General features: G+C 38.6%; 45 protein-coding genes (1 of these 45 running past the window's edge). 32 read left to right on the forward strand and 13 right to left on the reverse strand.

Going from position 1 to position 52,991, the window contains the following annotated elements; genetic code table 11:
* The 9 genes in view from EHQ16_RS12280 to EHQ16_RS12320 are tightly spaced (at most 57 nt apart) and all read left to right on the forward strand, a layout consistent with a single transcriptional unit that may run on beyond the window.
* Positions 1–116 carry the 3' end of an LIC20035 family adhesin gene (locus EHQ16_RS12280; protein ID WP_135631889.1) on the forward strand. It extends 1,204 nt beyond the left edge of the window, so only the last 116 of its 1,320 coding nucleotides appear in the window; the start codon falls outside the window, past its left edge; the stop codon is at positions 114–116.
* The gene (locus EHQ16_RS12285; RefSeq protein WP_135631888.1) at positions 107–1,087 is read left to right on the forward strand and encodes an AAA family ATPase; all 981 of its coding nucleotides are present in this window, start codon (positions 107–109) and stop codon (positions 1,085–1,087) included. Before EHQ16_RS12280 ends, EHQ16_RS12285 begins: the two co-directional genes overlap by 10 nt.
* Positions 1,088–1,906 (forward strand): DUF58 domain-containing protein, encoded by an 819-nt coding sequence (locus tag EHQ16_RS12290; protein WP_135631887.1) that lies wholly within the window; start codon positions 1,088–1,090, stop codon positions 1,904–1,906.
* Positions 1,899–2,738: an LB_053 family protein gene (locus EHQ16_RS12295; protein ID WP_135631886.1), complete on the forward strand. Its 840-nt coding sequence runs from the start codon at positions 1,899–1,901 to the stop codon at positions 2,736–2,738. Before EHQ16_RS12290 ends, EHQ16_RS12295 begins: the two co-directional genes overlap by 8 nt.
* Positions 2,739–2,740: 2 nt before the next feature.
* Positions 2,741–3,694 (forward strand): VWA domain-containing protein BatA, encoded by a 954-nt coding sequence (gene batA, locus EHQ16_RS12300; RefSeq protein ID WP_135631885.1) that lies wholly within the window; start codon positions 2,741–2,743, stop codon positions 3,692–3,694.
* On the forward strand, positions 3,691–5,322 hold the full coding sequence (batB, locus tag EHQ16_RS12305; RefSeq protein WP_135631884.1) for a VWA domain-containing protein BatB: 1,632 nt from the start codon (positions 3,691–3,693) through the stop codon (positions 5,320–5,322). Before batA ends, batB begins: the two co-directional genes overlap by 4 nt.
* Positions 5,306–6,877 (forward strand): BatD family protein, encoded by a 1,572-nt coding sequence (locus EHQ16_RS12310; RefSeq protein WP_135631883.1) that lies wholly within the window; start codon positions 5,306–5,308, stop codon positions 6,875–6,877. Before batB ends, EHQ16_RS12310 begins: the two co-directional genes overlap by 17 nt.
* 3 nt (positions 6,878–6,880) lie before the next feature.
* Entirely contained in the window at positions 6,881–8,713 is a 1,833-nt protein-coding gene (gene htpG / locus EHQ16_RS12315) for a molecular chaperone HtpG (protein WP_135631882.1), read from the forward strand.
* Between the two features lie 57 nt (positions 8,714–8,770).
* Positions 8,771–11,095: a sensor histidine kinase gene (locus EHQ16_RS12320; protein ID WP_135631881.1), complete on the forward strand. Its 2,325-nt coding sequence runs from the start codon at positions 8,771–8,773 to the stop codon at positions 11,093–11,095.
* Here EHQ16_RS12320 and EHQ16_RS12325 read toward each other — a convergent pair.
* On the reverse strand, positions 11,085–11,888 hold the full coding sequence (locus EHQ16_RS12325) for a hypothetical protein (RefSeq protein ID WP_244242062.1): 804 nt from the start codon (positions 11,886–11,888) through the stop codon (positions 11,085–11,087). The two genes, EHQ16_RS12320 and EHQ16_RS12325, sit on opposite strands and share 11 nt — an antisense overlap.
* 76 nt (positions 11,889–11,964) lie before the next feature.
* Between EHQ16_RS12325 and EHQ16_RS12330 the strand changes: the two genes are divergently transcribed.
* Both EHQ16_RS12330 and EHQ16_RS12335 read left to right on the forward strand, forming a co-directional pair.
* Positions 11,965–13,143, forward strand: a complete 1,179-nt coding sequence (locus EHQ16_RS12330) for an AZOBR_p60025 family cell surface glycopolymer formation protein (protein ID WP_135631879.1) — start codon at positions 11,965–11,967, stop codon at positions 13,141–13,143.
* Positions 13,140–13,964, forward strand: a complete 825-nt coding sequence (locus EHQ16_RS12335; RefSeq protein WP_135631878.1) for a 1,4-dihydroxy-6-naphtoate synthase — start codon at positions 13,140–13,142, stop codon at positions 13,962–13,964. The genes EHQ16_RS12330 and EHQ16_RS12335 overlap by 4 nt, the downstream gene beginning before the upstream one ends.
* On the opposite strand, the gene EHQ16_RS12340 is transcribed toward EHQ16_RS12335, so the two are convergent.
* From EHQ16_RS12340 to EHQ16_RS12355, 4 genes are all read right to left on the reverse strand, one after another.
* Positions 13,950–16,460 carry a discoidin domain-containing protein gene (locus tag EHQ16_RS12340; RefSeq protein WP_135631877.1) on the reverse strand — a complete coding sequence of 837 codons (2,511 nt, stop codon included), beginning with the start codon at positions 16,458–16,460 and terminating at the stop codon, positions 13,950–13,952. The genes EHQ16_RS12335 and EHQ16_RS12340 overlap by 15 nt on opposite strands.
* 50 nt (positions 16,461–16,510) lie before the next feature.
* Positions 16,511–17,398 (reverse strand): helix-turn-helix domain-containing protein, encoded by an 888-nt coding sequence (locus EHQ16_RS12345; RefSeq protein ID WP_135632061.1) that lies wholly within the window; start codon positions 17,396–17,398, stop codon positions 16,511–16,513.
* A gap of 375 nt (positions 17,399–17,773) precedes the next feature.
* Positions 17,774–18,595, reverse strand: a complete 822-nt coding sequence (locus EHQ16_RS12350) for a ParB/RepB/Spo0J family partition protein (RefSeq protein ID WP_135631876.1) — start codon at positions 18,593–18,595, stop codon at positions 17,774–17,776.
* Positions 18,579–19,331 carry a ParA family protein gene (locus EHQ16_RS12355; RefSeq protein ID WP_135631875.1) on the reverse strand — a complete coding sequence of 251 codons (753 nt, stop codon included), beginning with the start codon at positions 19,329–19,331 and terminating at the stop codon, positions 18,579–18,581. Before EHQ16_RS12355 ends, EHQ16_RS12350 begins: the two co-directional genes overlap by 17 nt.
* A gap of 229 nt (positions 19,332–19,560) precedes the next feature.
* On the opposite strand from EHQ16_RS12355, the gene EHQ16_RS12360 reads away from it, so the two are divergent.
* The 11 genes from EHQ16_RS12360 to omp85 all read left to right on the forward strand — a co-directional run bounded on the left by EHQ16_RS12360 (position 19,561) and on the right by omp85 (position 32,924).
* A complete protein-coding gene (locus tag EHQ16_RS12360) occupies positions 19,561–20,877 on the forward strand; it encodes a helix-turn-helix domain-containing protein (protein ID WP_135632060.1) in 1,317 nt (438 codons plus the stop codon).
* Between the two features lie 2 nt (positions 20,878–20,879).
* Positions 20,880–21,878, forward strand: coding sequence for a hypothetical protein (locus EHQ16_RS12365; protein ID WP_135631874.1), 999 nt, complete (start codon positions 20,880–20,882; stop codon positions 21,876–21,878).
* Positions 21,879–22,407: 529 nt separating this feature from the next.
* Positions 22,408–22,833, forward strand: coding sequence for a phosphatidylinositol phospholipase (locus EHQ16_RS12370; protein WP_135631873.1), 426 nt, complete (start codon positions 22,408–22,410; stop codon positions 22,831–22,833).
* Positions 22,834–23,081: 248 nt separating this feature from the next.
* Positions 23,082–23,498: a hypothetical protein gene (locus EHQ16_RS19500; RefSeq protein WP_135631872.1), complete on the forward strand. Its 417-nt coding sequence runs from the start codon at positions 23,082–23,084 to the stop codon at positions 23,496–23,498.
* Positions 23,499–23,710: 212 nt separating this feature from the next.
* Positions 23,711–23,926 carry a hypothetical protein gene (locus EHQ16_RS12375; RefSeq protein WP_083901925.1) on the forward strand — a complete coding sequence of 72 codons (216 nt, stop codon included), beginning with the start codon at positions 23,711–23,713 and terminating at the stop codon, positions 23,924–23,926.
* 334 nt (positions 23,927–24,260) lie between these two features.
* On the forward strand, positions 24,261–25,427 hold the full coding sequence (locus tag EHQ16_RS12380) for an MBOAT family O-acyltransferase (RefSeq protein ID WP_279632414.1): 1,167 nt from the start codon (positions 24,261–24,263) through the stop codon (positions 25,425–25,427).
* An 8-nt stretch (positions 25,428–25,435) separates the two neighbouring features.
* On the forward strand, positions 25,436–26,956 hold the full coding sequence (locus EHQ16_RS12385) for a hypothetical protein (RefSeq protein ID WP_135631870.1): 1,521 nt from the start codon (positions 25,436–25,438) through the stop codon (positions 26,954–26,956).
* Between the two features lie 36 nt (positions 26,957–26,992).
* Entirely contained in the window at positions 26,993–28,042 is a 1,050-nt protein-coding gene (gene asd, locus EHQ16_RS12390; protein ID WP_135600946.1) for an aspartate-semialdehyde dehydrogenase, read from the forward strand.
* Between the two features lie 16 nt (positions 28,043–28,058).
* Positions 28,059–30,059 (forward strand): hypothetical protein, encoded by a 2,001-nt coding sequence (locus EHQ16_RS12395; RefSeq protein WP_135631869.1) that lies wholly within the window; start codon positions 28,059–28,061, stop codon positions 30,057–30,059.
* Between the two features lie 4 nt (positions 30,060–30,063).
* Entirely contained in the window at positions 30,064–31,497 is a 1,434-nt protein-coding gene (gene pyk, locus EHQ16_RS12400; RefSeq protein WP_135631868.1) for a pyruvate kinase, read from the forward strand.
* Positions 31,498–31,502: 5 nt separating this feature from the next.
* Positions 31,503–32,924: an Omp85 family outer membrane protein gene (gene omp85 / locus EHQ16_RS12405; protein WP_135631867.1), complete on the forward strand. Its 1,422-nt coding sequence runs from the start codon at positions 31,503–31,505 to the stop codon at positions 32,922–32,924.
* Positions 32,925–33,099: 175 nt separating this feature from the next.
* On the opposite strand, the gene EHQ16_RS12410 is transcribed toward omp85, so the two are convergent.
* Complete coding sequence (locus EHQ16_RS12410; protein WP_135631866.1) at positions 33,100–33,837, reverse strand: pirin family protein; 738 nt, start codon at positions 33,835–33,837, stop codon at positions 33,100–33,102.
* 107 nt (positions 33,838–33,944) lie between these two features.
* On the opposite strand from EHQ16_RS12410, the gene EHQ16_RS12415 reads away from it, so the two are divergent.
* Genes EHQ16_RS12415 through EHQ16_RS12440 form a run of 6 tightly spaced genes read left to right on the forward strand, consistent with a single transcriptional unit; the run spans position 33,945 to position 42,652 of the window.
* Positions 33,945–35,525: a methyl-accepting chemotaxis protein gene (locus tag EHQ16_RS12415; RefSeq protein WP_135631865.1), complete on the forward strand. Its 1,581-nt coding sequence runs from the start codon at positions 33,945–33,947 to the stop codon at positions 35,523–35,525.
* 9 nt (positions 35,526–35,534) lie between these two features.
* Positions 35,535–36,836 carry a caspase family protein gene (locus EHQ16_RS12420; RefSeq protein ID WP_135631864.1) on the forward strand — a complete coding sequence of 434 codons (1,302 nt, stop codon included), beginning with the start codon at positions 35,535–35,537 and terminating at the stop codon, positions 36,834–36,836.
* Positions 36,820–38,340, forward strand: a complete 1,521-nt coding sequence (locus EHQ16_RS12425; RefSeq protein ID WP_135631863.1) for a Kelch repeat-containing protein — start codon at positions 36,820–36,822, stop codon at positions 38,338–38,340. The genes EHQ16_RS12420 and EHQ16_RS12425 overlap by 17 nt, the downstream gene beginning before the upstream one ends.
* The gene (locus EHQ16_RS12430) at positions 38,327–40,177 is read left to right on the forward strand and encodes a Kelch repeat-containing protein (RefSeq protein WP_135631862.1); all 1,851 of its coding nucleotides are present in this window, start codon (positions 38,327–38,329) and stop codon (positions 40,175–40,177) included. The genes EHQ16_RS12425 and EHQ16_RS12430 overlap by 14 nt, the downstream gene beginning before the upstream one ends.
* A complete protein-coding gene (locus EHQ16_RS12435; RefSeq protein WP_244242065.1) occupies positions 40,170–41,924 on the forward strand; it encodes a Kelch repeat-containing protein in 1,755 nt (584 codons plus the stop codon). Before EHQ16_RS12430 ends, EHQ16_RS12435 begins: the two co-directional genes overlap by 8 nt.
* Before the next feature lie 5 nt (positions 41,925–41,929).
* Positions 41,930–42,652 (forward strand): hypothetical protein, encoded by a 723-nt coding sequence (locus EHQ16_RS12440; RefSeq protein WP_135631861.1) that lies wholly within the window; start codon positions 41,930–41,932, stop codon positions 42,650–42,652.
* On the opposite strand, the gene EHQ16_RS12445 is transcribed toward EHQ16_RS12440, so the two are convergent.
* Genes EHQ16_RS12445 through EHQ16_RS12475 form a run of 7 tightly spaced genes read right to left on the reverse strand, consistent with a single transcriptional unit; the run spans position 42,642 to position 49,867 of the window.
* Positions 42,642–42,980 carry a nucleotide pyrophosphohydrolase gene (locus EHQ16_RS12445; protein ID WP_135631860.1) on the reverse strand — a complete coding sequence of 113 codons (339 nt, stop codon included), beginning with the start codon at positions 42,978–42,980 and terminating at the stop codon, positions 42,642–42,644. The genes EHQ16_RS12440 and EHQ16_RS12445 overlap by 11 nt on opposite strands.
* Positions 42,967–44,112, reverse strand: a complete 1,146-nt coding sequence (locus EHQ16_RS12450) for a hypothetical protein (protein ID WP_135631859.1) — start codon at positions 44,110–44,112, stop codon at positions 42,967–42,969. Before EHQ16_RS12450 ends, EHQ16_RS12445 begins: the two co-directional genes overlap by 14 nt.
* A 2-nt stretch (positions 44,113–44,114) precedes the next feature.
* Positions 44,115–45,611 carry an MBOAT family O-acyltransferase gene (locus EHQ16_RS12455; RefSeq protein ID WP_135631858.1) on the reverse strand — a complete coding sequence of 499 codons (1,497 nt, stop codon included), beginning with the start codon at positions 45,609–45,611 and terminating at the stop codon, positions 44,115–44,117.
* An 11-nt stretch (positions 45,612–45,622) separates the two neighbouring features.
* Entirely contained in the window at positions 45,623–46,909 is a 1,287-nt protein-coding gene (locus EHQ16_RS12460; RefSeq protein ID WP_135631857.1) for a hypothetical protein, read from the reverse strand.
* Positions 46,910–46,924: 15 nt separating this feature from the next.
* Positions 46,925–47,512 carry an LIMLP_18675 family protein gene (locus tag EHQ16_RS12465; protein WP_135631856.1) on the reverse strand — a complete coding sequence of 196 codons (588 nt, stop codon included), beginning with the start codon at positions 47,510–47,512 and terminating at the stop codon, positions 46,925–46,927.
* The gene (locus EHQ16_RS12470) at positions 47,509–48,552 is read right to left on the reverse strand and encodes a glycosyltransferase family 4 protein (protein WP_135632058.1); all 1,044 of its coding nucleotides are present in this window, start codon (positions 48,550–48,552) and stop codon (positions 47,509–47,511) included. The genes EHQ16_RS12465 and EHQ16_RS12470 overlap by 4 nt, the downstream gene beginning before the upstream one ends.
* Before the next feature lie 22 nt (positions 48,553–48,574).
* Complete coding sequence (locus EHQ16_RS12475) at positions 48,575–49,867, reverse strand: glycosyltransferase family 87 protein (RefSeq protein ID WP_135631855.1); 1,293 nt, start codon at positions 49,865–49,867, stop codon at positions 48,575–48,577.
* Positions 49,868–49,930: 63 nt separating this feature from the next.
* On the opposite strand from EHQ16_RS12475, the gene queA reads away from it, so the two are divergent.
* From queA to EHQ16_RS12495, 4 genes are all read left to right on the forward strand, one after another.
* On the forward strand, positions 49,931–50,971 hold the full coding sequence (gene queA, locus EHQ16_RS12480; protein ID WP_135631854.1) for a tRNA preQ1(34) S-adenosylmethionine ribosyltransferase-isomerase QueA: 1,041 nt from the start codon (positions 49,931–49,933) through the stop codon (positions 50,969–50,971).
* 160 nt (positions 50,972–51,131) lie between these two features.
* The gene (locus EHQ16_RS12485) at positions 51,132–52,043 is read left to right on the forward strand and encodes a hypothetical protein (RefSeq protein WP_244242066.1); all 912 of its coding nucleotides are present in this window, start codon (positions 51,132–51,134) and stop codon (positions 52,041–52,043) included.
* Positions 52,003–52,533, forward strand: a complete 531-nt coding sequence (locus tag EHQ16_RS12490) for a FlgO family outer membrane protein (protein WP_135632057.1) — start codon at positions 52,003–52,005, stop codon at positions 52,531–52,533. The genes EHQ16_RS12485 and EHQ16_RS12490 overlap by 41 nt, the downstream gene beginning before the upstream one ends.
* 111 nt (positions 52,534–52,644) lie before the next feature.
* A partial coding sequence (locus EHQ16_RS12495) for an aconitase family protein (protein WP_244242068.1) occupies positions 52,645–52,991 on the forward strand: 347 nt, incomplete at its 3' end.

Here is a 52,991-nt window from a genome sequence, read left to right on the forward strand (position 1 = left end):
AAGGGCCTGTAGAACCTCAAGGAAGAAAGATGGGATGTTGGACCATTGGAGGCAAAACAGAATACTATATGATTGATAAACCAATGCCAAAAATGACTCCTTCACAATGCAAATAAACAAAGAACAAATCACAGAAATCTCCGACCAAGTAAAATTACTTCGGTCGGAACTATCCGAATCCATCTCAGGGATGGAAAATGTCATCCAATCTCTATTTGTCGGTTTAGTTGCCAACGGACACGTGTTACTCGAAGGAATGCCTGGCCTCGCAAAAACCCTTGTGGCAAAAAACTTAGCGTCTATCATTGATGCTAAGTTTTCCCGAGTCCAATTTACTCCAGATTTGTTACCGGCAGACTTAACAGGAACAAATATCTTTAATCCTAAAACCTCATCTTTCGAAATACGGAAAGGGCCCATTTTCACAAATGTTTTGTTAGCTGATGAAATCAACAGAGCACCGGCAAAAGTCCAGTCAGCTCTATTACAATGTATGGAGGAAAGACAAGTTTCAATTGCTGACGAAACCTTTGATCTGGAACCTCCTTTCTTTGTCATCGCAACACAAAATCCTATTGACCAAGAAGGAACCTATCCACTTCCAGAAGCCCAACTCGATCGATTTCTATTTAAGGTAGTTGTCACTTATCCTTCTTTTGAAGATGAGGTGGCCATCTTACACCAACACGGAAATTTAGATTTTTCCAAAAAGAAGTCTAAAAAAGTAATGAAACCGAAGGAAATCCATAAGATCTCCGAAATTTCAAACAAAGTCTTCGTAGAACCAAAATTACAAAACTATATTGTTAATTTAACAAGAAATACAAGACCCGAAACAACGAGTGACAATGAATTAAAAAATTTCATCCAACATGGAGTGAGTCCTAGGGCTAGTCTCGCAATGTTAAAGGTAAGTAGGATCAACGCTCTCTTAGAAGGAAGGGATTTTGTAATCCCTGAAGATATCCAACGTTTTTTCTCAGAAATTGTAAAACATAGACTTCACTTATCCATTGAAGCAATTAGCGAGGATATCAGCACAGATTCTATCATCAAACGAATCCTATCTGTCACGGAAGTTCCATAGATGTTATCTCCAGAGTTAAAACGACTACTTCAAGTTTTACAATGGGAAACTAAAAAAAAATTTTCCTCTACCAAACAAGGCCTTCTTACCATGTCCGAACGGGGGAGGGGGCTTGATTTCAAAGAAGTACGAAACTATCACTACGGTGATGATATGCGTTATATTGATTGGAACGTAACCTCTCGCACAGGAGAACTTTATACAAAAGAATACTACGAAGAACGAGATGCTTCGATTATTATCTTTTATGATACAAGCGTTTCTCTTAGTAGCTCGAAAAGAACTACAGCTTTTCAAATTGCGCTCTTTTTATCTTTATTCCATATCAAAATGGGAAATCGAGTATTACTTGTTCCATTTTCTGATCACCAATTGGCACCCGGCAAATGGCTTCGCACAGAAACCGATATTTTTTTAGCATTTGCAAAAATTGCAAAACAGGAGAATGGCGAAGGCACCAATTATGCAGAGGCTTATCAATTTGCATTCCGTTTGCACCCAAAACATGCGGTTTCCTATTGGATTTCTGATTTTAATGATTTTTCGAATTATCTAAAAACAAATAAAATACCAAAAATTTGGGAACCAATTGGAATTTGGATTCAAGATGAAATAGATACCTTAAAGTTTCCTCTTTGGCTTCGGATGTTCCAAAAAATATCTGAAGAAAATATTGGTTTTCGAGAAAATGAAAATACGTATCAAAAAGATTTAAAAGCAGCTAAATCATTTTTTGGTGTACAACTTGTACAAATCAACCCAAATACAAAACTTTCACAACAAATCCTACCACTATTTAAAATCAAACGAAATGGATAAATACATCCTTATATTCTTATTATCTTCGGCTTCTATTTTTGGTTCACCAAAAGAAATGGTTTTAGAAACCGATATCTATGTAGGAGATACAGTTCATTACCAAATAGAACTATCAGAGCAAACAGAAACCGAGTTATACATAGAAGAAGGAGAAATCTATGAAGATGACACCATGCCATCTTATAAAATTTTCAATGTACAAAAAAAAGAATCAAAATTAGAGGCTTCTATCATTTTTTTTAAACCCGGTAATTACGTTTTACCAGTATCATGGGAGCAAAACGACGAAAAAATTAAATCCTCCTTATCCATCAAAGTGAAATCTCAACTTTTAGGAACAGAAACGGATATCGAAGATATAGAACCTCCCTTTGTTTTTTCTGGGCCTTATTTTTTTCGCTTATTCATCATTCTTTTAATCACCGCTATCAATTTGTATTTACTCTACGCTTTATATTTGTATTGGCGCTCCAAACCAAAGGTTGTGGATGCTTTTTGGGAGAAACAACCTATTCTTGAAGAAACAAAGAAACGACTCCATATCATTGAAAGTTACTTAGAATCAGAGAATATTTACGAAAAGGAACTGGCATTTAAAATCAGCGAATACCTCAAAGAAGTATATTCTAAAAAATTAGAAGAGAATTTACTTGGAAAAACAGATTCTGAATTTCTTGCAGACCTCTCCAATAAAACACATATTAAAAACGAAAACTTAAGAGAGTTAAGAATCTATTTTAGAAATACCAAGTATGATGAAAATCATACCAAACTCGACAAAGAAAGTGCATATTCCGTCTGGGAAAAAATCAAAAAGGATTTTGAATTATAATTATGGATCAGTTCCAAAGACCATATCTTCTATTCTTAATCCTTCCTTTTTTGTTACTTGGAATTTATCAATGGAGAAAAAAACCCTTCGGATCACTGCTACTCATTCAGTCAGATAGATTCCAAAAGCCAAAAACAAATTTTATTGTAACCTTTCGGTCCATCCTTTCCAAACTATCAGAACTTCTATTTTACATTGCTGGAATTTTTTTGCTCATTGCCGCCGCAGGACCTGGAGAAAAATTCAAACTCACTCCAGATGTGACGAATGGGATTGATATCATGATTTCACTCGACATTTCAGGTTCAATGGTTAATTCCTACGACTTTTTACCAAAAAATCGATTGGCAGTCTCAAAAGAATTACTTCGGGAATTCATTCGAAAACGTTTGTATGATCGAATCGGAATTGTGTTATTTGCTGGTGCAGCCTATTTACAATCCCCGCTATCAAACGACAGATACGCGTTAGATGAGCTTATCGCAGAGACATCTGACGAAGATATTAGCGAACAAGGAACGGCTGTCGGCGATGCTTTAGTCCTATCTACATACAGACTCAAAGACTCTACAGCAAAATCTAAAATTATCATTCTACTGACCGATGGTGTATCAAACACTGGAAAACTAGATCCAGAAACAGCCTCTTATGCTGCCAAGGCATTTGGGATCAAAGTTTATTGTATCGGAATCGGCAAAGAACAAGGACAATACGAAGTAAATTACGAATCCTTAGAAAAAATTTCGGAAAGCACAAATGGAAAATTCTTCCGCGCGGAATCCCCTGAAATTTTAGAAGAGGTGCTAAACGAAATCAATGGACTAGAAACAGTGGAACTTCCGTCTAAACCTATGGAAATCCACGAAACACATTTTCCGAAAGTTCTATTTATCTTCTTTCTATTACTGGGAGTTGTGGGTTTTCTTATGATATACCCTCTCAAAGAAAAATTATGATCTCCTTAAGTTTCGTTGCAACGACAGCAATCATCGTTCTCATCATTTGGATCTTAGTTTTCTCTGGAAAATTGTATTTAAATAACAAAGCAAATTCGTTTCGAAACCAAAATCCAAACATAAAAGATAGGATTTTTACAGCCAAAACTAAAATTTACTTAATCCGTATTATCTGTTTGTTACTTTCTCTCTCCTTCGCGTTTTATTCCTTATTTAAAATCAAGTCTACCGAAGTGGAATCTGTAAAAGAGTTTGAATCTGCAGACATCCTTTTTGTTGTCGATGTTAGTTTGTCAATGAATGCCATTGATGTAAGTCCAACCCGCTTAAAACGATTCCAAGACTTAGCTCTGCGCATTCTACCCAGCCTAAAAGGAAATCGATTAGGAATTATTGTTTTCGCAGGACAATCGTTTTCTTTTTGTCCACTAACATCTGATATCTCGGCAGTCTCCGATTATATACAAGCTCTAGGTGTAGAGATGGTAGGTTCCAAGGGGACAGACCTGTCATTGGCCTTAGAAAGGTTAAACAAAATTAGAAAAAAAAATAATCCGATTACTTCACAGATCACTGTTGTAGTATCTGATGGAGAGGATCACGAAAACCAAACCTTACCACCTATCGAAGGGGAGGTGATTGTATGGGGAATAGGTACAGAAGAAGGTGGACTCATTGAATACCGTGATCCAGGCACAGGACGCGGTGGTTTTGTCACAGCGGATGCGGGGATTTCCAATTCATCCACGGCTCCCAATTTAGTACTTTCCAAAATGAATGTGGAACGCTTAAAATCAATAGCTATCCAAAATAACGGTAGTTATTACGATATTTCCTTTTTAGCCGATGGAGCCTACGCATTACTGGATACGGTACAATCAGTCAAAAAGAAAAAAATACAAACCATTGAACGTTTCAAAAATGAAGATGGTGCACATCCTTTTCTCATAGTTTCTTTTATCTTTTTATTTTTGGAAAGAATCACAAACCTCTTCCTACAAAAATTACCAAAAGGAATTTATAAAATTTTACTGTTACTCATTTTCCTCAGAGTGAGTCATTTAGAAGCTTGGGAATTAGATCCAGGTGGGAATGCCATAGAACGAGGGGCCAAGTCCTATCACCAAAAAAAATATACAGATAGCCAAAAAGAATTCGAAAAAGCAAAAGAATACATCCCAGATGATCCTAGACTTCTTTACAATGAATCCGCAAACGCATACCAGTCAGGCCAATACAAAGATGCAATTGGAATCGCAGAAAAAATTCTTTCCCACCCCAAAACAGATAATGATCTAAAGGCCAGAACTAATTTTAACCTTGGAAACATATATTCAAAATTAGGTGATAAGAAAAATGCCCTAAAAGCATACTCTAAAACTTTAGAAATAGATCCAAACCATCTATCCGCAAAAAAAAATATCGAACACCTAACGAAAAAAAGGGAGTCCGACCAAAATCAAAAACCAAAAAGCGGCGAACCAAACGAAACAAAACCTGAGAGGGAACAAAACAAAAACCAAAAGGAAGAAAAATCGGATGCAGAAAGAATTTTGGATCCATTTTCACAAGATTCCATTCTAAAAAATAAAAAAGGGGGATTTATTGATAATGAAAAATTTTGGTAAACTGATATTCTTCTTTTTTCTAACTTCTTTTTTACCCGCAAGCACTATCTTTTCTTCGGACGTTGAATTTCATCTATTCCCTACTGAATTTTCACTCGGGGAACATGCAAAATTAGAAATCAAAGCACGCGGAGACAAACCTTTTCGAACCCTACAAACGAATATAAAAAAAAATGGAGTTCGGATTCGTTTCTCCGGAAGTGGAACAGAAACACAAATTATCAATTTCAAAGTTTCTAAATCGCAAATCCTAAATTTTTATATAGATACAGAATCGGAAGGTACATTCAAACTTCCGGAAGTCTCTGTTGAGTATGACAACAAAACCTATACTTCTCCACCAATTCAATTTACGGTAAGTAAAAAAAGCAAACACCCACAGAACCAATTTTTTAATCCATTCCCAATGGAAGACTTTGAATCACCCTCAGAGGAATCTCCAGAAGTTGCCTTTCACACAAACAAAATCGTTTTTTATAAAGGAGAACCCATAGTAGGTTATTTTGTACTTTATTACAATGGCTATAGACAACCATTCCTAGAAAGAGATCCAAACGAATCTATATCATTTCCATATTTTTTATCAGAAACATTGAGGCAAGTGTCCGTACAAATTGAACCGGAAGTCCAAAGGAAAAATAGTATAAAAAAAACATTAGTTTACGATAAGGAAATTTACGGTTTAACACCGATTAAGTCGGGGCGATTTCAAATCGGAAAAACAAAATTTATCTCGGGGGATAGTTTACGTTTCAACTCTTTACAAGAAACAGTAACCACAACACCAGCAACGGTTACAGTTCTTGAACTCCCACCAAACAAACCAAAGGGTTTCACAGGTGCTATCGGAAATTTCAAACTAGAACTTACCAAATATCCAAAATTGGTCCACAGAGGCGAAACTTTGTATTTTGAGGTTACAATTGAAGGAGAAGGGGGTTATGAAGGAATCAGCCCAACGACCTCATCAAATCCAGATATCCAACTCATCTCACAAAATAAAACCAAAACCTTTCGAAAGTTAGATTCAGGTGAATACGGATTTTATTCGGTAGTTCGATTCCAATATGGTTACCAAGTCCCAAAATTTGGAAACCTACAAATGGATCCATATACATTCAATTTTTTTTCCTTAAAAGAAAACCAATACAAAACTCTGTCGATTCGTTATCCTGAAACCACCATCCTTCCGACAAAAGATAGGCAAACCAAACCCCAAACAGAGAAACAAAACGTATCAAAACCACCCTCGATTTTTATATTGGTTTTTGTTGCCATTTTTGGGATTCTTTCCTATTTAGGACTGGTCAGGTATATTCATCGCAAGCAAACAAAAGAATTTATGGAACTGATCACAAGTTTTGGTAAAAAAAGAAATTCTTTCCTTTTCGACTATTTGAGAAAACTTGAATTACCAGAAGAGGATTCTCAATTTTTAGTGAACTTGGTCGAAGCTGGGGAAAAAGAAACTCTAGAAAAAACATTCCACAATTTAAACAAAAAAGAAAAATCAAAACTTATATCATTAATAAAACAATTAAAACCAAAGGATTAACATATGTCAGCCGAAGAAACAGGAAAAATCAGTGTAGAAACAGAAAACATCTTCCCCATCATCAAAAAGTGGTTGTACTCTGAAAAAGATATTTTTCTACGAGAACTCGTATCTAACGCAAGCGATGCAATTACCAAACTAAAAAAAATTGCATTATCTGAAGAATTTGAAGGTGGCAATGACTATAAAATTGACTTAAATTTTGATGTGGATCAAAGGATCCTTTCCATTGAAGACAATGGAATTGGGATGACTTCCGATGAAGTTAAAAAATACATCAATCAAATTGCTTTCTCTGGTGCTACGGATTTTGCAAAACAATACCAAAATGCAGATAACAAAGCCGAAATCATCGGGCACTTTGGATTAGGTTTTTACTCTTCTTTTATGGTATCAAAAAAAGTAACCATAGAAACGAAATCCTATAAAAAAGGACAAACAGGAGTTATTTGGTCGAGTGAGTCAGGAACCGACTTCACTATCTCACCTATAAACAAAGAATTTAGAGGAACAAAAATCTCTCTCTATTTGGATGGTGATTCCGGTGAATACCTAGACAAGTGGAAACTAAAAGAATTAATCAAAAAATATTGTGACTTTTTACCCGTAGGAATTTTTGTCCAAGGAGAAAAAGCAAATCGCGAAAAACCATTATGGTCAGAAGAACCAGCAAAAATCAAAGAAGAAGAGTATAAAGACTTTCATTCTTACCTGTTCCCATTTTCAGGTGAATCACTCTTTCATATCCACTTGAATGTAGATTATCCTTTCCGTTTACAAGGAATTCTATATTTCCCAAAACTCACTCACGAGTTAGAAGCTTCCAAAAACGGAATCAAACTTTTCTGTAACCATGTTTTTGTCAGCGATAACGCGAGCGAACTCATCCCACAGTTTTTAACAATCCTAAAAGGAACCATTGACATTCCTGATCTTCCACTGAATGTTTCTAGGTCTTATCTACAGAACGATCCTCTCGTAAAAAAAATATCAAACCATATCATCAAAAAAGTCGCGGACCGATTGATCGATGATTTCAAAAAAAATAGAACCAAATACGAGGAGAATTGGAATGATATCTCCCTATTTGTAAAATATGGTGTTTTGACTGATGAAAAATTCTACGATGCCATGAAAGACCATCTGATCTTTAAAAACTCCGAAGGCGGTTATTCAACCACTTCCGAATACCTGGAAAAAAATAAAGAGAAGAATCAAAATAAAATTTTTTATGCAAATGAAACAGAAATGGGCTCCGTATATATGGAGTTATTAAAATCGCAAGGATTAGAAGCAATCCTTGTTGATTCCAAAATTGATTCCCATCTGATCCAACATTTAGAAATGAAAAATCCTGATTGGAAATTTCAAAGAGTGGATTCAGAAATAGCGGACCAAGTTGTAGACAAAGAAGCCCAAGATCAGTTAGTCAATGAAGAAAACAAAACTGAGTCAGACAGAATTCAAAATTTATTTTTATCTTCTTTACCAACAGAAGGAGTGGAGGTAAAGGTAGAAGCTTTGAAATCCATTGAAGTCCCCGGAGTCATTCTTTTGCCAGAATTTATGAGAAGGATGTCAGAGATGAACTCAATGTTAAACCGGGAAGACACAAAGAACATCTTGAAATCACATACCCTTATGGTTAACTCGAAATCACCTTTAGTTAAATCCGCCTTACAGGCGTTTGAAGGAGTTAATCCAGAGAAAGGAAAAAAATTAGCACGGGCCATTTATGACCTTTCCTTACTTTCTGCCAAAGTGATGGACGAAAAAGATGTTTCAGAATATACCAAAAGAACAACAGAATTTCTCCAGGAGATTTTTTCTAGTTAAAGGCAAAACCATCTAGAAAGATTTGGCAACGATCCCTGTTTTTGGGATTGTTGCTCTGTGATCCAGATTTGTATAACAAGTCGACTTAGTTCCTTACCGGTTGTCGTAGCCTATAAAAAGGGATACTTTGAAGAATTTGGCGTAAAGGTCACTCTGCACGTCAATACCCACCATAAAGCAATCATGCCATTACTAGACGCCGGTCGAGTGGAGGCAGGGGAAGTTCCCACCATTGCCTATCTACAAGATAGTTTCTTAAAAAAATCAAAACTCAAACGAATTTATAAAGGAATTTACCTCTATCATTCTCCACTTTCCTTTTATTCCAGGTTCCAATTCAAACCAGAAGATCTCACAAGAAACAAAGCCTACATCCTTCCTGTTCCCCACCAATACTCAGTGGAAAGACTCTATGCAGAAAAATTTTTAGAAGAATATGCGCCGAAAAACCCAGTCAAAGTTCGATACATTGATACTCCCGGATTTTTAGAGGAAAAAGAATTTTTAAAACCCTCTTGTTTAGGATTAGTGTCGGATCCATTCTCTAGTCCTTTTCTTCGTAACTTCCAAGACTTTGCAGGCACACTCGACTTGCCAATTTTAGCAGCCAAATCTTTTTATCCATCCACCTTACTAGCGTTTAGTGGCGATGCTATATTAAAAACTGGAAGAGAAGTTTCAGGTGTGTTACTCGCAGTCAAAAAAGCCATTGATTTTTTGCAAAATACAAATCATCTCAGCACAAGTAATCTTTGGGATGATCTACAATTATCGCATTTTTATCCTCACTTAAGAGTAGGGGAAACTAAAAATCTATTAAACGCGCATCCCCTCATCCAAAAAGGAGTTTTTTCATACCAAGGTGACTCCACCACACTTTTCCCTCTCTTAAAAGATGTCTATTTCCGACTCATCAGAAGGGTGATACAACCAGAAGCCGTAAAGTCAGCTCTTGACTTTGATGAAATTCTATCTGCTCTTGAACCCAAAAAAGTTTTTGATGTTAGAAAACTAAATAGTTTCCAAGAACCGGCAGAATCAAAACTCCACGCACCATCCCAAATCAATTATAGAAAACTCAATGCCGTGAGACACCTGATCGTAGACGTAAACTCGGTGGTCTTAGACATCCTACAAGGAAACTATAACTCACGTATCAACGCTGATGAAACTTTACAACTAGATAACCGAGTCAAAGTTCTCGTCAACTCCATGTTAGATTCTTTTAACGCTAAAATGGAACTTCAAAGAGAAGAAATCACTGAGTTAGAAAACTTAATTTCAATTTTAGAGATCAAACTAGATAGATCTGCCGTTGATTTACAATATTCTGAAGAAAAGTACAGATATTTATTTGAATTTTCAAGAGAAGCCATTGCTCTCGTAGATGCGGATACAGGGAGTATCCTTGAAGCAAACAACCAATTTCGATCTTTAACTAGTTATACTAGAGGAGACATCACAAAATTAAATATCGAGGATATCATTTTAGGGAACCAAGTTTCAAACCAACTCCGATTTGGTTCGGATCTTTCTTCTGATACCATGTTGTCTCTTCCCGATGTCGAAATCCTAGTTAAAGACGGAAGCAAACTAGAAGTCGACATAAGTTTTACGTCCATTCTTCTTTCACCAAAAAAAAGATACCAAGTCCAGTTCCGCCCAAACTCCGAAAGAAAAGAACAAGAACGATTACAACACGAATTTATCTCCAACGTAAGCCATGAACTCCGAAGCCCAATGACAAATATCAGAGGGTATCTCGAGTTTTTTAAGTCCGATACATCACTACCATTTAACACCGAACACAAAAACATGTTAGAGGTAATCGACAAAAATGCAAAAAGACTCAGCTTTTTAATTGAAAACTTACTAAAACTAACAACCTCCAGAGAAAAAGATAAAGAAGCAGAAGTAATAGAAATTTTTGATCCGGTCCCTGTCATCGAAGATGTAATCCATATGAACTCACATCTTGCCAAAGGGAAACCCATCGAATGGAACCTTTCACTCAAAAAAGGATTCTTCTTACGAGGAATCAAATTCGAATTTTCGCAGATCATCACAAATCTTTATGTAAACGCACTCAAATACACAGCTAAAGGTAAAATTGGAATCTCTATCCTGGAAACCAATGGCAAAATAGAAATCACAGTGGAAGACACGGGACTTGGAATTGATCCAAATTATAAAAACCAAATCTTCGATCGTTTTTTTAGGATTCCCTCTTCGGACAATAAAAAAATTGGTGGAACAGGACTTGGGTTATCGATTGTTAAGTCACTTGTGGACAAAATGTCCGGAGAAATCTTCGTTGAAAGTGCAATGGGGCAAGGAAGCAAATTTACAATCTACTTCCCAAAGGTAAACGTCAACGTTTAGAAGTTTTTTTCTTCTTTGCTATTTGTTTTTTCTTAGGTGCAGGTTTCGTTTTGTTTTTTAACAACAAATCATTTGGTTTCAAAAGACTAAACGTTGGTATATTTCTTTCTTCTAATGTCATCTTTGATAAAAGCAGGGAGAGCTCCAACATTTCGCGAGTTCCGAGTAAATGCATCATCTCTAGTGCCTGGTTCATACCCAGTTTTCTAAAAATTGCCAATGCATTGGTGACACCAAAAAAATGAATCAAAACCGGAAGTTCTTCTAGTCCCCTTTGTTTGATCCATTTTTTACAATCGGCAACAGAAAGTTCACTCACTAGCTGAATCACTGGCCCCACTTCGATTTCATTTACCAACCAAAGGAAATCTTTCATCGGAATTTCTTTGAGTAGGGCGATGGATTTTTCTATTCCTAGAGTTTTAAGAATTTCGACACTAGTTTCCTTACCCAATGTTTTTGCAAGTAACCCAACATCATGAGGAGGAATACTTCTGGAAACTAAAGCCAAATCAGACATAGGAAGCGAGTGAATAAAATAAACCAAATCATCATCTTCATTTTCTCGAATCATCTCCACGAGAATTTTCTCAGGGATTTGTTTCACGAGTTCCACAACTGTATCTTCACTTAATTTGTGTGTGAGAACGATGAGCCTTTCTTTAGGAACCTTCCCTGTCAGAGAAAGTAACTTTTCATAACCAAGATTTTTTAAAATCTGAAAGGATTTTTTGGGGCCAAGTTTTTCTAAATACTGATAAACACTTTGGATTGTAACGAGAACTTCTTTCATTTGCCCCAACTTTGGATACAAACTGTCAGAATCTTCGTAAAATTCCAGAGAAATTCCTTTTCGAATCTGTTAAATTTTGCAAAATGGAAGAGTGAAGCTGCGCCAACTTTGGGTTCTCATCTTTTTGTTCGTTTTAGGAGTAGGGGGACTTGTTTACTTCAAAACCGCTCCCTATGGGCATTCCCTTTCTGCTCTCATTGGCATTTGGGAGGGATTTTACGAAATCAATCCAAACCTAGTTGATTCCCATTTTGTGATCTATAAATCGGGTGGGTATGATGGACAGTTCTTTTATTTTCTCGCAAAAGACCTGTTCGATTCTGGTGATTGGGGCCTCATTGTTGATTCCTATCATTTCCGATTCCATAGGATTGGTCTTTCTTTGTTTACTGGTTTTTTCTCTCAGTTTCTTGGGTTTTCTTATTATCCAGCAATCACCCTTAGTTTTTTATTTTTAGTCTTTTTTCTTTCTGTATTTTGTTTGTATTCACTTCTCCCAGAAAAATCGAAATGGTTCGTTATCTTCTATTTGTTTTCCCCATTTTCGCTAAATGCAAATTTACTCTTAGTTGCTGATTCTTTGTTTGTCAGCTTTGGAATCATTGCATTTTACTTTTTCAAAAACAAAAAAGACTACTTGGCAGTGTTTTTCTTTCTTCTTATGGTTCTCACTCGTGAACTCGGAGTATTATTCCTTTTGCCGATTGTTCTAAAAAAACTCACCGAAAAAAAATGGGATGCCATGGTTCTATATTCAATCCCAGGAATCGCATTTCTTTGTTTGGTGGGATATGGCTGGATCCAACCTCCAAATCATTTAGGAACCAACCCTCTCGGATTCAGAGATATGACCGACCTACCTCTACTCGGATTTTTTAAAAGTTTTCAGGACGGAAACTCGATTCAGTTCAAACTGAAGGAATTTCCAAAAATTTTCTTTTTTATCTCTTTTTTAATTTTATCAATAGTCTGTATCCAATCATTAAAAAAATCTTTTGCCACCGACATCAATTTGCTCATCCCAATTTTTGGAAGTTTGTTTGTCATCCTCATCGCAGAAGAAGGTTATTGGAGATCTTTTGACAATCTCAGCCGAATGTTTACGCTCATTTTGCCTTTTTCCTTACTGTTAGAAGGTATTTTAAAAAAACCCTTAATTCGTTTTTTCCTTGGTATCTCCATCACCTTATTTGTATTTTTAATCATTCGAATTGTCTGGATCACACCCACAAAGGAGTTTTTCTTTACCCCATGATATCTTTAGCTTATTCTCCATGTCCCAACGATACCTTTCTTTTTTACCATTTGATTCGAAATTCTAGTTATCCAGTCAAAGAAGAACTATATGATGTAGAAAACTTAAACGAATTTGCATTCCAGGGAAAATTCCCGGTCACAAAACTTTCGTTTGCCGCCTACTTCCATATCATCGAAAAATACATCTTATTAGAAACTGGGTCCGCATTAGGAAGGGGTTGTGGTCCCATTGTTGTCCGGAAAAAAAATACAAAAACAGATCTCAGTAGTTACGAAAATCTATACATTCCGGGACTTTTGACCACGGCAAACCTTCTCCTTTCTCTTCATACAAACGGGAAACAAAAACCAACCCCCATTCGTTATGATGAAATCATTCCCAAAGTAATGAGTGAGGAGAATAGTCTTGGTGTCATCATTCACGAAGAACGATTTACTTACGAAGCAAGAGGAATGGAAAAGGTTGTGGATCTTGGAGAATGGTGGGAAAGTTCTACAGGTTATCCCATTCCCTTAGGTGCCATAGCAATCCGTAGGGACATCCCACGCGACGAAGCCCTTAGATTCCAATCAAATCTCAGAGAAAGTTTGAAGTCAGCCTATTTAGAACCGAAAGAAATGATGGATTATATCAGAACCAATTCGCAAAACAAAGATGATGCGGTAATCAAATCTCATATCAACTTGTATGTAAATGATTATACAAAAAACTTAGGGAAAGAAGGTCACGGTGCAGTAGAGTATTTACTCAAACGTGCGGTTGAGGCAGGTTTCATTCAAAAACCCACCTCACTTCCTTTGTTTTTAGGAGAAAGTTAACATACAAAGGATATTTCCTTTGTCTCGTTTGCAAGCTTCCACTGCTTTTGCCACAAGCATTCCTGGTTTTAATTTTGATGGATCCGCTTTAACGGCATGACCAGAAGAAAGGCCTGAAACCAAAAGATCTCCTGGATAAATAGGAACTTGTGTTGCATCCACATGGATTTTGGCGATCCCAAGCAAGGCCACAAGCACATACTCCACAGCCTTCTCTTGTTTTCCAAAAACAAGATGGGCACTAGTCACACAAACTCCAATTACGTTTGTGGAGTAGGGGTGTTTCGATCTTCCAAGAACACCTGGTTCTTCCGTTGCGACAAGAAGGTCTCCCGCAGTCACAACATCTTTCCCATCCAATCGGAAATAACGAGCGATACATTCTTCGCCGCCATCTTTTGTGATCCGGAGATTCCCTTCAAATAAAGACTCACCACTAGCATAAATGGCTTTTCCTGAACCAGAAAGTTCTAACTCTGGAATTCCTTTTCCATCCACAACAAGAGCAAAATCGGATTGAGATAAAAATCGTCCACCAGGCGCCGTAGTTCCGGCACCTAAAATTCCAGCAGATTGTTTGGAATCCTTTCCCTTAGAAATTCCGTATACACCAACAGAATCACCAAATCCAGATACCCCAGTCCCAGAAGAAACTCCGGAAACTCCAGTTCCTAATTTTGTGTTTTTTCCATAAATGACAGCATCTTTACTTTGTGGAGGAACAAATCCCTTGGTAGAACCTTCTGCCTCTCCCGTAATTTTCAAAAGCCCTGTATGGGAATTAAAATCATGTTCCTTTTCTGCATACGGATGTGTGTGTGGTTTCGGATCTCTTTTGTCAGACAATCTTGGATCATCAGAAAGCACCACCTTACCAGGGATAGACTCACCATGGTTAGCCAATAAAACAATCCCTGCATCTTCAAATCCAGCTTTCGCCAATCGTTTGTCATTCCCTTGCACAACGGCACCTGGTTTGGTTTCACCAGAGTGGGCGAGTTGTACAATTCCGTGAACTTCGGTACTTGCATGCCGCAATCGTTTGTCATTTGCTTGCACTACCGTATTCGGTTCTTCTCCACCATTGGGTGCAAGTTGTACAATCCCTTTGGCAGTGTTTGTGGCATCACGAAGCCTTGGGTCGTCCCCAGTAACAACTTTATCAATTGCAACTTCACCAGATTCAGCAAGTTGCACAAGACCGATGGATTTTTTGGTGGCCACTCGCAAACGAGAGTCATTCCCTTGGACAACAACACCTGGCCGCGTTTCTCCGTCTAACGCAAGCTCCACGATCCCCGGGTGGTCGGTGGATGCACTTCGCAAACGTTCATCGTCTGATTGTACCACAAGTCCTGGTCTCGATTCTCCACTTCTAGACAACCTAACTAGACCATGTGTAAGTTCAGTGGCGATTTTTAGGCGTTTATCATTTCCTTGGACGGCAACACCTGGTTTTTCTTCCCCATCCGATGCTAACTCAACAATTCCACGGTATTCGGTAGTGGCATCACGAAGGCGTCTGTCATTGGCCTGCACCACCACACCTTCTTTGACCTCACCATCCACGGCCAAACGAATGATTCCGGAACGAAGCACTGAAGCGTAGGGAAGGGGTTCTCTCGTTGGCCCACCGTAATCTTTTTTATCTGGGCTAGAATATAATTCGAGTTCTATGACTTCGGTGATGTAATCTTTTTTATTTGGTTGTTTCTCTTGGAAAAAAACCAATTTCAGAAAACGTAAATTGACTGCAGAAAATCTCCATTTATACCAAGTCCCCGGTTCCGATAAAAAGAAATTCTCTTCATGTAACTGGTGCCAAGTCAGATCATCTTCGCTATAATAGGTAACAAACCTTTCTGGAAAATTAGTAGTTGGATCATTTTTGGTAAGCATTCGCATCTCTTCGATGCGGTTCACAGAACCCATATCCAAAATCAAATATTCTTCTTCTGGTTCTTCTTTCTTTTTAGAAGACCATCCGTAATCAGGCCTTGTATCAAAAAGATTTTCTTTTACATACAATCTGTCCAGTTCCGAACTGGCTTGGATGGATTGGATCCCAGTAATGAGTATTTTTAACTGACCAAAACTAATCCGATTTTTTCCGTTACTTGCTTTCCTGGAAATTTTAGAAACAAATTTCACATAACGAGCGCTAGTAAGCGAAAAAAGCCATTTGGCTGAAGTTTTGAATGATTTCCGAAAGGATGATTCTTGTAAAATGGGTTCCCAATACTTTCCATCATGGGATAATTCAAACCGAAACGAATCAGGAAAAAAATCTAAACCATCCTTGCCTGGCAAAAGTTCGATCCCGTTAAAATAAACAACATCATCAAATTTAAAGATGATAGAAGAAAGTGAGGACTGCTCCTTCTCTTCAAAAAAGGATAAAAATTCTTCGTTTTTGACTTCGTAAGTTCCAGAAGTGGAAACTGATTTAATGGGTAAAGAGTAGGGGTGGCTTGTGCGGATTAAATGATCTTTCATTGCGCTTTGTTTGCTAATTCCTTCCAAAAAATACCGTTTTTCTATCCAGTCTATCGAATTTCACTGAGGCGTGATCCTTCTTCTTTCTCTGAAAATACAACGAGTACCGCTGGTTTGACTTTTTCCGTAAAATACATCTGTACAATTTGGCGCAGATGCCCTTGGAGGGGAGAGGTCACAATGATGACATTCCCATCGGTTTGCACTTGGATCCGATCCAATTGGTTCCAGGAAGATTGGGTGAGTTCTTTACTGGCCCAAGATAAGAATCCGGCCCAAGAAGCCGGGTGTGAAACCAATTCTTCCATAGGATATTTTTGCTCAGTTTTAAGCACTTCTTGCCTTTGGGAAGATACCAGTTCCCTACATAGAGATTGGATATAATTTGTATTTGATTCCATATGTAACGAAACCGCTTTTTTATAGGCCTCCAGAGCAATTTCAGGACCAAATAATTCTACCAAAGTTTCGAATGCTTTTTTTTCCTCTTTTTCCTTACCCATTTCCGAAGCGGACGGCGGAGCCGGTACATTGTTTGTATTAGATATAGTTATATTAATATGGTTAGGGGTTCCGTCCGCACCCCCCTTACCAACCGGTTTCGATCCCTCAGAGGACCCCATTTCGGAATCCCTGGGGAGTCGGTTTGTATCCCCCAGAGGGGTAATTCTGGATCCCTCATAATGAAAGGAGAAGTGGTATCTTGTGGAAGTCCTACCGCTACCGGGAACTTGGTAAAGCAGGCCCGCATGGGTGAGTTCTTTTTTGGCTGATACGATAGACTTTTTTGTTTTGAACCCGGTGAGCCTCATCAAAGTTTCCGTATTGGGCCAAACGGGTTTGAAGTTGTAGTCACTGAATTTCAAAAGAACAGGGTAGAGTGTTTTGGCTGCATGGGATAGCTCCGCCCAAACACCTGAATCTATGATGTCGGTCATCAGTCGGATATAGGGATGCCGCTGGTCGCTCACAAAAGCTCCTCCGCTTTTCTGCAAAAATTAAACCAAATTTAAGCAAATTTTACGAAGGAGTTGACATTATCTGACATAATGTTAATTATGTCTCATCCAACAACATTCCTTCGGGAAACCCCGACCCCCTGGAACACCAGGGGAATTTTTTTATGTTTCGGGTTAGGATACTAAATATCCCACGTCTCTTGGGTCTCAAGAAACGTTTGCTCAAACTCAAATCACTTTAATTATGTCACATTATTGTCGGATTCCGGCAGATGTCAAGTTCGTACAGTAATTTTCCAGGCGAGTACTTAAAATTTTTTTCCTAAGTACTTGACTGCTTAGTACTTGATTGGGTTATGCCGAATCCCCGTATTTTTTCACTAATTCTTTGCGGATGAATTTATAGATATCACCTAACAAAATTTCATCATCCGATAGGATTTGAATTCCTGTCCCTGTTCTCCGGATTTTATACCCAGATAAGGTTTGGTTTTTTGTTGGGTTCGATTCACCCGATTTGGACTGTTTATTGAAATCTTTGGCGTCCCTGACTGTTTTTAGGGCTCCCTTGTGGAAGAGGGTTAAGAATTCATCTAAACTTCCTTTTTTTGCTGCCTGCGCTGCTTGGACCAAAAGGTTCTTATTATAGATTTCATTTTTTTTGCATTTCTCTAGATCCTCTTTGGACATCGAAGTGATGGAGAGCACCTCCGTCATATAACTCCGACTTTTTCCAAAAAGATCCCCCAACTCTTGGTCAGTATAGTTATGGGAATTTTTTAGAAAGAGGAGGGCGTCCACTTCTTCATAAGGAGACAGGTTTTCTCTTTGGAGATTTTCTATGACTGCTAATTTATAAATTTCTTTGTCGGGTCGGTTTAGAATTTTACATTCGATTTCGGGCCAACCTAGGGACTTGGCTGCGTGATACCGTCTTTCCCCAGCGATGATTTTGTAACTCCCTTCTTTTTCTCCCTTGGAGACGATGATGGGTTGCAAAAGCCCGTCCGCTTTTAGGGTCTGAGCCAGTTCTTCGATTCCCTTTTTTCTCTCCTGCCTTGGTTGGTATTCGGAGGGTTGGATTTTGTCCATCCGAATGGTTCGGATGGTGCCATCTAGATTTTCTGCTTGGTAGATATCGGCGAGAGTTCCGAGGCGTTTACTTTTTAAGCTCATTTAAAACCTCCTCGATAAAACCTTCATACTCTTGGGATTGTCTAGAACCCCGGTTGTAATCATAGACAGATTTTTTTGCTAGATGGCTTTCTCCGATGGCCACTCCGTCCGAAATTGTATGTTCAAAGATACGGAAGTATTTTGTCAAAACGGGTAGGATGGTTTTTGTGAGTAGGGTCTGGGGTTTGAGTTGGGTGATGAGGGCGCCCAAAATCTCTAGGTCAGGGTTGATCCTTTTTTTGATCGAGGAGATGGTTTGCTGCAAACCCATAATTCCGTCCATGGAGAACTTTTCTGCTTGGAGGGGGATGAGGACGTAGTTGGCGGCTACCAAACTGTTTACCGTGAAAATGGAAAGAGATGGGGGGCAGTCAATGATGACAAATTCAAAATCTTTAATTCCGGAAAGAGAGTCCCTTAGGATATAAGGAGCCTCTACTGAGTTTACGGAAACGGTTTCCATTTCCGCCAAGCGCATGCTAGATGGCGCAACCCACAAATGCTCGTTATACGCCGGAGTAATGATGTCTTTTAGGCTAGTGGCATTTTGGAAGAGGTGCGCTAAGTCTTTTTCAACAGTTTCCGGGTTCAGAAAAATTCCCGTGGAATTGGCCTGAGGATCCATATCGATGAGTAAGGTCTTATGATTTCGACGGGCGAGACCCATGGCAAGATTCAAAGAAGTAGTAGTTTTTCCTTCTCCGCCTTTTTGGTTTGCAACTGCAATCGTGATCATCTGTCTCTTTTTCCCTTCCCAAATGGTATGCTTTCTTGTCGAAAATTTGGGATCAATTGTATTTTTAGAAAGGTGCAAAAAAAGGATTTTTTGGCCCCTTCTCTCTCCATTGTCGGACATCCGACATACTGAAAATTAGCAAAAACTATCTCCTCTGTTTACGTCGGACATCCGACATTCAAATAGGTACGTACTTGACAAAGTGATTAAATTTAAACAGTTTCATAACATGTCTTCCCAAGCAATTCCCCTGCTTGCCTCCGAAAAAACGGGCAAGGATTGGATGGATTCTGTCCTTCCAATTTTGTGGGAGGGGCTATGTACGGAACTTGGATTCTCTTCTGGCGTAGTTGTTTTGAAAGCAGAGGAAGAAGATTCTTTTTATGAATCTGCCAGTTTCGGATATGGAGAAGATGGGTTTTATTATTCATTTCTAAACCGAGGTTCTGAACATTGGGAAGAGCTAATGCATTCTCCCGAACCTGTTTTTTTTTCCGGAACTGAGTTCGAACTTTTTGGAAAAAAAACAAATGCTTTCGCCATTCGAATCTCTTCTAAAAAATCCGAGATTGGTTTTTTATTAGCAGAAATGGAAGAGGCGAGCCATCTTCCATTTGCAATTTTTCTAAGTCTTTTTGCTGACAAGATCGGGAACGAATGGGGGAAATCCAAACCCAGTTTCGGAATCCAAGAGACAATTCGAGAAGGAAATTCGCATTCTTTATACCGAAAAGAAATTCCTAATTTGGATCTAGCCAGAAGGGAATTTGCCAACCAGAAAGTCCTGACCATCCTTGGCCAGGCGGGGTCTGGCAAAAAAACTTTGGCAAAATGGATCCACCAATCCCATCTCCCGGGAGCTCCATTTCTTGTGGTTGAATCCCTTCCGGAGCATTTTGGGAAACTGGAAAAAGCACTTTCAAATTGGGGGACCGAATTAAAGCAGGGGAGTTTGGTCCTTGTCGGGATTCAGGCATTGAATTTAGGCCAACAACAAATCCTCTCCGATTGGTGGTCCAAGTCTGGATATTCCGGTTCTCTTTTTTTACTTGGGTCTGAAGAAATGGGCCAAGAATTATTGCCAGAGTTTGAAAGATTTTTGCGAAAAAATTCGTTGGTACTACCAACGCTTAGGTTCCTTCCTAAAACAAAGTTGCAGACCTTGGTTCAGGCCATATTTGAAGAATTATGTGATTCTCAGAACCGCTCCGGTTTGCAATTAGGAGATCGAAGTTTGCAAGAATTGGTTTCCAGGGGTTACGCGGAAAATTTCACGGACCTTCGAAATACCATTCTTACAGGGATTCTCACCTGTCGTACAAATCAGGTAGAACCTGCAGATTTAGAACCTGGAAAATCCAAAATGGATTTGGAGATTCCCGATGCCGAAGATTTAGACTTGCGGCGTGGAACCGAGGCCTTAGAAAGGCAGAAGATTCTTCTGGCTATGCGGATCTTTTCGGGCAACCAAATCCGGATGGCAAAGGCCTTGGGTATTTCGAGGGGATCCCTCCAATATAAAATGAAACAGCTTGGTTTAATGTAAAAATGGATGATACTGTATACGAAGAACGGAAAACCCCCGCTGGTTTTTTAGTTAAAGTTCGACTCTCCAAGCTTACCTACGTCGTTTTTACTGATTCCGGTCCGGAAGTCCCCAAGGGTGCTAGGAATAATTCCATAGTTGTCAACGTCCCCCGGGTTGGGTTTTTTGGAGACGATTTTGATGTCTCCCACTTCCATTTGGGAGAACTTTCCTTTGTGAATGTCAAAGCAGGGAAACTCGTTATCCCTTACCAACATGGGTTTTCCAACGAAATCAAAACTATCTATTTAGGAACGGGGAGCCTCAGCGATGTCCTTCCCGTGGTCATCTACCACTATAAAAACAAAGAAGAATTGATGGCGGCTTGGGAGAGAGGGGAGCAGGCCCAATTTTTGGTTGTGGATGAAGAAATCCCACGTTCCGACATGGTTTCCTTTAAGATCAGATACCCTAGCATGAATATCCTTGTGATCAAAAAAAGGATCAATACTTCGGCGGAATCCCAATCTCCGAAAACCGATGAATCCAAGGATAAGGGTGTGGTGGATTACGATAAGGTTCGTGCCACTGACGTTGCCAAAAACCAGAACCTAAATACTTACAGCGAGAACCCGGTATTTTTAGCGAGGATCCACCTCCGGGCTATGGAACTTGATAAGGTGAAACAACTCCTTCTCGACTTCCATCTATCCTCCGATGATGTAATGTTCATCCGTACCTTCCTCGATGTGATGATCAAAAACGAATTAAAAAAACCAGAATTAGATGTGGTGAAAAACCAACTCATTGCCATGAATGAAGCATTTCGGTTGGCAGTTCTCATTTTGGAATTTCGTGTCGAAGATTTTGAGAAAGAATTGGACTCCGGTTTTTCCAAAGAGATCTCCCATATGATCTATGCCCTTCTTGCCAAAGAACAAGAAACGGCCCAAGACCTAGAACATGAAATTGTCCTTTGGGAATGGAAGCTCCGCGTGCGCTCTCAGATCCTAAAAAAATAACCAAAATCGCCCAAAAAAAGCTTTATTTTTGTAATAATTCGGTGAAAACTGAGGATAATCCTATGATTTTCCTCGGAAAAATAAAAAATCTGGCACAAAAGTTGCAAAAGAGCGCCCTTTTGGTTTTGCTCTCTGTGATTTTTATTTTTCCCGTTTCTGGCCTTATGGCGGATGAGTTAGACCTTCCTGTCATCATCCCGAACGATGAACTTCTTACGCCGATAGAACTTAGAGATGGATTGGTTTATGAAGTGGTGGTTCCTGAAACAACGGAACTTGCTTTTTATGAAATCTCAAACTCAGAAATTGTAACAAAAGCTCAGTTAGGTCATACTGATTCCTCTGAAACAAAATCTTCCCTTCACTGGAAAACATCTTGTTTCGGAAAAGTTTGCGGCCAAGGCGAAGCAGCTTTCTCCAAAATAGGAACTCTTGTAGAGAGAGAAGGTGGTTCTGTTTTTGAGAATGGCCTAGAGGATTCCTTTGTAAAATCGATTGCCAGCCCAGGACTTTTTGGTTTTCTGGGGATATGTCTCAGCCGAAGCGAGTTGCCTTCCAAAAATTTCTCAATGCCATGCGAAAACTCTCTACTGAAGTCAATGACTCAGAGATCTGCAAACGATTGGAAATTCTTATGGCAACCAGTAAGGATGACCTCCCTTTGGCACACGTCAACCAGCTCCTCCAGGATCCAAAAAACTTTGATCCAAAGACCATCCCGGAACCATACACACAGTATGTCCGACATTTCATCTACATGGTCAAACGGAATGGAAGGGTTCCTAGCGACTTATTGTCTGGTGAAGAGGAAAGATCTGGGGCAGACCGCTCTGGTTCCAAGGCAGCAAGAAAACAGCCTACAAGCGGTGCTAAATCAAAACGTAGCACAAACAAATCCACAACTCCTGTGAAGAAGGGGAAGTCTTCCCCTAAATCAACTCCCAAAAAGTCCTAAAAAAGGCAAATACAACCCAGGAACAAACCGCCCTGTGCTGCGCACAGGGAAGATTTTCCATTTTCTCCGTGAGGGAACATAATCCACTCTAGAGCTTGGTTTCCCCAAAATTGACCATTTTTAAGCATTTATCTAGGGTTCTTTCCTCTAGCCCGAAAGTTAATTGGAAATTCACTCGCAAATTCAAAAAAACTGCCAAAATTTAGGCATTTATTAAATTGGATCCCCGGAAATCTAATTGCCCGAGGATGGCCACCAAACATAAGTTCGGTTCCTGGCTATTGATCGCTATTGGGCAGCTACTGTTCCCATTAGGGCACCCAAACCACGGCATGATGGCACCTGGGCAGGCAAGAAGTGGGCGATTGCTTGGAGCGCCTGTATTTCGGCAAATCCTGGAAGGAGGTCTGAATGCTTCCGAGAAGGTTCTATTTGCTAGCGATGCCCGCGTATCATTTGGGCAAAGCTGTCAATTCGTTTGGGATGCAAGAATTTGGGCGTTTATGGCTCTCGAATGCTACCGCCCTCTATTTGAAGGCTTTCGGGGCGATTTTGTGGAATTTCTAAAAAACTGCCTAAAATGGAAAAGTGGGCCTGTGGGAAGCACAGGAAGGGAAATTTTGACTTTTACGGATAGGAGAGCAGAAAAACAAGGAAAGAAGTGACGAACCTGGGGCAGTTAGCTCAGATTTTAGGTAAATTTCCAAATCTTTCCCGCTTATGAGATAAAATGCTTCGGCAGTCCCAAATTCACTCAAAATGATTAGTTTACCTGCCAAAAAGTCATGTGTAGCGAAAATGCATCCGTATGTAAATTTGTCAGAGATTTGAATAGTGGTTGCCAGGCCCCGCGACGCAACCCACCGTTCTTTTTTATATGGCGGAAACGATACGACTTAGGGTGAAATGCCATGCCTGCTCCAATTTGATTGAAGGAACGGCTAAATATGGGTCTGGACACTTTGTCCCAGAGGGGATTGTCTTTGATTTTGTGGCAGTTGGCAAGGTGGAGGGAGCGCAGGGACGAAGGGTCAAGGCAGAAGTTACTTGCACTTGTCCGAATTGCGGAGTGAAATGCAAGTATAATGTGTAACTGCTTATAATTGATCAGATATATGCTCTTTAATTCGGCAATCTTTGCGTTGTTCCTTCCGGCTGCTGTTTTGATCTGGCATACTTTACGCATAATATTGCCTAAAGATGATCTAAAATATGATTATTGTAAGCTGACTTCCGGATTAGTATTAATCGTTTATTTGGTTGTTATTAGTGCAGTTTTCTACTGTTTTTGGAACCCACTGTATTTTGCCCTCTTGCTCTGGGTTGCTTTTGTCGATTTTTGGTTGGCTAGGACGCTCGGTTTTCTTCATTCTCCTATTTGGCGGAAGTCAGTTTTGGGAATTTCTCTAGCAAATAGCCTGGGAATTTTGATATTTTTTAAATATGGTCATTTTATTGATCAAAATTGGGCATATTTTACGAATCGCTCGCTATTTGCCCCTGGTTTTTGGGCAGATGTCCTCCTTCCTGTGGGAATTTCCTTTTATACCTTTCAGTCCATTTCGTATTTAGTGGATGTTTACCGAAAGGAATTGGAGCCTGAAAAGCGTTTTCTTTCCTATTTGCTTTTTCTCTCCTTTTTCCCCCAGTTGGTGGCAGGTCCGATCGTCACGGCAAAGTCCTTTTTGCCCCAAATTCGTAGGCCACTCCTCTTCCCACGGATCCCAGTTCTTTTTGCAATTTTTCTCATTTTGCTTGGGTTATTTAAGAAAATGGTGCTCGCTGATCATTTGGCCGAAACCTCAGACTTTGTATTTCTCCATGTTGGAGAGGTTTCGACAAAAGCTCTTTGGGTGGGAATGTTTTCTTATTCTTTTCAGATCTATTGCGACTTTTCGGGTTATACAGACATTGCCCAGGGAGCGGCACTTCTCTTTGGGTTCCGGTTGCCTGAAAATTTTAAGATGCCTTACCTTTCCGCTGGGTTTTCGGAGTTTTGGACTCGGTGGCATATCTCCCTATCCCAGTGGCTTAAAAAATATATTTATATCTCTCTTGGTGGAAACCGGATTAGCGAAAATATAACTTACAGGAATTTGTTTCTTGTGATGGCCATTGGAGGACTTTGGCACGGGGCTTCTTGGAACTTTCTAGTTTGGGGAGTTTGCCATGGGATTTTACTCATTTTAGAGAGATCGGTTTTTCAGAGATTTCCTTTTTGGACCTTGGATTGGATGCGGTGGTTTCGTGTGTTTTTCACATTCCTTTCTGTGAGTTTACTTTGGATTTTCTTTAGGAGTAGTGATTTTGCCTCTTCTCTGTGCTACCTACAGGGCCTTTTTGTCAAAAAAGAGGGTTTTTCCCTGCCTTATACCTTTGAAATGAACTTTGTTTATTGTTTATTGTTCGTTTTGGTCGGACATATCTTTGGAAGTTTTTATTTTAAAGACAACAGACAATTGTTAGATGGATTTAAAAAATGGGAAAATTCCTTAGGAAAAACGGCTATTTTTGGTGTTTTGGTATCTGTGTCCCTCATTTTGATTGTTTTGTTTTCGGCCGATAGCAAACCTTTTGTGTATTTTGTCTTTTAGAGGGTGGTATGAAACAGCGGTTATTACTTATATCTTTCTTACTTGTTTCCCTATTTGCCTTGGATTTTTTGATTTTTAAAAAACTTCAGTTTTTGTTACCAAATGAATCACCTTGGAATACCAATCATTTCTTTAATTTTTTATATGAGTATGAGAGGATTCGCACTCTTCCTAAAACCAAAAAAAGAATCATCATTGTGGGGAGCTCCGTTGCTTATTATTCTATCGATGCCCGGAAACTAAAGGAGTCCTTACTTGGTGGTTTTGGTTTGGATGTGGATGTTTTTTATTTAGCTTACGCAGGAAATAGTCCTCTTTATGTATATTTATTACTGAATTGGTTGGATCCATTAGAACCTGATCTAGTCGTTTATCCTGTCAATTTTATCGACTATAGGCTTCACAGAACTTACGTTATGTTCCCTGACGGTAGGAATGATTCCGTGGATGAATCGGCGGTTGTGAGAGACGCACTCACTTTTGAGGAGGCTCCTCAGTCTTTATGGGTATTTCCTTGGGAAACCTTAAAAGAAGTTGGCACTTCGATGAATTGGGAGACCCGGTCTCAGTATTTACTTTCTTCTGCTTTTTCTTTTTATCGTTATAAAGATATTTATCAACAAAACTTACAAAATTTGATCCAACACCGATTTGGTCGAAATACCAGTTATCATGCCTATGCGGGGGTCTTGATTCCAGAAGGAATTAATGGCCTTGGTTGGACGGGGCAAAGTTTTAGTTTTTTCCCGACAGAGAAAATTAAAAACAAGGGGTTCTGGGTTGAGGTAACCCAATTTCTTTTGGCGGGGAAACCTTGCCGGATGGAAATATCCAACGGAACCACACGCCAGGAAATTACCCTCACCCGCGAAGGTTGGGTCAAACTCTACTTGGATCCAAAGTTCTTCCTAGAGAAAAAGTTAGTCACTGTAAAACTAGAAAGGGTGTGGTTTGCAAACGAGGCAACGGGAGCATATTTAGATTATCATTTGGATCCAATGGGGGTGCGACTCGAGCAGACTTTTGGACTAGAAGAAGCAAAGTCTGGAATCCAATACGAAAGGGAGCCAAGAACCGAAGACTTTCGTTATTTAGGAATGAAGGATGAAGAATATCGTAAGTACTTTCATTACCGGTTGCTTGAGGGACTGGAAAAAAGGCCAGGGATCGGATACCTCGTTGCCTTAAAATTGGCAAAAGAAAGAATTCGCGAGGAATCGTTTCGACCTTATTTCCACTTCCGGTATCTTAAAAAAATCGCAGATCATTTCCGGGAGAGAAATGTTCGTTTTTTACTCATCAACAATCCCGAGAGTCCCATTTCCCTTGATTGGTATGAAGACTCTACTTGGTATAAAGACCATCTGGCCTATCTGGAATCTTTGGCAGGAGGGTCAGTCTATTATTGGGACATCCACCGAAGTTTACCCATGCAGGGTTTTTCCGACTTCCACCACTTTACTTATCTTGGAATGGAACAAATGAATCCGATTTATGCCAAAAGAATTGGAAATCTCTTTCCGAAATAGGATGTTTTTCAATCCTTACATTAGATAAGGAATTTTATGGAAAAAATCAAAGTTGGAGTCCTGGGAGCAACAGGTTCCGTCGGTCAAAGATTCATTCAACTTTTGGAGAATCACCCTTATTTTACGGTGACTCATTTGGCAGCTTCGGAAAAAAGTGCCGGCCAAACTTATGGTGAAGTGATGAAATCTCGTTGGAAGATTTCATCCGATATCCCTGCTTATGCAAAAGACATTATCATTACGTTACCAAATCCTGAAGTTACGAAGGGCGTGCAACTCGTGTTCAGCGGTCTTGATGCATCCATAGCTGGAGAAGTAGAAACTGCTTACGCGGAAGCGGGGGTTATGGTTCTGTCTAATTCTAAAAATCATAGAATGGATGCGAACGTGCCGATTCTTTCTGCGGAAGTGAATGCACATCATTTGGATGTTTTACAATTCCAAAAGACCAAAGGAAAAATCATTACCAATTCCAATTGTACCATTATGGGTGTTACCATTTCATTGAAACCTCTCATGGATGCTTTTGGTTTAAAGTCTGTTATGTTGTTTTCGATGCAGGCCATTTCTGGTGCTGGATATCCAGGAGTTCCGACTATGGACATTCTTGGAAACGTGGTTCCTTATATTGGTGGTGAAGAAGACAAAGCAGAAATCGAACCACAAAAATGTTTGGGCACAGTGAAAGATGGGATCATCCAATCGGCCGATTTTAAAATTTCAGCTCATTGCAATCGTGTTCCTGTTTTTGACGGACATACGGTTTGTGTTTCTGTTTCTTTTGATAAAAAACCAAAAAAAGAAGAGATTCTTAAAGTTTGGGCCGATTTTCAAGGGGAACCGCAGAAATTGGGATTGCCGTTTGCACCAAACCCGGCTATTCTCTACCGCGAAGAAAATGATAGGCCCCAACCTCGTCTGGATTTAGAGACAGGAAGAGGTATGACGACTGTAGTCGGAAGGCTTCGGGAAGATCCAATTTTGGATTGGAAATGGGTTGTACTTTCGCATAACACGATTCGAGGTGCGGCAGGTGCTGCGATTTTGAATGCAGAGTTATTGTATAAAAAAGGATTTTTTAACTAAGGAATTTACTACGTAAATGTTAGATCCCAACCTCCCTGAATTAAAAGTAATGGATTACACTGCCTGTCTCCAAAAGGTACAGGCTATGGATTCACGGGGGGACTTTTCCTACAAAGGGATCTATAAAGTTTTACTGGTGATCTTTGAGTGGACAGATAAGTTTTTACAAAACAAAGTTTTGCCAAACGTAGAACAAATTGAACGCGATAGTTCGATTGATCGAGATCGTACAGAAAACTATGTGATCGATTTAAGTTATAAACAAAATCCTGCCATCATCAGAAAGATGAACGTCCTCGAGTTTCATCCCAATGAACCTGGAGATCCTGAAAATCCAAAGACCTTTATCAAACACAATACAGTATTTGCAAGACCAACAACCTCTGATGGGGGAACTGCTTTTCGATATGCGTTGGGTTTGAACGAACTTTCTACTGCCGCCATCAAAGGATGGTTCAACGAAAAAAGAAAGTATGTTGGAAAAGAAAAAATGCGCAAAGTCATCAAAGCAGCGGTAGATTCTAACCGGTTGTTTGATACTTATGCATCTACCGAAATTGGGAATTTGTTCCAATGCCCTTATGACAAAACAAAAGTACAAAAGGATGCAACCATCATCATCCATTTGAAACCGATTTTGAAACAATTGGTGGATGATAAAATTCTGTTTTTTTTCCGGAATGATTCTGCTTCCAGACCTGCAAATAAAAGTGTTTTTTTATACAATCGGCCGTCCGAGATAGCTGATCGTTATGATGGTTATATTGATTATACAAAAAATACAATTTACCCTGCTCTAAAAAATTTAGGAGTTATGGGTGAAATCACCGAGGATTCTTGGAACTCTCCCCGTAACCTTTTAACAGAAATTAAAGGTTACATGAATGATTCTTATGGAGACCAAAAAACTTTAATCGAAGAGTGTCTGGTTCTTAATGAGATTATCGAAAAAGATAAAGAAAGAGAAGAAAAACAAAAACGCAAACAACAAATTGACGATCTTATGGCTTTCCTTGCGGAAGCAGGCCGGATTGTTGAAGTAAACTTACTTCGTGTGAGTGGGGAACCATTAACCGACGAGTTTCGCGCCTCTCTTCTTGCGCAACCGGAACTTCTTTATACGGAATACGCTGATAACAAGGTGTATAACGAATTTATCCTTCATAAATCCTGTATTCCTCAGGCAATTGAATCAGCAAAAAGAACTTTCCAAATCAAACATTCTGATTTAGAAATCCGCGTGTTAAATCAAATGAATGTGACCCTTCATATGAATGATGAAAGTCCCAAACGTTTGTTGGAAGAAATCGAAGCACAAAGTCTTTTTCAATTCCTCCCATTTTTTACGAGGATTTGGCGAATGATTATGGGCAGTATGACTGTTCATAAGTTTGAAATCCCTCCGATTAAAGCTCGGTTACAACAACAACTAAACAAGGATTTGGCGAGTCAAAAAGCTAAAAAAATATCTCAAGAAAGGGATCGTCTTGTTAAAGCCCGTTTGAAAGAAAGGGAAGAGTCCGAAAAGGAAGCAGAAAAAAGATCAAAACAGACACACCAAGCGGAAGCATCTACTTCTGGATTTAATGGTGGAGAAGAAGATTCTGAACCAGTAAAACAAGGTAGCCCCGAAGAAGAAAAAAAATGGAAAGAATCCATTGAGTCAATCATTCGTATTTTGGATGAGGCTTGGGAATTTGGAGTGTATCCTGACCGCGAGTATGTACTTTCTAAACTGAATGGAAAGTTTACAGAAGAGAATCTGATATTTTTCTTAAAAAAATTTGGCGGAAAAGAAATCTATAGTTTTCCCATTCGAAACCAAAGGGAAAAATTCCCTTGGCCGGTCCTTGTTTCTACAGGGTATCTAAAACGACATGGCAAAAAACTTTTTGATAAAGTGAAAGCTGAGAGTGACCGCCAACGAAGCGAAAAATTTCCAAACCAAGAGAAATTCGACATTGCCGAATCGCAATTAGACTTTCTGAATAGAATCTTACCCCGGTTAAAACCTTAAAATTATGCCTGCTATTGAACAACTAAGAGCTCGAAAAACAAAAATCGTTTGCACCATTGGTCCTGCGACTGCTTCCAAAGAAATGATCCGAAGTCTGGCATTGGCTGGGATGAACATCGCAAGAATCAATATGAGTCATGGAGACCATGAGTTTCATAGAAAGATCATTCGTATTATTAAATCGCTCAATAAAGATGAATTACATAAACAACCAATTTCCATCCTTCTCGATACACAAGGACCGGAAATTCGAACTGGGGATGTTCAAAACGACCTCCACTTAAAAGTGGGTGAAACTTTTACCTTCCATATCATTCCAGGGATGGAAGCCGAAGCCCAAAGTGTTTTTGTAAACTATCGTGATATTGTAAAAGACCTAAAGGTTGGTGATAAAGTTACAGTTGATAACGGGCTCATTAACTTGGCTGTACAGGAAATTCGCGAGAATGAACTCGTTTGTACTGTGTTAGATGGTGGGAAACTCGGATCTAGAAAACATATCAACTTACCCGGGATTCGAGTTAATTTACCTTCCATCACTCCGAAAGACTTAAAAGACATTATTTTTGGTTTAGAAGAAGATATTGATTTTGTGGCTTTATCCTTTGTCCGAACTCCAGAGGACGTGATCCAATTACGTGGGATCATTGATGAAAAAAATCATCATGCACAAATCATTGCAAAAATCGAAGACCAAGAAGGCCTAAAAAATCTAGATGCCATCATCCGCGAGTCCGACGGGATTATGGTGGCTCGTGGCGATTTGGGTGTTGAGATTGAAATCGAAGAACTACCCATTGTCCAAAGAAGGATCATCAAACGTTGCCAAGAAGAAGGAAAACGTGTGATTGTTGCGACTCACTTATTGGAATCTATGATCCAAAATGCTTCTCCTACGAGAGCGGAAGTGACCGATGTTGCCAATGCTGTGTATGAAGAAGCAGATGCCATTATGTTGTCCGGTGAAACCGCTATGGGAAAATTTCCTGTGCGTTGTGTGGAGATGTTGGATAAAATTGCGCGTCGTATGGAGATGTCGATCAACCTCGGCCTTGCTGCGCAAAGAAAACCGAAAGATCAAAAAGAAGAGATGGCTCGTTCGGCGGCAAATTTAGCCGATTCCATGCAAGCACATGCCATCATTGCGATCACTCGTCGTGGGATCACTGCTAACAACCTAGCATCGTTTCATCCAAAGTATCCAATTGTCCATGCGTTTACAAATATGACATCTGTTAGGCGAAAACTTTGGCTGACGAGAGGAGTCATTCCTTACCGAGTGGATTTTTCTTCTGATCCAGAAAAAACAATCAAACTCGCCATCCAAACTCTTGTGAATAATGGATACCTCCAAATGGGAGAAAAGGTAGTCATCCTTTCTGATATTATCGCTGGTGAAGAACGAGTCGAAACCATCCAAGTTCGTGAAGTAAAATAGTTCCCATGTCCTTTCGGAATCTGATTTCTGTGTTGGTCATTCTATCAACATGGATTTCCATTCCCTTAAAAGCGGAAGAAAGAAAATCGGATGTTCCCGAATGGATTGGCGAATTTAAAAAATTAGACGAGGACGAACTTTCTAAAAAAAAAGAAGGTTGGTATGCGACTGGTCTTCCTTTATTTGGAAATGATGCCGTAAATGGATCAGGTCTTGGAATCCTTGCCAATATTTTCTATAACGGTACCAAAGCAGATTCTTCTTTTAAATACACTCCTTACGAACATTTGTTTTCTGTTGGAATTTACAGATCCAATCGTGGAACTCAAAATAATTATTTATTATGGGACGCTCCATACTTTTTGGATACAGCCTATCGTCTCAAAGCTTATGTAGGTCATGATGGCAGTTTTTACAATCAGTACTTTGGTGTAGGAACGGAAAGTTTAGAACCTCTTTATTTTAAAGATAGAAATGTGGATGGAAGTCGCATCACTCGTAATGCCACTTTTTCTGATTTTGAAAATGCAAATTCGTACGTAAGAAACCGTGGGCCTGGGAAAGAATTTACATCGAACCAACATTATCATGATTATCAATTTGAAACTACTTATGGGCAATTCGCGTTAGACAAAACGATTTTCCAGGTTTTTCGAGTTTGGGGTGGAGTAGAGTTTTCGAAAAATTCTGTTAGGCGTTATGATGGGACTTCCACCGAAGCACGTGAACCACTATCCAATGTAAAAGTTCCTGCCATCGAAGGTAATTCAAAACTCACGGAAGATGCAAATGCCGGAAAAATCATTGGATTACATGGTGGAAATTTAAACTACATCCGTGCGGGGATTGCTTATGATACAAGAGACTATGAGCCAGACCCGGATCGTGGTTGGCTCATTGAATACAATATCAATAAAGCAGAAAGAACGATAGGTTCTGATTTTGGTTACATCAGACATTTCGCGCAAGCGAAGAATTTTTACCAACCTTTCCCGAAACTTTTTGAAGAGTTTGTCATCGCACAACGTGTGGCACTTACCAAAATTGAAGGTGAAGTTCCTTTTTTTGAATACCGATATCTTTTTTCCATCGATGGTCCGTTTGGTGCCCTTGGTGGACAGAACACACTCCGCGGGTATAGACAAGAACGTTTTTTTGGTCCAGTGATTGGTTTTTATAATATTGAGTTAAGATATCGGGTGGGGAGTTTTTCAGTTTGGGATCAATTCTTTCAATTGAGTATCGTTCCGTTTTATGATGTGGGTAGGGTTTGGGACAAACTCCGTGATGTAAACGCAATCGGTTACAAACATGCGCGTGGTTTGGGATTGCGGCTGATTTGGGACCAAGCTACAGTCATTCTACTGGACTATGCTTATTCCAGAGAGGACCAATTGTTTTATATTGATATTGGTCATACATTTTAGATTTAAATTTACTAAGAGATTTTGGTCTAAACCTAAATTCCAAACAGGAAAATTTTTATCTAGGAAATAAAGATAAAACAATACAGAGCAGAGATACATCGATTTTTCTCTATTCTGTATTGTTTTCATCGAAAAGGAGAATCAAAGAATTCCCCTCATCTAAATGTTTATTCTTTCATTTCATTGGAACTTCAATCACTAGTAATTCCGATTTCACTTCCGCATGAAATTTATAATTTTCCTTTCCGGAGTATCCAACAGCATCTTTACGTTCGAGAACCGTGTCCTCTACCTTTAATTTTCCACTGATGAGGAAAGTAAAGATTCCTTGCCCAGGAGCATGGACGGAATAAGAAAGTTCCTTCCCTGGTTCGAGCGTTGCCAAAGAAAAGTAGGCATCTTGGTTGATCCAAACGGCTTCCTCATCAATCGGAGAAACTACGGTTTGGAACCGATTGACTCTTCCTGCTTCCGAAAAAGTTTTTTGTGCATACCTTGGTTGGATTCCTCCAACTTTCGGAAGGATCCAGACTTGCAAAAAGTTGACCTTTTTTTCGCTACTATGGTTGAACTCCGAGTGTTGGATGCCCGAACCGGCAGACATAATTTGAACGTCACCTGTGCGAATGATACCATTCGTACCAGTACTATCTTTGTGAGCCAATTCACCAAAAAGTGGGATCGAAATTATTTCCATATTTTGGTGTGGATGCGTTCCAAAACCCATACTTGGTTCCACGATGTCGTCGTTTAGTACCCGAAGTGCTCCGAAGTTTGTTTTTTCGGGATGGTACCAGTGACCAAAACTAAAGGAATGGTGACTGTCCAACCATCCGAAATTGACATGCCCACGTTCGGATGCAGGGTGGAATTTTTTTTCTACTGGATTGTTGTTGGTCTTTAATGTTTCCATATTGAATAGTTTAATATTAAACTATATTTTGTCAACAGAGATTTGTTTTCAGGGAGTAAAAAAAGAAAATCACTTTCCATTCACTTTCACTCACCGATCATCATCCTATGTCGAAGATCACTAGTTTAGAACCAATAAAAACAAAGAAAAACTGGGTGGAGCTTGGACCGGTGTATGTAAACCGGGTCAGGTTTTTACTCGCGGGATTTTATGTCATAGCAACTCTCGGCTCTTACAAAACTTCCACAACTTTACAAACTATGAGTTATCTCGTGGGGATTACTTGTATGTTTTTATACGGAGGTCTTCAGGCTTATTTATTCAAAAAAGAGAAGTTGGGATCATTTTTCCCTAAGGTTCTGATTCTCATGGACATCACCGTCCTTTTTGCGGTCACTGCATCTGGTCTTATGGGTGGAAGCGGGGTTGCCGCCGACTTAATTAAGTCACCAACACTATACGTATTGTATTATTTTTACGTAGTGTATTCTGCGTTTTTGTTTTCTAAACGAACTCTTCTAATGAGTACATACTATTCTGCTTTTTGTTTGGTGATGATTTCGGTCATTGGTTATGGACAAGGAGTTGAGTTTAAAGAGGTAGAGGGATTCCAAAGCCAAAAGAGTACAGTTGGTATCTCCAATGAAGTATTTAAAATATTATTTTTGATTTGTTTTGGATATTTAACTTCTGCGGTTCTTAATTTATTAAATGAAATCAAAAATGAATCAGAAGAAAGACAAAAGGTTGCTGAGACAGAAAGAACAACCGCAGACAACTTAAATCGTAATTTGGTGAGAGTTGGTGCTGAACTCATAAAAACATTGAAATCCATTCGCGAAATCACAACGGACTTTAACTTACAGATTGAATCCCAAGACCAATCGATTCATGAACTAACAGAGTTTGTTTCTTCATTTTCAGAAAGTATTCAAACTTCTGTGAACAATATCGGAAAACAACACAACCAAATCAGTTTACTCAATCATAAATCAGATACACTCAAACTTAGTATTTCTGAAATTGGATCTTCAGTAGAAGAGTTAAATGCCAACATGGAGGATTTCCAAGATAGAAGTAATGTCCTTTCCGAAACGGTTAAAAACTTAGAAGAAAGGCTTAGATCGGTCAATGAATCTCAAAAAGAAGTGAGTGAAGTGAATGATATCATGGCAGAAATTGCTGACCGTACGAATTTACTAGCACTCAATGCATCCATCGAAGCGGCAAGGGCTGGGGAACATGGAAGAGGGTTTGCTGTGGTGGCTCAGGAAGTGGCAAAATTAGCAGAAAATTCTAATGAAAATGCGACTAAAATCAAAAAAATCATCACAACTTCCAATCGGTTCATTCAGGAAGGGACGGAGCTTGCTTCCACTTCTCTCAAACAAACGGAAGCCCTGCAATCTAAGTATGAACTCTTAAGTGCAGTCATTAAAACGGCCACGAACAAAATCAATTCCCAAAAGAATATTAACAATGAAGTACTCGAGGCATTAGATTTGATTGAATCAATTTCTCGCGATTTAGATGGGGAATCGAAACTCTTAAATCAGGACAAAGATCAGATGGTTGCCGTTGTTCAAAAAATGGATGAAATCAATAGAGAAGTAGTTATTAATGCTAGAAAAGTAGGTGAGAATACTTTAAGTTTGGAAAAACAAGCAGCTGATTTGGCATCAGAATAGAAAATGACAATGAAATCTAAATTCCTAATATTCTTATTTTTGACTATACCAACGTTTTTGGCTGCCGACTCTAATCCGAAGCGGTTTGGATTTGTCGTTGGGGTAAGCGAATATAAGGAATTGGCTCTTGGGGATTTGAAAACTGCCAAAAGTGATGCACTTGGTATGACGAAGATTTTATTTAGTTATGGATCTTACAATCGGATCCAAACTTTGGTACAAGAAGGATCCGTCAATTCAACACCTACTAAATATAATATTCTCTCACATTTTGAAGCCTTATTAGAAGAAACGAATCCAGAAGATTTATTTGTTTTTTACTTCTCTGGGCACGGTGTCGTTGATTACAATGATCGAGTTTATTTACTTCCAGAGGACGCAAACCCTCTAAAACCTTTTGAAACTGGGATTGCAGTGGAACAACTCCTAGAAATGACAAAGAAAGCCAAACTGAAACGAGTTGTGTTCTTTATTGACGCCTGTCGGAACCCAGATGATGGAAAAGGAGAAGAAGGTAGAAAGTATTTAGAAGGTTCAAACTTTCGAGATTCTGAAATTGTTTCAGTATTTTATTCCACCAAAGTCGGATATTCCAGTTATGAGGATCCCAAGTCTGGTTATGGAGTTTTTACCAAATTTTTGATTTATGGATTGGAAGGTAGGGCAGATTCCAATTATAACGGAGAGGTTTCCTATTCCGAATTGTCCAATTATGTGATTTCCTCTTTGCGAGAGTGGTCCAAAACAAACCAGAAATTACAAAAGCCATACACCAAAGAATATGCGGAGAAGTCCGAAGATACAATCCTTACTTACGCAGTGAATCCGGAAACTTCGCTTGCTGATGCACCGTTGTTCAATCCGTACAATCCCACTTATGCCTTTCGTTCCTTTCTTTTCCCTGGCTGGGGACAATATGCACGTGGGCAAGAAGATAAAGGAAAAATCATTATGTCTATCTTTGCTTTAGGTGTCCTGTATGCAGGTTATCAGTACAATACCTATAGAAATGATAAAGCTGCTTATGAATCTGCTGTAGGCATTCCACCGAACTCTCGAGTTACCGAAACGGTTGCTTTGAATTATTATCTGATAGAACCGTATCGGCAAAGGATGGAAACTTCCAGAACCAATCTATCTCAAGCCTTAACCGCACTTCTTGTACTTTGGTCGGCAAATGTGTTTGATTTTTATCTATTGGGGCCCAATCCTAAAGAAAAATCGGGTGTTTTGCTCGAATTTCACCTGGAAAACCAAGGTTATATGGGAATGGATAGAATCGGGAAGTTAGGTTATGCGATGCAGTTTTAGTTTATTCATAACTTTGTTATTCTTCCAATGTACGATTCAAGATAAAACCAAGAATCCCTTTGATCCTTCTACTTTAGCTGGCGGTTCTGTTGTTGTACTCGCAACATTGGCTTTTCAAAATGAAATTCAAATCACATCAAGATACCTACCTAGCGATTATCCATCATTTATAAAAACAGAAATCTTGGATTTGGATTTTAGTGAACCAGTTGCTGCATTTTTTACAAAAACAAATTTCAGCATTTCGGAAAACTATAAAGACGATTTAGTTTTAAGAGACGTATTCCCACTCTCTGATTCGAAACTTCGTGTTTTGTTTTCTGTTTCCTCTCGATCCGAATGGCGAGAGCCTATTTCTTTATTCATCCGAAGGCCTGAGTCGTTTGGACATTATGCATTTTCAGGAAAACAATTCGAATTTAAATTTCCTTACCCTCGTTATATTGGTTCTATTTCGGAACCTAAAGGCCAAATCACATCGACACTATTATCAGATGGAAGGATTTTACTTGTGGGTGGTGTTTCCATTTCCGGTAACACAGTGTCTACAGTAGAAATTTTAAATCCTGAAACAGGTTTATCCACAATACTGCCTTCGCTCAACCAAAGTTTAACGGGTATGGCTATATGCACAAACCCCGATGGTATTGTTTATGTATCGGGCGGTAAAACAGTGCCTGGTAATATTACGGCCAGCTCTCAGATTAGCAATCGAATCTACCGAATCCAAAGTGAAAATCAAACAGTGGTTGAACTCCCCGTTTTGTTACAAAAAAGACGATACGGACATACTATGGTCTGTTTGGATGATGGCAACTTGCTTGTGTCAGGTGGACAGTTTCAGGTTGGTAATGATTTTACTGCCATTACAAATGAACATGAACTCATTTCCGTCCAATCAGGAACTTCAACAACTTTAAATTCAAGTGCTAACTTTACGATGAATACGGTTTTCCACTTTGCTGAATATGTTGGAAGTGAACATAGAGTTTTCTTTTTTGGTGGGAGAGACCGGATCGATCCTTTTGCAGTTTATTCGAATGCGATTCGGCGTTTGGATTTGAATTCCCAAGTGATGGATGTAGTTGGGGATCCATTACCAACTTCAAGATCAAATGTTACAACTATCTCTATCCCTGGTGGCGATCAGTTGGTGTTAGGTGGAGTTCTGGGTGGAACTATCAATGTAGGTTCTCGTAGCATTGAATCTTGGAATAAAACTAGTGGGGTCAGTAAAACCCATGGATTCACAACTAGAGCTAAAAATGGAAGTTCTATTGTTCCTTATTCAGGTTCTCAAGTCTTATTTACTGGCGGAGTAGATACTTATTATAAATCAGGAATTTTAGAATTATACGATCACACAGAAATGAAAAATTTTGTTGTGGATACGATGATGAATGCTCGTTCAGAGCATTGTGCAGTAAAAACGAATCAAGGGATTGTCATCTTTGGTGATTCGGCATTAAATGATAGAAGGGTGGAGTTATATGGAAAAGATTAAATCTACCATTCTACTTTTTCTGTTGATTTCATGTAAAATTACTCCTGGTAACAATTTATTTGATCCAAACTCACCGACTAGTCTTGGTTTACTTCTTTTGAGTGCTGATCCTGTGGTAACCATGGAATTTTCTACCAATCGTGTACAACCTGGTGGGGTCATTTATGTGTCAACTAACCATGATTTTACGGCAAAATCAGAAGGTTTGAGGTTGCCTGTTTCCGGGTCAGGAGTTAGTCCTATTTTACAAGTCATCCCTCGAAGCCGTTTTTTGTATGAAGTTCGTATGAAACCAACCATCACTAGCGGTAAGTTTAGTATTGATCTTAAGGATTATTATCTAAATGAATCACTTTTGGTAAATCCTGAAAACTTTGAATTCGAAATCGATTCCCAACCACCGATTTTGGAAGTTCGTACAGGAAATGGAATTGATATTTCTGAATTACAATCAGGTTTTTTGGATATAGTTTCAAATGAGGACATTGTCTGGGAAGGAAAACTTTCTCAAGTCAGCTTATCGGGAACTGCTAAAAATAGTTTGGTTGTCTCTGATATGATTGTTTCTTCTCGCAACATACGTTTGTTATTTGCAGGGAATCCGAACTCAAATGGTGGAATTCTCACAGTTTCATTTTCAGGTGTCAAGGACAAAGCCTCCAATTCAGAAGGAGTCGTTATGGTTCCGGTAAAAGTTTTCGCCTTTAAAAGTGGGCCTAACTTGAATGTGGCGAGAAGGTCTTGTGTTGGGATTGAGTTAGATGATGGAAGGCGACTTGTTCTTGGTGGGAAGGCGAAAAAAGAAGTTTTGATCAATGGGAATGGTACTTTAAGTCATAGCGAAATTTACGATTCTACTTTAAAAAAATTCGTCCAAGGCCCAGACATGGTATTTCGACGCCAAGAGTTTGATGCTGTTAAACTCCATGATGGACGAATTTTTGCAGTTGGTGGGATCGGTGGAAAAATTGGTGCAGTAAACGATGGGTTAACTGCAACGGAAGTTTATGATCCTATTACAAATACTTGGACAGAGGGGCCGCAGTTATCATTGCCTCGATTGTTCCATAAAATGACAGTCCTTCCCAATGGCGATGTTCTCGTAGTTGGAGGTATGAGTCCTTATAAGCCAACTCAATCAGTTGGTACAGTGGAGCTGGTTCATATCACGAATAATCCTGCTACAATGACTGTTGAGATCGTGGGAAATCTCGATGATCCTCGAGGAAAACATACTCAGATCTTTTCACAAACTACAGGAAAGGTCATTATTATTGGTGGGGAACGTTCAGATGCATTTGGACTCCTTAGCAATGATTTTACGCCGAAAGCTTTGGATTCTATTGAATTATATGATATCAATACGAAAACTCTCTCAAAATCAACAGCGAAATTATACAAAAGATTTAATCATTTTGTTCACGGATTAGAAAATGGAGAGATACTTATTTTTGGTGGAATGAATTCTCGTTTCGATGATTCACAACCTGTGTTACGAGCACAAATTTATAATCCAACAACAGACACCATTAGAGATCATAAAAATTTGCTTTTTGGAAGAGAGTGGGGTTCCTCTTTTGTATTTCCTTATGGAAAAGACCAACTGATTGTTGCAGGTGGTTTAGAGTATCGCACAGGAAGTGGATCTACGTTTGATTCGATTCATGATACGGAGTCATGGTCGGAATCAATCAATCGATTTTATATGACAAGTCGTTCATTGAATGCTCGCTGGGATGGTTGTGATATTCGTTATTCATCGACTGGTGGTGGGATGATTTTGGGTGGTAGGATTGGAGATATTCTTGGGAACACCGAGGAATATAGCTTTGAATAAATCTATCCCTTTATTGTTTTTCTTTTTGATTGGATGTACGTTTCCTTCTGAATATGGAAACGTATTTGATCAAAAATCGACACAAGGATTGTTCTTAAGTACGTTTTTAAATTCAAATCAGTTTACTTGTTCCACGGATTCAAATGGAAAATCTTTTGGAAATGTAGATCAGATTTTGTTACAGTGCAATAGAGAACTTGCCAATTTGGATTCCGATTATTTAGCAACGGCAAATTTAAATGTATTTTCAAACATTCATTTTGAGAAAATTGGTTCTGACCGGCTTTTGGTTTCTTTCGATCCGCTAATCAATGATGGTCGATATGAACTTGTCCTATCAGGTGTTGTATCTTATGTGGGAGAAACTTTATTAGAAGATAAAATCCCCATTGTTATCGATACCCAAGTCCCCACCGTGGCACTCGTTGGATATATTCCCATTACTGATTATACTTTTTTTTCTGCTAGGTATTGGGACTTTACAGTTTCGGAGCCTTTAGAAAATTTTGGTCCGCCAATTCTCAGTGGTTCTTTAGCTTCTTCTGTTGTGTTACGGTCTGTACAAAAAATAAGTGGAAACTTATACCGAGTTTATTTCGAAACAAATTTTTCGACCAATGGGCCAGGGAATCTTACATTAGCATTTTCGAATTCTAAAGACGATGCTTTAAATGTGGTTTCGAATACGTTAACAGTCCAGTTGATCGGTCTAGTTCCTGGACCATCTTTACTCCAAGGAAGATCTGAGTTTGAAGCTTTTTTGAATGACCATGGAGACGTGATTGCTATCTACGGATCAAAATCCAGTGCAGAAATTTTGAGACACGGTACCTCTAGTTTTGTTTTAACAAATCCTAGTTTGCCTCAGATTGCTCGGGGAGAACGAGGAGTGATGTTAGATGGAAAAAATATCCTCATTACGGGTGGTATCTTACCAGCATCATCCATTGCGTTAACACCCAGTTATATTTTTGATTCTGAAACCACTGCATTCACACCCACTGGAAATATGAATGGTCCAAGGCACTTACACAATGCAGTCAAACTCCAAGACGGAAAAGTGATTGTTTTGGGTGGAATTCGCGATTATACACCAGTAACTCCTGCTTATTTTACGTCTTTAAATACTGCTGAGATTTATGATCCAACAACTGGCACATTTACTGAAATCACAAACCGGATGAGGACTCCAAGATCCTTTTCCTGTTCGGTACTACTCAGTGATGGTCGAGTTTTTATCATTGGCGGAACTGATGGGATCTTTGCACCAAAAGATACAACAGAGTTTTATGATCCGACCACACAAACTTTTTCCTGGGGCCCGACATTGCCGGTTCCAGTAGGTGCTTTAAAATGTAAAACATTAGTAGATGGTAATGTTTTGATTTATGGTGCTCAATTATCCAATTTAAACAATTCTACTATGTTATTCGATGTCACACGAAATCAAATTTTTGCCATTGCTAATTCAAAGTATAGAAGGGAATGGAGTGTTGCATCAGAACTTCCGGATGGGGGAATCCTTTTTCACGGAGGAGCGTATCGTTATGATACAAGTGAACCAAGTCGAACCATGGAAAAACTGGACTATGCAAAAAGTAATAGCTTCTTCGATATGGGTATGTCGAAGTATAGTGTTTCAAAACATAGTGGAGTCAAATTTCCTGATGGTACCTTGTTTTTTCTCGGTGGTGAAATTGGAGGAATCCATCATTTGGAAACAGAATACTACGGACTTGCTCATTAAATTTTATGCCTCATGAAAATGGCCGTATTTACGGTTCCTTTAAAAAAATTTGTATTCCAGAACCAGAGTTAAAATTAGAAGCAAAGTCCATCCTACCTAATTTAATTTCCTTAAAATCAGATTGGGAAACAGCTCAAATCTCTGACAGTCAACTGACCTTCCAACTTGTACTTTTATACTTAGAACGAAGGGTGAAAAAACATCCTTTCCTCCGAATGGGGAAACCATTGCCGAGTCGGAACCAATCTAAAGATTTTTTGGAAGTGGTTCGATTTTATGGAATGCCTGATACCGTACGATTTGCACTGTGGAAGTGGCATATTGGTGAGTGGGACATCCGACTAATTGATTACAATCCAAGTTCTTTGGAAATGTTAGAATCACAAAGTAGGGGTTACAGGTATTCAACTATTAGTTGGGAACATGCGATGGAAGGTAGTTTGGTAGAAGACAAACGAGATGCCTTTGAACATCTCCTTCATGATTTGGCTCATGCTTATATGTTTTTTCGCGAAGATTATGATTATGAAGGCCAAAAACAATTCTTTAAAGAGATGATGATGGATTATCCAAAGTATGAATCGGTATTAAATACAAATTCAATCTTTCGTGAAAAGTTTGATTATTGTATTTCTGATATGAATTCGCATCCAGCCCATCTATCTTCTTATTGGAATGCCATTCGTAGGGAAGCAGGAATCCCTGTGGATCAAACCCTTAGAGTTTAGGATTATTTTTGTGTCGGTTTAAATCGCGTTTGGTATTTTTTTTGATGGTAGACTGAATGGCATCTTGGAGAGAGATTCCCATTTGGTTCGCCAAACATGTAAGAACAAAAAGAATATCTCCAATTTCGCTAGGGATTTTATCAGCAGATTCATTAGTTTTAAAAGATTGGTCTCCATACTTCCTTGCCATTAACCTTGAAAGTTCACCCACTTCTTCCATAAGGATTGCTAAATTCGTGAGTTCCGAAAAATACCTTACTCCAATGGTTTTGATCCAATCGTCCACTTCGGACTGAAGTTGATTCAGTGTGACTTCATCGGTTTCCAAGTTTTTTCTCCAACTGAGTTCCAAGAATATTTGTAAACTCTTTCATACCTGCTTCATTCAAATGAATCAAATCAAAACAATATTGGCCGTTAGTAACTCCAAGGGAGTCTTGAAGATCCATTGAATCGAGAGGTTGCGTCGAAGATAATGCTTCTGTGAGTCCATCCAACCAAACTTTCATTCGGCCTTCGTTATTTACTTTCCTGATCACATCAGAGTAAGGGGCAAAAACATTGATGATATGAATGTTTTTATTGCCAATAAAGTCGTACATTTTCTTTAATCTTCGGAAATAACGTTTTGTTTCTTCTGTGGCATGAGATTCCTTCGGAACGACGTTTGCCACACCACAGGTTTCAAACAACATCCTTCTATGATCCGGGTTAGACGCTTTTGGAATTTCTATTGGTAAATCTAATGCCAACCTTTGTAAACAATCATCTACACTTGTTAATTTGTAGTCTTCGATTGATTCTGGATGATCGTTTTCATAATCCCATGGGTTTGTATTGGGATTTTTATTTGTTCTTAAAATGGTCTTTAATCTTTCGTTGAAATTGATTACTAGGTCGGATAAATCTTTGCGATAAGCAACCGATTTAAAACTAAGGAAAAGATAGTTTGAAACATCTAAATCATATTCGAATTCATGAGCAGAAGAAATGGCTTTGAAGTTACCTAACTCAGATAACATTGCCATGGTGGGTTCGACAATATTTTTTCTATCTACCCAAGGCATACCAGGTTCCATGACATGTAAAATAATTTTTACATTTGGGAAAGCTTGTAAATACTCTTCTAAAATACGGTGTTGGACAATGAGTTCTGAACCACGAACGGCTATCGACTGGGTTTTCCATCCTGATTTCTGTAATTTTTCATTCAACATCCGAACACTAATCCCTTCAAATGCTACGGAAGTTCCTACAATCAAAATGTCTGGATTGAGTACATCTCGTTTGGATACTACGTGTTCTGTAACACGATTGATATTGGAAGCATAGGAATTCTTTTTCAAATATGGTTTATAAAAACCAAGTTGGAGGAGAATTTCGAATATTAGTAAAAAAGTAATGGCAACAACTAACTTTTTATCAGTCAGAAATGAGATTGTTTCTTTAAGTAAATTCATATTTAAAATTGAAAGTAGAGAAAATTCTGACTTTCAGTGACTCCAAAAAGTAGTAATAACAATACATTCACAATGACAAAGGTAGTATATTTGATCCAACTTCCCGTAAGTAGAGTTGGGATTTGTCGTTTTGAAAAAACATAACTTGCAGTAAAACAAATGACGAGTAAAATTCCAAATCTGTAATTGGTCCAACGTAGGATTGGTGCTGCTGAATCATTGATAAAAACAAGGGCCTTCATCATCGGAATGGCTTTTTCCATTGTTTCTGCTCGGAACATGATAAATCCAAATGCTAAACAAAACATAGTAAAAACCCGTGCAAAAAGATCGTAGGTAATTCCACCTTTCCCATTTAGAAATTTCGCCAGTTTAGTATCTCCATAAAACTTATGAGATAACAACATGGTTCCTTGCCAAATTCCCCAACCTACATAGTGATAGGCGGCGCCATGCCATAGTCCTGCAAAAAGCCAGGTGATCATGATATTCCTAATATACATAATGACACTGACTCTTGATCCGCCGAGAGGAATATAGATATAGTCTCTAATCCATGTGGAGAAGGAAATGTGCCATCTAGACCAATGGTCTGCAATGTTTCTACAAGACATTGGAAAGTTAAAGTTGGGATTGAACTGAAATCCAAACAATCTCGCCACACCGATTGCGATATCAGTGTATCCAGCAAAATCAAAATAAATTTGCCATCCGAAGGCTAGGGCCCCTGTCCAGATTTCGATTGAGTTTAGATTTTGATAATCAGCAAATGTAGAATCAACCACTCGGGCGAGGTTATCAGCAAAAACGATTTTTCTTGTGAAACCTATCAGAATCAATGCAAAAGCTGCATCGATATGTTCTTTGTATACACTAAGACGAAAATCTAAATCGCGAAAGAAAGTTTCGGCGCGAACTATAGGACCTGCAACCAGTTGCGGGAAAAAAGCCACATACAATGCAAAATCTAAAAACGATTTTCTCGCTTCAATTTTTCTGTTGTATACATCAATGGTATAACTCATCGACTGAAATGTATAAAAGGAAATTCCTACAGGAAGGATGATATTTTGTTTTGGAAATTGATACGCACCCAAAAGGTGGATGTCATTAACTACGCCAAGAAGGAAGTCGGTATACTTAAAAAATCCTAAAGTTCCAATGTTGACAACAAGTGAAAGAACCAGTAACCATCCTCTGGAACTATCGTTATCCTCTTTCTTTTCAATTAACGTCGCTGCAAAATAGTCGATGATCGTTGAAAAAATTAAAATAAAAACATAAGGATTGATTTTGAAGTCACAGTAAAGTCTGTCTGTGTAAAACTTAAACCCATTTTCTGCCATCGCTGAACAAGAGATAGAAGAAGGCTGCCAAGCCATGTAGAAATAATAACTTGTGAGTAGAAAAAAAAGTTTTTGCCAGCGGTTCTTTAAAATGTTTCCTACAATGATTGTAAAAAAGAAAAATACTAAAAATTCAAAAGAGTTAAATAACATTTGTTTGGTTCCTAGCGGTAAATTGATTCTTCGGCTAACTTTTCAACAGGCCCCTGAATTCCTTCGGTATATCCAAACCTAGGGCCAATGGATCTGGGAAGAGTCGAAAATGTAAAATTAGTGCTGAAGTAAAAAAGAAATAAAATCAGATAAATTGTGTGGAGGAGGGCTCTAGAAAATTTCGGTAACATGGGAATGGAGAAAGATTGCAGAGCGTATGAATTTAAAATCCATAAACCAATGGTAGTTCCAACCCAAAACTCAAAAAAATAACCCTCCCACCATGTATAAAAACCAATGGATGGGATGAGCCAAAACATCATGACGAGTAGTTCTTGTTTGTATCGGGCCCACATAGTACGGAAATTCAAAATTCCCAGACTCAAACTAAAAATCCAGAATAAAAGATTCAAATTGTAGGGAAGGTGTTTTGGGTTTTTGAAGTCAAATAGATTGACTCGGAATTTAGGAATGACGTTCTGGAATACTAAAAAGGCGTCTCCAATCCCCCGATAGAAGTACAATACGTAATTTTTTTCTTCTCCGAGACTGGTTCCCCATCTGTTGATGGCTGCATATAAAAACATCCAAAAAGAAAAATGTTTTTCATCCAATGGCCCGAGCCCACGTTTTAAAATGATGAATCCTACAAATAAATAAGAGAGAATAGTGGCCAACCCGAGACAGGTTAGATAGATAAAAATAATTCTTAATTTTCTCCCCATACTTCTGTTAGGAGATAAGAATATGGCCATCGGAACCATACCGAAATGTATGACATTGGATTGATGGAAGTAGATACTAAAAAGTTGGATGATCCATAAAACAAAAAGGTGTTTTGTTAGTAGGCCTTGTCTTAAATAATATATCGTAAATAAAAATAACATAGCCATCAAACAGGAATGGATGAGGGGGGTGTCATTGTGTAAACTATAGAACCAAAATGCCTGGCTCACTTGGATGACAAGTGCGAGAACAACTCCGAGAAATAAATCTTTATATAGTTTGTAGTAAATCCAAATAAAAAGTCCTAAAAAAAATAAGGAAAAACTTAATATCCTTAATCTTAGAAAAAACATAATGTCCGTTGTTGGATATATAGATCGAATCATTTTCCAATAAAATAATCCTGATGATTCAAATCCGAGATGGTGGGGATTAAAAAATGCAGATTCGATTCTATCTTTTTGGATATTGAGTGCGTAAACACAGGAATCCCAATCGAAGGCCCGAGAAAGGTATCTTAGATGGAATAAAAAAAGAAAAACTAAAAAAAGTAGAATGAATAACTTCTTCAAAAATTCAAACTCACTCTAACGTTTTAAAATTCGATTTACTATGGCTTTATTCTTTTTATAAGGAAAAAAGTAGGGAGTTGAAAATTTTGATTCTCCATTTTTTTCCCAGACCAAACGGTTACATCCCAAATAGTCGGTGATCCCACCATGTTCGAGTCCAAGTTGAAAACCATCAGAATTCAGATCAAATTTGATGAGTTTTTTCCCAAACCCAAATCTTTGGATTTGCCAAATTTCATTTTTTACAAAAACAGTTCTGCGGTTCCAGTCTTTTAAAAGGCGGCTAACGTCGATTAACAGAGAAGCTGATATATAAAAGTAAACAAAAGCGGATAGATAGTGGTAGTATCTTAATTCATCTAAAAAAGGAATTTTTAAAACTTTAGTAATTTCAAGTATTCCTACAAACCAATAAAAAAATTTACCTAAATAAAAAGCGTAAGGTAAACTATAGGTAAAAAATAAAATTGTGCCTAGGATGAGTAACAAAGATGGAAGTGGGTTTATGGTTAACTCATCATATAAGGTTGTTCCGAAGTAACTAGCTTCTTTTTTGCTTTTAAATTCTTTCCATTTAGAAATCCATTTTTGAATCATTTTCATTGAAAGAGTACCTCTTCTATTTTTTTCGCTGTTTCTTCCCAAGTCCATTGTTTGGCGGGAAATTTGGGAGATCTGGGTTTTTTCGGCCCTGACATCAATTCAAAACTGTGGGTCCAGTCTTTTGTTTCTTTAGGAGAAACATAAATATCGCATTTGTCGGATAAAATTTCTTTGAATACGGGAATGTCGGAAGCAACACAACGTTTGTCCTCTAACATTGCTTCCAAAAGTGGGAGCCCAAATCCTTCGTGAAGGGAAGGGAAAAAGAACACCTTACATTGTTTAAATGCTGCTGCAAGGATTCCGTCTTCCGGTTTTTCAATGAATTGGACTCCTAAACTTTGTATTTTAGGATCTTTTAGTTTTTGGTACAAAAACTCACCTTCCTCACCCCATCCCTTTCGACCTAGGATGAGAAGTGAATGTTTGTCTTTAGGATGTTTGGTTTTAAAATCTAAAAACGCATCAACTAAACGGTTGATATTTTTGCGAGGTTCTAAGGTACCCACAGTTAGAAAAAAATCTTTTGGAAACTTCTGTGTTACTTTGGTTGGTTTTGGTTTGGAAACCCCGGGATACACAACTAGACATTTTTCTTCATATTTTGGGTTAAAATTTAGAATTTCAATCTTTGTGTTTTTTGATAAACAAAAGATTTTATCAGCATTTTTCATAGTGATAGGAGACAACAGTTTGTGTTGGAAGTAGTTCCATTTTGCCATTGTTTCTGGTGCTGATATAAAATTTAAGTCATGATAGTTTACATAACTAGGGATGGGAAGTCTTAGAAAAGGTAACATCTGTATGGTGCCCCAGAATACTTCCACTCCATCTCTTTTTAACCGTCTGGGTAAAAAGAAATTTAAATAAATAGGTCCAGGGATATTTTTAGTTTCCAAAACTACTTTTGTGTTCGGCCCAAGTAGATCAAAAAATATGGGGTGAATCGGTTTATTGCTATAGAGAAAAAACTCTTTATTTTTGTGTTTGGGTAGAATGATTCTTAGAACTTCTGCCAAATAGCGTGAATTCCCCGTCATCCCATAGGCAAGTGGCCGGGCATCAATTCCGATTTTCTGTTTCACGTAATGCAAACCTTACAATATAAAAATACAATAGACTAGTTGTGTAAAATAGAATGGAAAACATAGAAAGTGTGGCTTCTATTTTTGACCCCACAAAGGTTCTATGTGCAAGGATTGGTAAACTCAAAATAAAAACTAAGATATACTTTTCTTTATTATTATTTTTTAAGTCAAAAATTCGATTCATAATGAAATAAATCGGCACAAAACAAATGATAAAACTATGAATCCAACTGATCCCACTGAAAAGGGCAGAGATTAAAAAGAGTAAGGAAATGATTTCCCATTTTTTGTTTTCTTTGCGCCAAAGAAGTAATAGTGGAATCCCAAACAAAATCATAAAACCAAGTTGGATGATCTTCAAACTAGAAAGGGAAAGTTGGATGAAGGGCATTCCATACGTTGGTTGGTTGATCAGATCTGCACCCGAAACAAAATATTTGGCGAGTGTAGAACTTAAAGACTGATTGTTTTTCCAAGATCTAAGAAGTGGGTTACTAAAAGCATTCCCTAAAATTTCAGTAAGCCATTCATTTGTCATTTGAATGGTGTAATCCCAGTTGTAAAGAAGGGGGAGGGCATTCCAAAGAATCATTCCGAATACAAACCAAAGGATTCGTTTGTATTGTTTTTCATAAACAAAAACAAATAAAAATACTAAAGGTGTGATTTTGATACTCACCGCGAGAGCCAAAAGGATTCCACTGAAAAAATGAGATCTTACTGTGAGAGAAACTAATACAAGTAAAATGAGAAGTAATCCCACTTGGTTGTTTTGGATATGGCTTTCTAAAAATCGAAAATTAAATACCAAACATAAGGTTAGAATCAAGTATGGGAACTTTGAGTTATTGTTTTTAAGTTCTCTGTTTTGAAAAATCAAATAAAGGATAAGGATAAGAGAGATTATACTTAGGATTTCAAAAAGTAAGGCAGCGCCGTTTTCAGATAAATAAGTAAAAGGTATGAGCAAAAAAGAAAAAAGTGGAGGGTAGATATACGTTGCCGTTTCATTTTGTAAGGCAGTGAGAAGATGGAGATTTTCTGGTTGGAAGAGGTCTTCTACGGTTTTGATTTTTGTTTGGAGTTCGAAAGCCACATCAAATCGGTAGAGATTTTCTCCGGTTTCCCAACGTTCTGCCGCATGGTAATAATCTAAAAAATCCGATTTTTGTTTGGATCTAGAGATGGAGAGGGCCAAAAGAATCAAAACGATTGCCGCTAAGACCCATTTCCCTGATTTCTCTAAGTTTTCTAAAAATTTCCACATAGTTCTCCTACCATTCCCAATATTTCTGGTTAATTGACAAGGTTTTCCCAAGGCTATACAAAGATGGATTTTTTACAGGAATACGATTTTCACCTTCCGGAGGAACAGATTGCCAAGTTTCCTATGGAAAATCGGGACGAGTCACGGCTTCTAGTGGTAGACAAAACCGAATCTAAATTCTGGGAAGCGCCACTCTTTAAGGACATTACAACCCTTGTGCGACCAGGTGATATTTTCGTATATAATGAGACAAAAGTATCATACCGTCGTGTGTATTTACAAGTAGAATCGGGCCGCATCCACGAATCAATTTTTTTGGAAGCGGAAGATGAAACTAACCATCAGTGGTTATGTATCTTAAAAAATAGGGCCAAATTAAAGTTAGGTGACAAACTTTTCCCTGTAGGGTTTAAGGAATTTGAATTTTTTTACCAAGGTGCTAAAGAAGAACTATCGATTTTGCATTCAGAGAGATCCATTTCTGATTCTGACTTTGAAATTTTTGGAAACATTCCCATCCCCCCTTATTTAAAACGAAATGTTACAGAAGAAGACAAGGTTCGATACCAAACTATTTTTGCCAATCGTTCTGGATCCGTTGCTGCGCCGACAGCTGGACTTCATTTTACGGAGCCATTAAAAGAAAAATTGCGATCCTTGGGTGCAGAGTTCCTGCCTGTAGAATTACAAATCGGTTATGGGACATTTCGTCCTCTGACCACCGAACAATGGCAGACTAAAACGCTACATAAGGAGAACTACTCAGTCTCTGGACCTACTGCGACTCGGTTAAACGATGCACGGAAAGAAGGTAGAAGGATCATCTCCGTTGGTACGACCACTCTTCGAGTCTTAGAATCTGTATTTGATTCTCAATTGAAGACATATAAGGTAGGAGTGGGGCAAACTGACATCTTTTTGTCGCCAGGTGACAATATCCAATCCGTACAAGGTCTGATTACTAACTTCCATCTACCAAAATCTAGCCTTCTGCTTCTAGTCAGTGCCTTTGCCAATACCCGACTTGTGATGAGTTCTTATCACTATGCTTTGAAGAACGGGTTTCGTTTTTATTCTTATGGGGATTCGATGTTCTTATTTTAAAAATAGATTTACATTCCTTTGAAATTAGGAAATATGTTTCTACAGTTTCTTTATGTATTCCCCGAAATCTTCGGTTTTAATCTCCTTATTCTCAGGTTTAGGTTTACTTGGGGTGGTTTATTTCGCCCCTTTACAAGAACCAACCGTAAAAGAATTAGAAATGCCCGCTTCACTAGAGTTTGGCGAGGAATATGTATACCAAAATCCACTAAAGTTAAAGTTGAGAGAAAAGGGTTCGGGAACTTTAGAATATACTGATAAACTGAAATCACTTACTTTGGGTATGTTTGGTAGTTCCAAAGTAGAAAAACCAAATTCTCCTAAATGGAATCCTTCTAATTCTTTCGGATCAAAATTTGACTATGATCGTTCTGTGCAATCCGCCTTCATTTGGGATGCCAAACAAACGGGGGAACTTTCTTTATCACAACCCATTCTTTCCACACCGGTTCATCCTTCGGCAACATTAATTTTTCGCCAAATGGATACCAATAGACGATTGTTAGTCGATCCAAAACAACTTTATGAATACCAAGATAGTTTTTCTCCTTCTAAGTTCTTGAAGGTTCAAACTTCTGTATACAACGTAAAATCGGAAAATCCGGTTACTGCATACGGAGCAGAGGGTGGCAAGTTTTCTTTTTTTTTCGGCAGTGATAAGGTCCAGTTAAACGTAAAATACAATTATGTAAACGCAAGGCCAGGTTCTACACATGGGGGGCAAACCGGGTTTGCTCCGGCTCAGGACATAGCTTCTCTTGGGTTGATTGTGTTTCTCGGGCCATCGAAAAACTATTCTCTCTATGTAGGAAATCAGATTTTTAATGTTTTTAACGATCCCTTATTACAAGTGAAAGACCAAAATGGCAGATCTCCGGAAACATTCTCTGCTTCTTTTCGTGGCAAACACCCAGGTCGCCTAAAAACTACATTTTTTTTGAATTTTCAGAATCAATTTTATAAAGACGGTATGCTGATTGGGGTTCCCGGTGGATTTATGTATGGGAATGGCTTTAATGGAAAATCGTTTTATGAACAGGTTACCTCTCTTGGGATGGAACTTGCCTTTTAGGATTTTAAGTATCCTTATTTTTTTGCTTAGCGTTAACGCTTGTTATTTTGGAGAAGAACGAGAGTCCAAACCAAAAAAACTTCCCACCCCACCCTTGGAACAGTTGGCAACTTCCCTTTCTGAAAGTGGTTTCTATTTCAAGCCGCAAAGACTTGTTGTTTTGACTTTTTTAGACAACGAAGGTAAAAAAAGCCCGTACGGTGAAATCCTTGCAGAAAAACTGACAACAGAACTCGTAAAAAAAGAGCGATTCCAAATCTTAGACCGTCTGGCCAACCAAAAAGTTTTAAAAGAGGCAGGACTTGGACTGGATATTCCAACAGACACTGCCACCTTGCGGAAAATAGGCGACGTTTTGAAACTAGATGTCATCATTACTGGAATTGTGACTCCTTACCAAGACGGAGTTTTTGTCAATACAAGGCTTATCGAAATTAAATCTGGTCTTATCCTCAAAGCTGACGAAGTTTATGTCCGTATCGATGGTTAGAAAAGATACTGGGTCTCACTAGAGGGGCAATTTTACTGATTTTACTACTTGTAGTTTAATTTTCGATTGATTCCCTTTTTTCCTGCGGTCTGATAGGTATAAGAGGTTCAGATGGCATTTGATATAGAAATGATTGCGGCACGTTATTCCAAAATGGAAGCGGCCATCACACAAGCCAGGAAGGTAGTGGGTCGACCCCTCACACTTACAGAAAAGATTTTATACAACCACCTTTGGGATGGAAACCCCTCCAAAAGTTTTGGTCGCGGTGCTGACTACGTAGACTTTGCACCAGACCGAGTGGCAATGCAGGATGCAACAGCGCAGATGGCGCTTCTCCAATTTATGCAAGCAGGTCGTAAAAAAGTAGCGGTTCCATCCACCGTTCACTGTGACCACTTAATTACAGCAAAAGACGAATCCGGTGTGGATCTTGGTATCGCTGTCAAAGAAAACAA

The sequence above is a fragment of the Leptospira kanakyensis genome, assembly GCF_004769235.1.
Lineage (GTDB): Bacteria > Spirochaetota > Leptospiria > Leptospirales > Leptospiraceae > Leptospira_A > Leptospira_A kanakyensis.

Excerpts from the sequence above, each read along its gene's own strand:
- EHQ16_RS12285 (WP_135631888.1), top strand. The coding sequence starts at position 107 with ATGCAAATAAACAAAGAACAAATCACAGAAATCTCCGACCAAGTAAAA.
- EHQ16_RS12290 (WP_135631887.1), top strand. The coding sequence starts at position 1,088 with ATGTTATCTCCAGAGTTAAAACGACTACTTCAAGTTTTACAATGGGAA.
- EHQ16_RS12295 (WP_135631886.1), top strand. The coding sequence starts at position 1,899 with ATGGATAAATACATCCTTATATTCTTATTATCTTCGGCTTCTATTTTT.
- batA (WP_135631885.1), top strand. The coding sequence starts at position 2,741 with ATGGATCAGTTCCAAAGACCATATCTTCTATTCTTAATCCTTCCTTTT.
- batB (WP_135631884.1), top strand. The coding sequence starts at position 3,691 with ATGATCTCCTTAAGTTTCGTTGCAACGACAGCAATCATCGTTCTCATC.
- EHQ16_RS12310 (WP_135631883.1), top strand. The coding sequence starts at position 5,306 with ATGAAAAATTTTGGTAAACTGATATTCTTCTTTTTTCTAACTTCTTTT.
- htpG (WP_135631882.1), top strand. The coding sequence starts at position 6,881 with ATGTCAGCCGAAGAAACAGGAAAAATCAGTGTAGAAACAGAAAACATC.
- EHQ16_RS12325 (WP_244242062.1), bottom strand. The coding sequence starts at position 11,888 with ATGAAAGAAGTTCTCGTTACAATCCAAAGTGTTTATCAGTATTTAGAA.
- EHQ16_RS12335 (WP_135631878.1), top strand. The coding sequence starts at position 13,140 with ATGATATCTTTAGCTTATTCTCCATGTCCCAACGATACCTTTCTTTTT.
- EHQ16_RS12340 (WP_135631877.1), bottom strand. The coding sequence starts at position 16,460 with ATGAAAGATCATTTAATCCGCACAAGCCACCCCTACTCTTTACCCATT.
- EHQ16_RS12345 (WP_135632061.1), bottom strand. The coding sequence starts at position 17,398 with ATGACCGACATCATAGATTCAGGTGTTTGGGCGGAGCTATCCCATGCA.
- EHQ16_RS12350 (WP_135631876.1), bottom strand. The coding sequence starts at position 18,595 with ATGAGCTTAAAAAGTAAACGCCTCGGAACTCTCGCCGATATCTACCAA.
- EHQ16_RS12355 (WP_135631875.1), bottom strand. The coding sequence starts at position 19,331 with ATGATCACGATTGCAGTTGCAAACCAAAAAGGCGGAGAAGGAAAAACT.
- EHQ16_RS12360 (WP_135632060.1), top strand. The coding sequence starts at position 19,561 with ATGTCTTCCCAAGCAATTCCCCTGCTTGCCTCCGAAAAAACGGGCAAG.
- EHQ16_RS12365 (WP_135631874.1), top strand. The coding sequence starts at position 20,880 with ATGGATGATACTGTATACGAAGAACGGAAAACCCCCGCTGGTTTTTTA.
- EHQ16_RS12370 (WP_135631873.1), top strand. The coding sequence starts at position 22,408 with ATGTCTCAGCCGAAGCGAGTTGCCTTCCAAAAATTTCTCAATGCCATG.
- EHQ16_RS19500 (WP_135631872.1), top strand. The coding sequence starts at position 23,082 with ATGGCCACCAAACATAAGTTCGGTTCCTGGCTATTGATCGCTATTGGG.
- EHQ16_RS12375 (WP_083901925.1), top strand. The coding sequence starts at position 23,711 with ATGGCGGAAACGATACGACTTAGGGTGAAATGCCATGCCTGCTCCAAT.
- EHQ16_RS12385 (WP_135631870.1), top strand. The coding sequence starts at position 25,436 with ATGAAACAGCGGTTATTACTTATATCTTTCTTACTTGTTTCCCTATTT.
- asd (WP_135600946.1), top strand. The coding sequence starts at position 26,993 with ATGGAAAAAATCAAAGTTGGAGTCCTGGGAGCAACAGGTTCCGTCGGT.
- EHQ16_RS12395 (WP_135631869.1), top strand. The coding sequence starts at position 28,059 with ATGTTAGATCCCAACCTCCCTGAATTAAAAGTAATGGATTACACTGCC.
- pyk (WP_135631868.1), top strand. The coding sequence starts at position 30,064 with ATGCCTGCTATTGAACAACTAAGAGCTCGAAAAACAAAAATCGTTTGC.
- omp85 (WP_135631867.1), top strand. The coding sequence starts at position 31,503 with ATGTCCTTTCGGAATCTGATTTCTGTGTTGGTCATTCTATCAACATGG.
- EHQ16_RS12410 (WP_135631866.1), bottom strand. The coding sequence starts at position 33,837 with ATGGAAACATTAAAGACCAACAACAATCCAGTAGAAAAAAAATTCCAC.
- EHQ16_RS12415 (WP_135631865.1), top strand. The coding sequence starts at position 33,945 with ATGTCGAAGATCACTAGTTTAGAACCAATAAAAACAAAGAAAAACTGG.
- EHQ16_RS12420 (WP_135631864.1), top strand. The coding sequence starts at position 35,535 with ATGAAATCTAAATTCCTAATATTCTTATTTTTGACTATACCAACGTTT.
- EHQ16_RS12425 (WP_135631863.1), top strand. The coding sequence starts at position 36,820 with ATGCGATGCAGTTTTAGTTTATTCATAACTTTGTTATTCTTCCAATGT.
- EHQ16_RS12430 (WP_135631862.1), top strand. The coding sequence starts at position 38,327 with ATGGAAAAGATTAAATCTACCATTCTACTTTTTCTGTTGATTTCATGT.
- EHQ16_RS12440 (WP_135631861.1), top strand. The coding sequence starts at position 41,930 with ATGCCTCATGAAAATGGCCGTATTTACGGTTCCTTTAAAAAAATTTGT.
- EHQ16_RS12450 (WP_135631859.1), bottom strand. The coding sequence starts at position 44,112 with ATGAATTTACTTAAAGAAACAATCTCATTTCTGACTGATAAAAAGTTA.
- EHQ16_RS12455 (WP_135631858.1), bottom strand. The coding sequence starts at position 45,611 with ATGTTATTTAACTCTTTTGAATTTTTAGTATTTTTCTTTTTTACAATC.
- EHQ16_RS12465 (WP_135631856.1), bottom strand. The coding sequence starts at position 47,512 with ATGAAAATGATTCAAAAATGGATTTCTAAATGGAAAGAATTTAAAAGC.
- EHQ16_RS12470 (WP_135632058.1), bottom strand. The coding sequence starts at position 48,552 with ATGACGGGGAATTCACGCTATTTGGCAGAAGTTCTAAGAATCATTCTA.
- EHQ16_RS12475 (WP_135631855.1), bottom strand. The coding sequence starts at position 49,867 with ATGTGGAAATTTTTAGAAAACTTAGAGAAATCAGGGAAATGGGTCTTA.
- queA (WP_135631854.1), top strand. The coding sequence starts at position 49,931 with ATGGATTTTTTACAGGAATACGATTTTCACCTTCCGGAGGAACAGATT.
- EHQ16_RS12485 (WP_244242066.1), top strand. The coding sequence starts at position 51,132 with ATGCCCGCTTCACTAGAGTTTGGCGAGGAATATGTATACCAAAATCCA.
- EHQ16_RS12490 (WP_135632057.1), top strand. The coding sequence starts at position 52,003 with ATGAACAGGTTACCTCTCTTGGGATGGAACTTGCCTTTTAGGATTTTA.